At 71.3% G+C, this 54,895-nt stretch carries 56 protein-coding genes, 4 tRNA genes and 1 riboswitch (2 of these 61 cut by a window edge); of the genes, 37 read left to right on the forward strand and 23 right to left on the reverse strand.

The window, feature by feature from the left end; translation table 11 throughout:
- Window positions 1-527: the 5' portion of a PTS transporter subunit EIIC gene (locus ACH427_RS06825; protein ID WP_398868350.1), read on the reverse strand. It extends 787 nt beyond the left edge of the window; the window shows 527 of its 1,314 coding nt (coding positions 1-527); its start codon is at window positions 525-527; the stop codon falls past the left edge of the window.
- Between the two features lie 225 nt (window positions 528-752).
- Between ACH427_RS06825 and ACH427_RS06830 the strand changes: the two genes are divergently transcribed.
- The 3 genes from ACH427_RS06830 (at window position 753) to rdgB (ending at window position 2,429) form a co-directional block, all read left to right on the forward strand.
- Window positions 753-986: a glucose PTS transporter subunit EIIB gene (locus ACH427_RS06830; protein WP_087927953.1), complete on the forward strand. Its 234-nt coding sequence runs from the start codon at window positions 753-755 to the stop codon at window positions 984-986.
- Window positions 987-1,095: 109 nt separating this feature from the next.
- The gene (rph, locus tag ACH427_RS06835; RefSeq protein ID WP_398868351.1) at window positions 1,096-1,830 is read left to right on the forward strand and encodes a ribonuclease PH; all 735 of its coding nucleotides are present in this window, start codon (window positions 1,096-1,098) and stop codon (window positions 1,828-1,830) included.
- On the forward strand, window positions 1,827-2,429 hold the full coding sequence (gene rdgB, locus ACH427_RS06840; protein WP_398868352.1) for an RdgB/HAM1 family non-canonical purine NTP pyrophosphatase: 603 nt from the start codon (window positions 1,827-1,829) through the stop codon (window positions 2,427-2,429). The genes rph and rdgB overlap by 4 nt, the downstream gene beginning before the upstream one ends.
- A gap of 53 nt (window positions 2,430-2,482) precedes the next feature.
- On the opposite strand, the gene ACH427_RS06845 is transcribed toward rdgB, so the two are convergent.
- Together ACH427_RS06845 and ACH427_RS06850 are read right to left on the reverse strand one after the other, a co-directional pair.
- Window positions 2,483-2,566 (reverse strand) — tRNA-Leu (locus tag ACH427_RS06845).
- Window positions 2,567-2,681: 115 nt separating this feature from the next.
- Window positions 2,682-4,184, reverse strand: a complete 1,503-nt coding sequence (locus tag ACH427_RS06850) for an MFS transporter (RefSeq protein WP_398868353.1) — start codon at window positions 4,182-4,184, stop codon at window positions 2,682-2,684.
- 274 nt (window positions 4,185-4,458) lie between these two features.
- Between ACH427_RS06850 and ACH427_RS06855 the strand changes: the two genes are divergently transcribed.
- The gene (locus ACH427_RS06855; protein ID WP_398868354.1) at window positions 4,459-4,992 is read left to right on the forward strand and encodes a hypothetical protein; all 534 of its coding nucleotides are present in this window, start codon (window positions 4,459-4,461) and stop codon (window positions 4,990-4,992) included.
- On the forward strand, window positions 4,992-6,233 hold the full coding sequence (locus tag ACH427_RS06860; RefSeq protein WP_398868581.1) for a sensor histidine kinase: 1,242 nt from the start codon (window positions 4,992-4,994) through the stop codon (window positions 6,231-6,233). The genes ACH427_RS06855 and ACH427_RS06860 overlap by 1 nt, the downstream gene beginning before the upstream one ends.
- 36 nt (window positions 6,234-6,269) lie before the next feature.
- Here the strand turns inward: ACH427_RS06860 and bcp are convergent, their stop codons facing one another.
- On the reverse strand, window positions 6,270-6,737 hold the full coding sequence (gene bcp, locus ACH427_RS06865) for a thioredoxin-dependent thiol peroxidase (RefSeq protein WP_398868355.1): 468 nt from the start codon (window positions 6,735-6,737) through the stop codon (window positions 6,270-6,272).
- Between the two features lie 166 nt (window positions 6,738-6,903).
- Between bcp and ACH427_RS06870 the strand changes: the two genes are divergently transcribed.
- The 3 genes from ACH427_RS06870 to ACH427_RS06880 all read left to right on the forward strand — a co-directional run bounded on the left by ACH427_RS06870 (window position 6,904) and on the right by ACH427_RS06880 (window position 8,067).
- Window positions 6,904-7,224, forward strand: a complete 321-nt coding sequence (locus ACH427_RS06870) for a DUF3618 domain-containing protein (RefSeq protein ID WP_398868356.1) — start codon at window positions 6,904-6,906, stop codon at window positions 7,222-7,224.
- A gap of 24 nt (window positions 7,225-7,248) precedes the next feature.
- Entirely contained in the window at window positions 7,249-7,629 is a 381-nt protein-coding gene (locus ACH427_RS06875) for a GroES family chaperonin (protein ID WP_398868357.1), read from the forward strand.
- Window positions 7,630-7,645: 16 nt separating this feature from the next.
- A riboswitch (guanidine-III (ykkC-III) riboswitch) is annotated at window positions 7,646-7,716 on the forward strand.
- Window positions 7,717-7,746: 30 nt separating this feature from the next.
- Complete coding sequence (locus ACH427_RS06880) at window positions 7,747-8,067, forward strand: DMT family transporter (protein WP_398868358.1); 321 nt, start codon at window positions 7,747-7,749, stop codon at window positions 8,065-8,067.
- A gap of 34 nt (window positions 8,068-8,101) precedes the next feature.
- Here ACH427_RS06880 and ACH427_RS06885 read toward each other — a convergent pair whose 3' ends face one another.
- Window positions 8,102-10,402 (reverse strand): transglycosylase domain-containing protein, encoded by a 2,301-nt coding sequence (locus ACH427_RS06885; RefSeq protein ID WP_398868360.1) that lies wholly within the window; start codon window positions 10,400-10,402, stop codon window positions 8,102-8,104.
- 285 nt (window positions 10,403-10,687) lie between these two features.
- Here ACH427_RS06885 and ACH427_RS06890 point away from each other — a divergent pair, with 285 nt between their 5' ends.
- Genes ACH427_RS06890 through ACH427_RS06900 form a run of 3 tightly spaced genes read left to right on the forward strand, consistent with a single transcriptional unit; the run spans window position 10,688 to window position 13,275 of the window.
- Window positions 10,688-11,488, forward strand: a complete 801-nt coding sequence (locus ACH427_RS06890; RefSeq protein ID WP_398868361.1) for an ABC transporter permease — start codon at window positions 10,688-10,690, stop codon at window positions 11,486-11,488.
- Between the two features lie 49 nt (window positions 11,489-11,537).
- Complete coding sequence (locus tag ACH427_RS06895) at window positions 11,538-12,302, forward strand: ABC transporter permease (protein ID WP_398868582.1); 765 nt, start codon at window positions 11,538-11,540, stop codon at window positions 12,300-12,302.
- A gap of 10 nt (window positions 12,303-12,312) precedes the next feature.
- A complete protein-coding gene (locus ACH427_RS06900) occupies window positions 12,313-13,275 on the forward strand; it encodes an ATP-binding cassette domain-containing protein (RefSeq protein ID WP_398868363.1) in 963 nt (320 codons plus the stop codon).
- Window positions 13,276-13,583: 308 nt separating this feature from the next.
- Here ACH427_RS06900 and ACH427_RS06905 read toward each other — a convergent pair whose 3' ends face one another.
- Window positions 13,584-14,909, reverse strand: a complete 1,326-nt coding sequence (locus ACH427_RS06905; RefSeq protein ID WP_398868365.1) for an SGNH/GDSL hydrolase family protein — start codon at window positions 14,907-14,909, stop codon at window positions 13,584-13,586.
- 306 nt (window positions 14,910-15,215) lie between these two features.
- Here ACH427_RS06905 and ACH427_RS06910 point away from each other — a divergent pair, with 306 nt between their 5' ends.
- From ACH427_RS06910 to ACH427_RS06935, 6 genes are all read left to right on the forward strand, one after another.
- Window positions 15,216-16,496: a DUF445 domain-containing protein gene (locus tag ACH427_RS06910; protein ID WP_398868583.1), complete on the forward strand. Its 1,281-nt coding sequence runs from the start codon at window positions 15,216-15,218 to the stop codon at window positions 16,494-16,496.
- Between the two features lie 54 nt (window positions 16,497-16,550).
- A complete protein-coding gene (locus ACH427_RS06915; protein WP_398868367.1) occupies window positions 16,551-16,748 on the forward strand; it encodes a DUF3311 domain-containing protein in 198 nt (65 codons plus the stop codon).
- Entirely contained in the window at window positions 16,745-18,262 is a 1,518-nt protein-coding gene (locus ACH427_RS06920) for a sodium:solute symporter (protein WP_398868368.1), read from the forward strand. The genes ACH427_RS06915 and ACH427_RS06920 overlap by 4 nt, the downstream gene beginning before the upstream one ends.
- 93 nt (window positions 18,263-18,355) lie before the next feature.
- Window positions 18,356-18,658 carry a DUF6412 domain-containing protein gene (locus ACH427_RS06925; RefSeq protein ID WP_366004188.1) on the forward strand — a complete coding sequence of 101 codons (303 nt, stop codon included), beginning with the start codon at window positions 18,356-18,358 and terminating at the stop codon, window positions 18,656-18,658.
- A 92-nt stretch (window positions 18,659-18,750) separates the two neighbouring features.
- Window positions 18,751-19,437, forward strand: coding sequence for a YidC/Oxa1 family membrane protein insertase (locus tag ACH427_RS06930; RefSeq protein WP_398868369.1), 687 nt, complete (start codon window positions 18,751-18,753; stop codon window positions 19,435-19,437).
- A gap of 165 nt (window positions 19,438-19,602) precedes the next feature.
- Entirely contained in the window at window positions 19,603-20,460 is an 858-nt protein-coding gene (locus tag ACH427_RS06935) for a fumarylacetoacetate hydrolase family protein (protein WP_398868370.1), read from the forward strand.
- 83 nt (window positions 20,461-20,543) lie between these two features.
- Here the strand turns inward: ACH427_RS06935 and ACH427_RS06940 are convergent, their stop codons facing one another.
- Window positions 20,544-21,563, reverse strand: a complete 1,020-nt coding sequence (locus tag ACH427_RS06940) for a tectonin domain-containing protein (protein WP_398868371.1) — start codon at window positions 21,561-21,563, stop codon at window positions 20,544-20,546.
- 339 nt (window positions 21,564-21,902) lie between these two features.
- Here ACH427_RS06940 and ACH427_RS06945 point away from each other — a divergent pair, with 339 nt between their 5' ends.
- Complete coding sequence (locus ACH427_RS06945; RefSeq protein ID WP_398868372.1) at window positions 21,903-22,091, forward strand: hypothetical protein; 189 nt, start codon at window positions 21,903-21,905, stop codon at window positions 22,089-22,091.
- A gap of 135 nt (window positions 22,092-22,226) precedes the next feature.
- Here ACH427_RS06945 and ACH427_RS06950 read toward each other — a convergent pair whose 3' ends face one another.
- Window positions 22,227-22,439, reverse strand: coding sequence for a DUF397 domain-containing protein (locus tag ACH427_RS06950; RefSeq protein WP_398868373.1), 213 nt, complete (start codon window positions 22,437-22,439; stop codon window positions 22,227-22,229).
- A 10-nt stretch (window positions 22,440-22,449) separates the two neighbouring features.
- Window positions 22,450-23,313: a helix-turn-helix domain-containing protein gene (locus ACH427_RS06955; protein ID WP_398868374.1), complete on the reverse strand. Its 864-nt coding sequence runs from the start codon at window positions 23,311-23,313 to the stop codon at window positions 22,450-22,452.
- Window positions 23,314-23,505: 192 nt separating this feature from the next.
- On the opposite strand from ACH427_RS06955, the gene ACH427_RS06960 reads away from it, so the two are divergent.
- Both ACH427_RS06960 and ACH427_RS06965 read left to right on the forward strand, forming a co-directional pair.
- The gene (locus ACH427_RS06960; RefSeq protein WP_398868375.1) at window positions 23,506-23,835 is read left to right on the forward strand and encodes a hypothetical protein; all 330 of its coding nucleotides are present in this window, start codon (window positions 23,506-23,508) and stop codon (window positions 23,833-23,835) included.
- Window positions 23,836-23,846: 11 nt separating this feature from the next.
- Window positions 23,847-24,278 carry a DUF6255 family natural product biosynthesis protein gene (locus tag ACH427_RS06965; protein ID WP_398868584.1) on the forward strand — a complete coding sequence of 144 codons (432 nt, stop codon included), beginning with the start codon at window positions 23,847-23,849 and terminating at the stop codon, window positions 24,276-24,278.
- Between the two features lie 495 nt (window positions 24,279-24,773).
- On the opposite strand, the gene ACH427_RS06970 is transcribed toward ACH427_RS06965, so the two are convergent.
- Together ACH427_RS06970 and ACH427_RS06975 are read right to left on the reverse strand one after the other, a co-directional pair.
- Window positions 24,774-25,241: a heme-degrading domain-containing protein gene (locus ACH427_RS06970; RefSeq protein ID WP_398868585.1), complete on the reverse strand. Its 468-nt coding sequence runs from the start codon at window positions 25,239-25,241 to the stop codon at window positions 24,774-24,776.
- A gap of 121 nt (window positions 25,242-25,362) precedes the next feature.
- On the reverse strand, window positions 25,363-26,469 hold the full coding sequence (locus ACH427_RS06975; RefSeq protein WP_398868376.1) for a Gfo/Idh/MocA family oxidoreductase: 1,107 nt from the start codon (window positions 26,467-26,469) through the stop codon (window positions 25,363-25,365).
- Window positions 26,470-26,789: 320 nt separating this feature from the next.
- Here ACH427_RS06975 and ACH427_RS06980 point away from each other — a divergent pair, with 320 nt between their 5' ends.
- The 13 genes from ACH427_RS06980 (at window position 26,790) to ACH427_RS07040 (ending at window position 39,250) form a co-directional block, all read left to right on the forward strand.
- Entirely contained in the window at window positions 26,790-27,800 is a 1,011-nt protein-coding gene (locus ACH427_RS06980; RefSeq protein WP_398868586.1) for an ROK family protein, read from the forward strand.
- A 206-nt stretch (window positions 27,801-28,006) separates the two neighbouring features.
- Window positions 28,007-28,789 carry a hypothetical protein gene (locus ACH427_RS06985; protein ID WP_398868377.1) on the forward strand — a complete coding sequence of 261 codons (783 nt, stop codon included), beginning with the start codon at window positions 28,007-28,009 and terminating at the stop codon, window positions 28,787-28,789.
- A 26-nt stretch (window positions 28,790-28,815) separates the two neighbouring features.
- Entirely contained in the window at window positions 28,816-29,601 is a 786-nt protein-coding gene (locus ACH427_RS06990) for a GntR family transcriptional regulator (RefSeq protein WP_398868587.1), read from the forward strand.
- A 132-nt stretch (window positions 29,602-29,733) separates the two neighbouring features.
- On the forward strand, window positions 29,734-30,855 hold the full coding sequence (locus ACH427_RS06995) for a TIGR03364 family FAD-dependent oxidoreductase (protein ID WP_398868378.1): 1,122 nt from the start codon (window positions 29,734-29,736) through the stop codon (window positions 30,853-30,855).
- A 5-nt stretch (window positions 30,856-30,860) separates the two neighbouring features.
- Window positions 30,861-31,571, forward strand: a complete 711-nt coding sequence (locus ACH427_RS07000; RefSeq protein WP_398868379.1) for a phosphonatase-like hydrolase — start codon at window positions 30,861-30,863, stop codon at window positions 31,569-31,571.
- Complete coding sequence (locus ACH427_RS07005; protein ID WP_398868380.1) at window positions 31,568-32,635, forward strand: ABC transporter ATP-binding protein; 1,068 nt, start codon at window positions 31,568-31,570, stop codon at window positions 32,633-32,635. Before ACH427_RS07000 ends, ACH427_RS07005 begins: the two co-directional genes overlap by 4 nt.
- 406 nt (window positions 32,636-33,041) lie before the next feature.
- Entirely contained in the window at window positions 33,042-33,920 is an 879-nt protein-coding gene (locus tag ACH427_RS07010) for a 2-aminoethylphosphonate ABC transporter permease subunit (RefSeq protein WP_398868381.1), read from the forward strand.
- Window positions 33,907-34,704: an ABC transporter permease gene (locus tag ACH427_RS07015; RefSeq protein ID WP_398868382.1), complete on the forward strand. Its 798-nt coding sequence runs from the start codon at window positions 33,907-33,909 to the stop codon at window positions 34,702-34,704. Before ACH427_RS07010 ends, ACH427_RS07015 begins: the two co-directional genes overlap by 14 nt.
- Window positions 34,705-34,750: 46 nt before the next feature.
- Complete coding sequence (locus ACH427_RS07020; RefSeq protein WP_398868383.1) at window positions 34,751-35,806, forward strand: 2-aminoethylphosphonate ABC transporter substrate-binding protein; 1,056 nt, start codon at window positions 34,751-34,753, stop codon at window positions 35,804-35,806.
- 91 nt (window positions 35,807-35,897) lie between these two features.
- Window positions 35,898-36,677 carry an HAD-IIA family hydrolase gene (locus ACH427_RS07025; protein ID WP_366004169.1) on the forward strand — a complete coding sequence of 260 codons (780 nt, stop codon included), beginning with the start codon at window positions 35,898-35,900 and terminating at the stop codon, window positions 36,675-36,677.
- A gap of 114 nt (window positions 36,678-36,791) precedes the next feature.
- Window positions 36,792-37,352 (forward strand): hypothetical protein, encoded by a 561-nt coding sequence (locus tag ACH427_RS07030; protein WP_398868384.1) that lies wholly within the window; start codon window positions 36,792-36,794, stop codon window positions 37,350-37,352.
- A 19-nt stretch (window positions 37,353-37,371) separates the two neighbouring features.
- The gene (locus tag ACH427_RS07035; RefSeq protein WP_398868385.1) at window positions 37,372-38,034 is read left to right on the forward strand and encodes a class F sortase; all 663 of its coding nucleotides are present in this window, start codon (window positions 37,372-37,374) and stop codon (window positions 38,032-38,034) included.
- Between the two features lie 163 nt (window positions 38,035-38,197).
- Window positions 38,198-39,250, forward strand: coding sequence for a glycoside hydrolase family 6 protein (locus tag ACH427_RS07040; RefSeq protein ID WP_398868386.1), 1,053 nt, complete (start codon window positions 38,198-38,200; stop codon window positions 39,248-39,250).
- 264 nt (window positions 39,251-39,514) lie between these two features.
- Here ACH427_RS07040 and ACH427_RS07045 read toward each other — a convergent pair whose 3' ends face one another.
- The 3 genes from ACH427_RS07045 to ACH427_RS07055 all read right to left on the reverse strand — a co-directional run bounded on the left by ACH427_RS07045 (window position 39,515) and on the right by ACH427_RS07055 (window position 43,744).
- On the reverse strand, window positions 39,515-41,470 hold the full coding sequence (locus tag ACH427_RS07045) for a galactose oxidase-like domain-containing protein (protein WP_398868387.1): 1,956 nt from the start codon (window positions 41,468-41,470) through the stop codon (window positions 39,515-39,517).
- Window positions 41,467-43,341, reverse strand: coding sequence for a glycosyltransferase family 2 protein (locus ACH427_RS07050; protein ID WP_398868388.1), 1,875 nt, complete (start codon window positions 43,339-43,341; stop codon window positions 41,467-41,469). Before ACH427_RS07050 ends, ACH427_RS07045 begins: the two co-directional genes overlap by 4 nt.
- 329 nt (window positions 43,342-43,670) lie before the next feature.
- A tRNA-Lys gene (locus ACH427_RS07055) sits at window positions 43,671-43,744 on the reverse strand.
- Window positions 43,745-43,957: 213 nt separating this feature from the next.
- Between ACH427_RS07055 and ACH427_RS07060 the strand changes: the two genes are divergently transcribed.
- Together ACH427_RS07060 and ACH427_RS07065 are read left to right on the forward strand one after the other, a co-directional pair.
- A complete protein-coding gene (locus ACH427_RS07060) occupies window positions 43,958-44,878 on the forward strand; it encodes a C40 family peptidase (RefSeq protein WP_398868389.1) in 921 nt (306 codons plus the stop codon).
- Between the two features lie 312 nt (window positions 44,879-45,190).
- Entirely contained in the window at window positions 45,191-45,781 is a 591-nt protein-coding gene (locus ACH427_RS07065) for a lytic polysaccharide monooxygenase (protein WP_398868390.1), read from the forward strand.
- A gap of 62 nt (window positions 45,782-45,843) precedes the next feature.
- Here the strand turns inward: ACH427_RS07065 and ACH427_RS07070 are convergent, their stop codons facing one another.
- The 6 genes from ACH427_RS07070 to ACH427_RS07095 form a co-directional block, all read right to left on the reverse strand.
- On the reverse strand, window positions 45,844-46,683 hold the full coding sequence (locus ACH427_RS07070; protein WP_398868391.1) for a cytochrome c biogenesis CcdA family protein: 840 nt from the start codon (window positions 46,681-46,683) through the stop codon (window positions 45,844-45,846).
- On the reverse strand, window positions 46,680-47,426 hold the full coding sequence (locus ACH427_RS07075; protein ID WP_398868392.1) for a DsbA family protein: 747 nt from the start codon (window positions 47,424-47,426) through the stop codon (window positions 46,680-46,682). The genes ACH427_RS07070 and ACH427_RS07075 overlap by 4 nt, the downstream gene beginning before the upstream one ends.
- 78 nt (window positions 47,427-47,504) lie before the next feature.
- Window positions 47,505-47,915 carry a hypothetical protein gene (locus ACH427_RS07080; RefSeq protein ID WP_398868393.1) on the reverse strand — a complete coding sequence of 137 codons (411 nt, stop codon included), beginning with the start codon at window positions 47,913-47,915 and terminating at the stop codon, window positions 47,505-47,507.
- A 93-nt stretch (window positions 47,916-48,008) separates the two neighbouring features.
- Complete coding sequence (locus ACH427_RS07085) at window positions 48,009-48,491, reverse strand: hypothetical protein (protein ID WP_398868394.1); 483 nt, start codon at window positions 48,489-48,491, stop codon at window positions 48,009-48,011.
- Between the two features lie 191 nt (window positions 48,492-48,682).
- A tRNA-Lys gene (locus ACH427_RS07090) sits at window positions 48,683-48,756 on the reverse strand.
- 78 nt (window positions 48,757-48,834) lie between these two features.
- Window positions 48,835-49,593, reverse strand: coding sequence for an IclR family transcriptional regulator (locus ACH427_RS07095; protein ID WP_398868395.1), 759 nt, complete (start codon window positions 49,591-49,593; stop codon window positions 48,835-48,837).
- A gap of 291 nt (window positions 49,594-49,884) precedes the next feature.
- Between ACH427_RS07095 and ACH427_RS07100 the strand changes: the two genes are divergently transcribed.
- A complete protein-coding gene (locus ACH427_RS07100; RefSeq protein ID WP_398868396.1) occupies window positions 49,885-50,997 on the forward strand; it encodes an LLM class flavin-dependent oxidoreductase in 1,113 nt (370 codons plus the stop codon).
- Window positions 50,998-51,042: 45 nt separating this feature from the next.
- Here ACH427_RS07100 and ACH427_RS07105 read toward each other — a convergent pair whose 3' ends face one another.
- Window positions 51,043-52,821, reverse strand: coding sequence for a putative bifunctional diguanylate cyclase/phosphodiesterase (locus tag ACH427_RS07105; protein WP_398868397.1), 1,779 nt, complete (start codon window positions 52,819-52,821; stop codon window positions 51,043-51,045).
- 393 nt (window positions 52,822-53,214) lie between these two features.
- Between ACH427_RS07105 and ACH427_RS07110 the strand changes: the two genes are divergently transcribed.
- Window positions 53,215-54,438, forward strand: a complete 1,224-nt coding sequence (locus tag ACH427_RS07110) for a M6 family metalloprotease domain-containing protein (RefSeq protein ID WP_398868588.1) — start codon at window positions 53,215-53,217, stop codon at window positions 54,436-54,438.
- A 58-nt stretch (window positions 54,439-54,496) separates the two neighbouring features.
- Here ACH427_RS07110 and ACH427_RS07115 read toward each other — a convergent pair.
- A tRNA-Lys gene (locus tag ACH427_RS07115) sits at window positions 54,497-54,570 on the reverse strand.
- Window positions 54,571-54,626: 56 nt separating this feature from the next.
- Window positions 54,627-54,895, reverse strand: the 3' end of a protein-coding gene (locus ACH427_RS07120) for a bifunctional DNA primase/polymerase (RefSeq protein WP_398868399.1). Its footprint extends 406 nt past the window's final position; 269 of the gene's 675 nt are visible here — the last part of the coding sequence; its start codon lies beyond the right edge, outside the window; it ends in the stop codon at window positions 54,627-54,629.

The following is a 54,895-nucleotide window of genomic DNA, read 5'->3' on the forward strand; positions in this document are numbered from 1 at the left end:
AGCCGCACCTTGTGGAAGCGCATCCAGAACCAGGCGCTCAGCAGCCCGATGACGATGCCGCCGAACACCCCGGGATTCTGGAACGTCGCCGGGCTCGCCGCGCCCGCGCCCGTCACACAGACCCCGCTCCACAGCCCCGCCCCGCCGAACTTCGTCTCGTGCGGACAGTCCTCGGGGAACTGGTGCAGCACCGAGAAATAGACGAGGAACGCCACCACCGCGGCCAGCGCCGTCGAGCCGTCCGCCTTCTTGGCCATGCCGATGGCCACGCCCACGCAGAACAGCAGCGGCAGCCCGAGACCCGAGTCCAGCAGCGCGCCGCCCGCGCCCGCGAAGACCTTGGCGACGTCCGTCCAGCCCAGCCCGTCCTTGCCGAAGACATCCGGCTGCCCCAGCCGGTTGAGGATGCCCGCCGCGGGCAGCACCGCGATCGGCAGCTGGAGGCTGCGGCCCATCTTCTGGAGGTTCTGGAAAAGGCCCTGCGTCCAGGTCTTCCGCCGGGGGGCGGCCGCAGCACTCGAACTCATCCCGTTTCCTCCGCCTGCCGCCCCGGCGGCAGTCCACTCGGTGCTTTGCCGCATACTGGTGTAGACCACTTGCGGTGCCTGTCGGGCCTCCCGGAGCGCAGCGCCGGTTGGTCGTCATCTTTCGCCAGATGGCGGACGAATGCCCACGTAACTGGTCTGAACGTGGGTACCGTGGGAAAGCCGGTCGGCGAGACCGCCGAAGGGCCGAGACAACCAGGAGTGCACATGGCCACCAAGGCTGAGAAGATCGTCGCCGGGCTCGGCGGGATCGACAACATCGAAGAGGTCGAGGGCTGCATCACCCGCCTCCGCACCGAGGTCGCCGACCCCGAGCTGGTCGACGAGGCCGCGCTCAAGGCCGCCGGCGCCCACGGTGTCGTCAAGATGGGCACCGCCATCCAGGTCGTCATCGGCACCGACGCCGACCCGATCGCCGGCGAGATCGAAGACATGATGTGAGCCTCTGAGCTCCCGCCGAGGGCCCCGCTCCCTGTTTCCGCGTCGAACCGTTTCCCGGTTCGACGCGGCCCGGAACGGGGCCCTTCGCGTTGCCTATAGGCTCACCACCATGTCTCGCATCGACGGCCGCACCCCCGATCAGCTCCGCCCCGTGACCATCCAGCGCGGGTGGAGCAAGCACGCCGAAGGCTCCGTCCTCATCTCCTTCGGAGACACCAAGGTCTTCTGCACCGCCAGCGTCACCGAGGGCGTGCCCCGCTGGCGCAAGGGCACCGGCGAGGGCTGGGTCACCGCCGAATACTCGATGCTGCCCCGCTCCACCAACACCCGCGGCGACCGCGAGTCCGTGCGCGGCAAGATCGGCGGCCGCACCCACGAGATCTCCCGCCTCATCGGCCGCTCCCTGCGCGCCGTGATCGACTTCAAGGCGCTCGGCGAGAACACGATCGTCCTCGACTGCGACGTCCTCCAGGCCGACGGCGGCACCCGCACCGCGGCCATCACCGGCGCGTACGTCGCGCTCGCCGACGCGATCACCTGGGCCCAGGGCAAGAAGCTGATCAAGCACGGCCGCCAGCCGCTCACCGGCACGGTCTCCGCCGTCAGCGTCGGCATCGTCGGCGGCGTCCCCCTCCTCGACCTCTGCTACGAGGAGGACGTCCGCGCCGAGACCGACATGAACGTCGTCTGCACCGGCGACGGCCGCTTCGTCGAGGTCCAGGGCACCGCCGAGGCCGAGCCCTTCGCCCGCGCCGAGCTCAACGCCCTCCTCGACCTCGCCGTCGGCGGCTGCGCCACGCTCGACACGGCCCAGCGCGAGGCACTCGCCGGGACGCTCGCATGAAGCGCCTGATCCTCGCCACCCGCAACGCGGGCAAGATCACCGAACTCCGCGCCATCCTCGAGGAGGCCGGTCTCGACGTCGAACTCGTCGGCGCCGACGCCTATCCCGAGATCCCGGACGTCAAGGAGACCGGCGTCACCTTCGCCGAGAACGCCCTCCTCAAGGCCCACGCCCTGGCCACCGCCACCGGCGTCCCGGCCGTCGCCGACGACTCGGGCCTGTGCGTGGACGTCCTGAACGGCGCCCCCGGCATCTTCTCCGCCCGCTGGTCCGGCACCCACGGCGACGACAAGGCCAACCTGGACCTCCTCCTCGCCCAGCTCGGCGACATCGCCGACGAGCACCGCGGCGCCCACTTCGCGTGCGCGGCGGCCCTGGCCCTGCCCGACGGCACGGAACGCGTCGTCGAGGGCCGCCTGGAGGGCACGCTGCGCCAGACCCCGGCGGGCACGGGCGGCTTCGGCTACGACCCGATCCTCCAGCCCCTGGGCGAGACCCGTACCTGCGCGGAGATGACGCCGGAGGAGAAGAACGCGATCAGCCACCGCGGCAAGGCGTTCCGGGGGCTGGCACCGGTGGTGCGGGAGCTTTTGGGGTGAGCGCACGCGAAGGGCCGGTCAGCTGTCCCGGCTGACCGGCCCTTCGTCATGTGTGCGGCCGGAGGGACTCGAACCCTCACGGGTGTTAACCCACTGGGACCTAAACCCAGCGTGACTGCCAATTCCACCACGGCCGCCCGGCACGGCCATCGTACTGGCCCTCCCGTCCCCGCGCGGCGGCGGAGTACGGATCGGCACCCGCCCGTACTCCGCCCGGCAGTTGGACCCCGCGCCCCGCCCCGCCGGTCACCGTCAGAACTTCGGATCAGGCGTCTGCGACGCCGCGAGTTCCGCCGCTTCCTCCTTCGTCGAGACCGACGGCGGGGAGCCCTCCAAAGGCTGGCGGGCCGTTTCCTTCATGCAGGCGACGGCGACCATGCCGACGACGGCCGCGCCCGTCGTGTAGAAGGCGGGGGCCATGTCGCTGCCCGTGGCGCGGATGAGGCCGGTGACCACCAGGGGGGTGGTGCCGCCGAAGAGGGACATGGAGAGGTTGTACCCGATGGACAGGGAGCCGTAGCGGACCGAGGTGGGGAAGAGCGCGGGGAGCGCCGCCGACATGGTGCCGAGCAGGCAGACCAGCGGCAGGCCGAGCATCAGCATGCCGCCGGAGACGGCGACGACGCTGCCCTGTTTGAGCAGCAGGAAGGCGGGCGCCGACAGCAGCGCGAAGCCTCCCATGCCCGCCATCAGCAGCGGCTTGCGGCCGACGCGGTCGCTGAGCCGGCCGACGAAGGTGATCACCACCATCAGCAGGGCCATCGTGGCGATGAGGATGACCAGGCCGTGGACGTCGTCGTAGTCGAGCTGGTCGGTCAGATACGTCGGCATGTAGGAGAGCAGCATGTAGTCGGTGATGCCGTACGCCCCGGCGAGGACGACGCACAGCAGCAGCCGCTGCCAGTGGGCGGTGAAGATCTGCTTGAGCTCGGTGTCCTCGCCGTCGGGGTGTTCCCCCTCCGGGCCGGCCGCCGCGTTCTCCTCCTCCAGCTTCCGGAAGGCGGGGGTGTCCTCCAGCCGCAGCCGCAGATAGAGGCCCACGAGGCCGAGCGGTCCGGCGACGAGGAAGGGCAGGCGCCATCCCCAGTCCTCCATCGCGGCGCTGCTGAGCGCCGAGTTCATCACGGTCACCAGCCCGGCGGCGCCGATGTAGCCCGCGAGGGTGCCGAATTCGAGGAAGCTGCCGAAGAAGCCGCGGCGCTTGTCGGGCGCGTACTCGGCGATGAAGGTGGCCGCGCCGCCGTATTCGCCGCCGGTGGAGAAGCCCTGGAGCATCCGGAAGCAGATCAGCAGGACGGGTGACCAGAAGCCGATGGCCGCGTAGGAGGGGATGAGGCCGATCGCGAAGGTGCCGACCGCCATGAGGACCATGGTCAGGGCGAGGACGCGCTTGCGGCCGACGCGATCGCCGAGCGGCCCGAAGAAGAGGCCGCCCAGGGGCCGTACGAGGAAGGCGACGGCGAAGGTCGCGAGCGAGGACAGCAGCCGGACGGTGTCGTTGCCGGAGGGGAAGAAGACATCGCCGATGGTGACCGCGAGATAGCTGTAGATCCCGAAGTCGAACCACTCCATGGCGTTGCCGAGCGCCGCCGCCTTGACCGCGCGTCTGACGGTCCGCTCTTCGGTGACGGTGATGTCCGTACGGCGCAGCCGCGGGTTCCGGCGCCGGATGACGGCGCGGAAGAGGGCGGGGTGCCGTTTGACGGCCTCCGGGTCGCGGTCGGGTGAGGTGTCGGTACTGCTGCCGGTGGGCACGGCTCGTCTTCCTTCTCTGCTCGGCCGCGCTGAGGGGCGGCAGTGCTGGTACGGGCGCGTCGTGCGTCTGCGCGCTGTGCGGCGGCTCAAACCGGTCGGGGGCGGGTTCAGGAGATTGATCACGTCCGCGCCGCGCGGAGGAGCGCGGTCCGCGGTTCACCCGGGGGGAACCTGATATAGGCATGAAGGGAACGCGCCGCCCGATTTCCCCGTCACTCAGAGCGGGGCCCCCACGACCGCCCCGCCCGCGTTCCCCACCGAGGAAGAGAGGCCGATGGCCGACCGTGCCGAGCCCCGCCGGGCCAGCATGCGCACTGTCCTGGCGATCTTCGCGGCGGTGACCGTCCTGGCGCTCGGCGGTGTGTGGTTCAGCCAGGCGCAGGACCGGGCGAGCGCGGTCTCCGACGCCCCGAAGACGGCCGCGGCGCAGAAGTCGCCGCAGCCGGTGCGCGAGGTGCCGCAGGACACGGTGGAGGCGGCGGGCCCCGAGGGGCTGCCGGGTGTGCGGGAGTGCGGGCTGGGCTCGGCGACCGTGGAGCCCGAGATCATCACGCTGAACTGCTCGAACACCGGCATGGTGGCGAGCGGCATCAAGTGGGCGCACTACGGGGCGGACGGCGCGGACGGCCGGGGTGTGGTGCAGGTCTCGGGCGCCGCCAACGGCGCGGCCGCGGCCACCTATCCGGCCCGCTTCCGGCTGTACGGCGCGCAGAACGTCGACGGCGTGCTGGCCTTCACGGGGATCGACGTCGACTACACCGGGGCCACGCCCATGGGGGAGTCGAAGGAAACGTACTCGATCACGTGATGGGCATCCGTGGCCGGATCGCTCTGGCGATCTCCTTCGTGACCGCGCTCGCGGTGGTGGTGCTCGGTATCGCCGTGCACCACATCTCGGCGGTGGAGCGCGCGCGGCAGGCGCAGTCGTACCAGGACGACCTGCTGAGTTCGGCGCTCCAGGTGTATCAGCGGGACGGTCTGCTCGCGCTCGGGGCGCAGCTGGACGACTCGACGCTGCCGGCTCCGCTGGTGAAGCGGGTGGCCAAGGGCAAGCCCGGTACGTATGTGAGCGACGGTGCCGATCCGCGGGTGTGGGCGGCGACGTCGGTGGGGGACGGCAAGGTGCTGTCGGTGTCGGCGCCCTATCCGGACCGTGACCCCTTGCAGAAGGCGCTGGACAAGGCGTTGCTGGTGGCGGGTGCGGCGACGGTGGCGCTGATGGCGGTGGTGGCGTGGTTCGTGGCGCAGAGCCTGTCGCGGCGGCTGCGGCGCAGTGCGGCCGCGGCGCGCCGGATCGCGGCGGGTGGTGAGCCGGACGCGGAGGCGCTGCTGGCGGGCGGCCGGGACGAGGTCGCGGAGCTGGGCCGGTCGGTGCATCACATGGCGGCGTCGCTGGCGGCGCGGGTGGAGGCGGAGCGGGAGTTCACGGCGGACGTGGCGCACGAGCTGCGGACGCCGGTGGCGGGTCTGGTGGCGTCGGCGGAGCTGTTGCCGCATCCACGTGCGGTGGAGATGGTGCGGGAGCGGGCGCAGACGATGCGGTCGCTGGTGGAGGATCTGCTGGAGGTCTCCCGGCTGGACTCCGGTGTGGAGCGGGCGCAGTTGGATCCGGTGGAGCTGCCTTCGCTGGTGCGGGGGATCGTGAAGCGGGCGCGGGGGCAGCGCGGGGTCGACGATGTGTCGGTCGAGGTGATCGGCGAGGGCCGGATCGTGGCGACGGACGCGCGCCGGGTCGAGCGGATCCTGGTGAATCTGCTGGGGAACGCGGCCAAGCACGGGAAGCCGCCGATCGAGGTGCGGGTGGAGGGCACGCGGATCGTGGTGCGCGATCACGGTGGCGGCTATCCGCCGGAGCTGGTGGACCAGGGGCCGCGGCGGTTCCGTACGGCGGCGCCGGAGCGTGGCACCGGGCATGGCCTGGGGCTGACGATCGCGGTGGGGCAGGCGGTGGTGCTGGGCGCGAGCCTGGAGTTCGGTACGGCGGAGGGCGGCGGCGCGCAGGCGGTGCTCGATCTTCCGGAGGCGGATCCTCCGGCGGAGGAGGTCTGACGGGCCCGGCCCCGGCCGGGACCGGACCCGCACGGGCTACAGCCCCAGGTCCTTGATGATCTTCGCGACGTGGCCGGTGGCCTTGACGTTGTAGAGGGCGCGCTCGACCTTGCCCTCCTCGTCCACGATGATCGTGGAGCGGATGACGCCGGTCACGGTCTTGCCGTACAGCTTCTTCTCGCCGAAGGCGCCGTACGCCTCCAGCACCTTCTTCTCGGGGTCGCCGACCAGGGTGACCTTGAGCTCCTCCTTCTCGCGGAACTTCGCGAGCTTCTCGGGCTTGTCGGGGGAGACGCCGATGACGTCGTAGCCGTGCCCGGCGAGGAAGTCGAGGTTGTCGGTGAAGTCGCACGCCTGCTTGGTGCAGCCGGGGGTGAGGGCGGCGGGGTAGAAGTAGACGATGACCTTGCGTCCCTTGTGGTCGGCGAGGGAGACCTGCTTGCCGTCCGCGTCGGGCAGGGAGAAGGCGGGGGCGGTGTCGCCGGGCTGAAGTCGCTCGCTCATGAGGTCTCCTCGTCGGGGTTCGCGCGGGGTGCCCCGCGTGGGCTGTCCGGTCCCCGAGGGTAGTCAGCTCCTCGATCGGGGGTGCCGTGGGGCACGGGGTCCGGTGAGCTGACAGACTGTCGTCATCACTCATCATCACTCTTTTCGAGACGACGGAGGCAGCGCGGTGTCGGATGCCAGGACCCCTGCGCAGATCGAGGCGGACATCGCCCGCAGGCGGAACGAGCTCGCCGTGACGCTCGACGAGATCGGTGTGCGCATGCACCCGAGGACGATCGTGGGCGATGCGAAGGCCAAGGTCGCCTCGAAGGTGGACCAGACCGCGGGCCGCGCCTATGTGGCCGCGAACCAGCTGGTCTCGGAGGTGCGGTCCCGCTTCGTCGCCGAGGACGGCACGCCGCGGCTGGACCGGATCGTGCCGGTGGCGATGGTCGCGGTCGGTGTGGTCGGGCTGCTGACCCTCTCCGCGCGCCGCCGCCGGGCGTAGGTCACACCGGCGGATCCGCGGCCCATGGCCTCGGGGCGGCGCCCGGGCAGGTACGGTCATGGCGTGAGTACGCACACCACCCACGACAAGCTGCCCATCCGGATGCTCCACGACCGGGTGCTGGTCCGGACCGACATTCCGGAGGGCGAGCGCCGGTCCAGCGGCGGCATCGTCATCCCGGCGACGGCGGCGGTGGGCCGTCGGCTGGCCTGGGCGGAGGTCGTGGCGGTCGGGCAGAGCGTGCGCACGGTGGAGCCGGGCGACCGGGTGCTCTACGACCCGGAGGACCGCGCCGAGGTGGAGGTCCGCGGTGTGGCGTACGTCCTGATGCGCGAGCGCGACCTGCACGCGGTGGCGGCGGAGCGGCTGGAGGGCTCCGAGGACTCCACGGGGCTCTACCTCTGAGGCGCGGGAGCTCGCTCCGCTCTTTTTGATACCGTCGGAAGAGCCCGACGAGACGCGCCGTACCGGGTCAGGACAAGACGACGCACCCCTGTAGGAACTTTCCACGGAGGTGCCGTCATGGCATGGATCCTGCTCGCGATCGCGGGTCTGCTCGAGGTCGCCTGGTCGATCGGTATGAAGTACACCGAAGGGTTCACCAGGCTCTGGCCGAGCGTGTTCACCGTGGCGGGTATCGCCGCGAGCATGCTGTTGCTGTCGCAGGCCGCGCGCACGCTGCCGATCGGTACGGCCTACGGCGTGTGGGTCGGCATCGGGGCGGCCGGCGCGGCGGTGTTCGGCATGGCGGTGCTGGGCGAGCCGGCGACCGCCGCGCGGATCTTCTTCGTCGTGCTGCTGCTGGTGGCCGTGGTGGGCCTCAAGGCGACCTCGGGCCACTGACGGCCGCCGGCCCTTGCGGCGCCCCGCCCGCGGATCAGTAGTCGCCCAGGAGCGAGTCCCGGTCGCCGCCGTGCCGCCCGGCGTCCTTCGGCTCGTTCGGGAAGAGTGTGAAGGGCGGCAGGGTGGGGAGCCCGGTCGGCGGGCCCGGCAGGGTCGGCGGCCCGGTCGGCCGGCGCGGCGGGGTGGGCGGCTGCGGCGGCAAGTTGCTGGGCGGCGCGGACGGCGAGGGCGGGGCACTGGTCTCCGGCGGCGCCGACGTCGTCGGCGGCTCCAGGGTCGGCGCGGGTTCGCCGCCGGAGGTCTGGAGGTCGAAGTCCTTGACGGCCGTGCCCTCCAGCGCGACCTCGGTGTAGGCGGCCCAGATGTCCGCGGGCGCGCCGCCGCCGTTGATGCGGGGCAGCCCGGTCGCGCCGTACAGCGACTTCTGCGTGCCGGTGTCGGAGTCCTGGCCCATGACCGCGACGACCGTGGCCAGGTCGGGGGTGTAGCCGGCGAACCAGGCGGCCTTGTCCTCCTCCGCGGTGCCCGTCTTGCCGGCGGCGGGCCGCCCGGCGGCCTGCGCGGTGGAGCCGGTGCCGTTGTCGACGACGCTCTTGAGCACGGCGGTGGTGGTGTCGGCGGCGTCGCGGGTGACGGCGCGCTTGGGCTCCTTGCCGGGCAGCTCGACGTTCTCGCCGCCCTTGGTCACCTTGTCGACCAGGGTGTACGGGCCGTGCCGGCCGTGGTTGGCGAGCGTCGCGTACGCCTGGGTCATGTCCAGGACGCTGGCGGTGGCGACGCCCAGCGCGATGGAGGGGTAGCCGGTGAGGTCGGGGGTCTTGGCGGGGATGCCGAGGGCGACCGCGGTGTCCTTGACCTTGCCCGGGCCGACGTCCTGCGCCATCTGGGCGTAGACGGCGTTGACGGAGAGGTCGGTGGCCTTGGTGACGGTGATCTGTCCGTAGGACTTGTCGTCCTCGTTGGCGGGCGCGTAGCCGACGGGGCCGTTCCGCCCTTGCACGGGGCGCTTGTTGGTGCCGTCGTAGACGGTGTTCGGGGTGATCGGGCGGCCGTCCTGCGTGGTGGAGTCGTTCGCGACGGCCGAGGTGAGGACGAAGGGCTTGAAGGTGGAGCCCACCTGGTAGTCACGGCGGGTCGCGTTGTTGACGTACTGCTTGGTGTAGTCGATGCCGCCGTAGAGGGCGACGACGCGGCCGGTCGAGGGGTCGATGGAGGCGCCGCCCGCGCGGACGTAGCGGTCGACCTGGCGGTCCTCGCTGAGGTCGTCCATCAGCTGCTTCTGCACGGCGTTGACGAAGGCGTCCTGCTTCTTCCTGTCGATCGTCGTGGTGATGCGATAACCGCCGCGGGCCAGCGTCTGCTCGTCGACGATCTTGTTGTCGGTGGTGAGGTAGTCCTTGACGGCCTCCACGAGATAGCCCCGCTGCCCGGACATGCCCAGCCGTGGCCGGGACTTGCCGGGGGAGGGGAACGTCATGGCGGCGCGCTCGGTCCCGTCGAGCCACTTCTTCTTGACCATGCCGTCGAGGACGTAGTTCCAGCGGGCCATGGCCCGGGGCTTGTTCTCGGGGTGCGCGCCGACGTCGTAGGCGCTGGGCGCGTTGAGGAGCGTCGCGAGATAGGCGCCCTCGGCGGCGTTCAGCTTGTCGGAGTCCTTGTTGTAGTACGCCTGGGAGGCGGCCTGGATGCCGTAGGCATTGCGCCCGAAGTAGCTGGTGTTCAAATAGCCTTCGAGAATCTCGTCCTTGCTCTCCTCGCGGTCGAGCTTGATCGCGATGAAGAACTCCTTCACCTTGCGGCTGACGGTCTGCTCCTGGCCCAGGTAGTAGTTCTTGACGTACTGCTGGGTGATCGTGGAGCCGGACTGCTTGCCCTTGCCGGTGACGGTGTTCCACGCGGCGCGGAGCATGGCCTCGGGGTTGACGGCGGACTCGGAGTAGAAGTCGCGGTCCTCGGCGGCGAGCACGGCGTGCTGGACGACCTTGGGGACCCGGCTCAGCGACACGCTCTCGCGGTTGACCTCGCCGTCGCGCGCCAACTGGGTGCCGTCGGCGTAGAGATACACATTGCTCTCGGCGGTGGCCGCGCTGTTGGCCGGCGGGATGTTCACCAGCATGTAGCCGGCGACGAGACCGCCCGCGATGAGCAGGACGATCAGCAGGAAGCCGCCCAGGACCATGCGCCAGGTCGGCAGGAGCCTGCGCCAGCCGGTGCGCTTGGGGCGGCGGGGTCTGGCGGAACCGCCGGGGGCGGTGGCGCCGTTCGGGGGCCGGCCCGCCCGGCGGGAGCGCTCATCACCGCCGTCCGGCTGCTGCTGTGACTGCTCGTCGCTCATGTCTTTAGGGACTCCTCGGCCGCTCCCGGGGTTGTTCGGCCACGGTGAGCGGTGTTGTGTCGGGCGCTTCGCTGTGCGTCGTACGCCCCGTCCGACACTTTGGCATCATGCCTTCCGAGTCGGAGGGATGTAGCGCACCTGTGACGGCACTGAAGAGCCGAACGGGCCAGGCCGACCACTCCCAGGAGTGAAAAATTACGTGGTCGGCGGCCGGTCCGTGCGGATAGGCTCCAGCGCTTTGAGGTCAGCGGACTATCGAGGTTCAACGACGAGAGGTGTCCTGGGATGCGGCTGTATGCCGCTGTCGCGATGAGTGGATTCCGCCGGTATGCCACGTATCGCATCGCCACCGCCGCCGGTGTCTTCACCAACACCGTCTTCGGTTTCGTCATCGCCTGTACGTTCATCGCCCTGTGGGACGAACGGCCGCACCTCGGCGGCTACGGCCAGGCGCAGGCCCTGACCTTCGTCTGGGTCAGCCAGGCACTGCTCGCGGCCATGGCGCTGCTCGGCGGCGGCTTCCAGGAGGAGCTCCAGGAGCGCATCCGCTCCGGCGACATCGCCGTGGACCTCTACCGCCCCGCCGACCTCCAGCTGTGGTGGTTCGCCGCCGACCTCGGCCGGGCGGCCTTCCAGCTGCTCGGCCGCGGGGTCGCGCCCCTGGCCGTCGGCGCGCTCGTCTTCCAACTGGCCCTGCCCGCCGACCCGCTGGTCTGGCTCGCCTTCCTGCTCTCCTGTCTCCTCGGCTTCGGCGTGGGCTTCGGGCTGCGCTATCTGATCGGCCTGTGCGCCTTCTGGCTGCTCGACGGCAACGGGCTCAACATGGTGAGCACGCTGATGAGCGTCTTCTTCTCCGGGATGCTGCTGCCGCTGACGGTCTTCCCCGGAGCGTTCGGCGAGACCGTACGGCTGCTGCCGTGGGCGGCGATGCTCCAGGTGCCGGCCGACGTCCTGCTCGGCCTGCACACGGGCGCCGGACTGGCCCGGGCGCTCGCCTTCCAGGCGGCCTGGGCGGTGCTCCTGCTGGCGGCGGGGCGCGCCCTCCAGTCGCTCGCGACGGCGAAGGTGGTGGTCCAGGGTGGCTGACCGGTCCGCCGTGACGACGGGGCTGCGGGCGTACGGGATCGTCGTCGCGATGTGGGTGCGCTCCACGATGGCCTACCGCGCGTCCTTCGTGATGACGACCATCGGCAACTTCGTGGCCGGCGGCCTCGACTTCGTCGCCATCATGCTGATGTTCTCCCACATCGACGCCCTCGGCGGCTTCTCCCTGCCGGAGATCGCGCTGCTCTACGGATCGAGCAGCTGCTCCCTCGGCCTCGCCGACCTGGTGCTCGGCAGCATGGACCGGATCGGGCAGCGGGTGCGGGACGGCACGTTCGACACGCTGCTGGTGCGCCCGGCGCCCGTACTGGCGCAGGTCGCCGCCGACCGCTTCGCGCTGCGCAGGCTCGGCCGCGTCAGCCAGGGCGCCCTGGTGCTGGGCTGGGGGCTGGCCCATGTCGACATCGCGTGGACGCTGCCCAAGGCGCTGTTCACCGCGGTGATGGTGCTCAGCGGGGCGGCCCTCTTCGGCTCCCTCTTCATTGTCGGCGCGGCGTTCCAGTTCTGGGCGACGGAGGCCGCGGAGGTGCAGAACTCCTTCACCTACGGCGGCGCCACCATGCTCCAGTACCCGCCCACGGTCTTCGCGACGGAGCTGGTCCGCGGGGTGACCTTCGTCGTCCCCCTGGCCTTCGTCAACTGGCTGCCCGCGCTGCGCCTCCTGGGCCGCGACAACCCGTTGGGCCTGCCCGGCTGGGTCGACTTCTGCGGGCCCCCGGTCGCCCTCCTCATGCTCACGGGCGCGGGGCTGGTGTGGCGGGCAGGGCTGCGGAGCTATCGGAGTACGGGGAGCTGAGAGGCGGACAATGGACGGTTTCATCGAACTCGACGGTGTGGAGAAGGTGTTCGACGTACGCCGGAAGGCCGGTCTCCTGCGCCGCGAGCGGCACCGGGTGCGGGCCGTGGACGGCATCAGCTTCCGGGTGCCGCGCGGTGAGATGGTCGGCTACATCGGCCCCAACGGAGCCGGGAAGTCCACCACCATCAAGATGCTCACGGGCATCCTGACGCCCAGCGGCGGCCGGCTGCGCGTCGCGGGGATCGACCCCTCCCGCGAGCGGACGAAGCTGGCGCACCGCATCGGCGTCGTCTTCGGGCAGCGCACCACCCTGTGGTGGGACCTGCCGCTGCGGGACTCGTACGGACTGGTGCGCCGCATGTACCGCATCTCTGACGCCCGTTACAGAACCAACCTGGACCGCTGCGTAGAGCTCCTCGATCTCGGCGAGCTCCTCGACGTGCCCGTCCGCCAGCTCTCCCTCGGGCAGCGGATGCGCGGTGACATCGCGGCGGCGCTGCTGCACGACCCCGAGGTGCTCTATCTCGACGAACCGACGATCGGCCTGGACGTCATCAGCAAGGCGAAGGTCCGGCAGTTCCTCCGCGAGGTCAACGCCGAACGCGGCACGACGGTCCTGCTCACCACGCACGACCTCACCGACATCGAGCAGTTGTGCAAGCGGGTCATGGTCATCGACCACGGGCGCCTCGTCCACGACGGCGGGCTGAGCACGCTCCACGCGGTGGGCGGCAGCGAACGCACCCTCGTGGTCGACCTGGAACACGAACTCCCGCCCATCGAGGGCGTCCCCGGCGCCCGCACGGTCAAGGTCGAGGGCCCCCGCCAGTGGCTGGCCTTCCCGGCGGACCGGAGCGCGGCCCCGATCGTGGCGGCGGTGGCGGAGCGGTATCCGCTGGTCGACCTGTCCGTCAAGGAACCGGACATCGAGGACGTGATCGCGAGGATGTACGCGGAGCGGGAGGTGTGACGGCCTCAGCCCAGGGTTTTCCGCCCGGCCTTCTCGGACGACGGCCAGAGCGAGGGCGGGTGCGGGGTGTTCTGCGCCTGCGGCGGGAGCGGCCGCGTCCTCAATCGCCGGACGGGCGGATGGTGTCGGCTATGGTCCGCACATCCAGCCCGTCCGGCGTTTGAGGGCAACGCGGCGAAAGCCGTGTTCCTGGGGGTCTGGGGGCTTGCCCCCCACGCGGCGGAGCCGCACATCAGACGCAGCCGGGAAGAGGCGGGGCCGGGGAAAGCCCGCCGCAGGCGACTCCGCACCGTACCCCCGGCCACCCCTCAGAGCGCCGTAACCGCCTCACCCTTCAAGACCTCGACATCGATCGAGTCGGCCATCGCCTGATACCCCGCGTCATTCGGATGCAGATGATCCCCGGAGTCGTACGCGGGAAGCAGAGACTCCGGAGACACCGGATCCCGCAGCACCCGGTCGAAGTCCACCACCGCATCGAACACCTGACCGGACCGGATCACCTCGTTGACCCGCTGCCGGGTGACCTCCTGAAGGTCCACGGCCCCCTTGTGCCCGCCGAACGGCGTGATCGTCGCGCCGACGACCCGCAGCCCCCGCGCGTGCGCCCGCTCGACCAGCTGGCGCAGGCCGGCCACGATCCGTGCCGGATCCCGCTGCTGCGGCGTACGCAGGATGTCGTTGACGCCGAGCGCCATGATCACGACACGTGCGCCCGTCCGGCCGAGGACGTCGCGGTCGAAGCGCTCCAGACCGCTGGCGTTGTTCGCGGGCGGCGGCCCGGCGTTGCTGAGCAGGATGCGGTTGCCGCTGATGCCCTCGTTGAGGACGCTGTAGCGGGGTGCGCCCGGCTCGGTGCGCAGCCGGGTGGCGAGGAGGTCCGGCCACCGGTGATTGGTGCCGGGGGTGGAGTTGTAGCCGGCGGTGATCGAGTCGCCGAAGGCGACGACCGCGCCGCGGGTCTCCTGGGACCAGACGTCGACGCCGGTCAGATAGCGCCAGGACTGGACCTTGGTGGTGTAGCCGGCGCCCTGTGTGTCCTCGGCCCGGTCGCCGCGGGCGAGGTAGGACGTCTGGCGGGACTGGTTCTGATAGGTCGCGGGGCCCGAGGGGGCCGGGGAGAAGGTGGTGACCAGCAGATCGGCTCCGGCGGTCACGGCCAGTTGCACGGGGTCGCTCAGCAGCGACCGCCCGGCCGGGATCGTGGCCGTGGGCTGCCCGCCGAAGCTCAGCCTGCGCATGCTGCCGGGGACGGCGGCGGGGGAGCCGTGCGCGGCGGCCAGGGCCAGGGAGGCGTGGGCGACGGGCAGCGGCTGCGCGCCGTAGAGGTTGGAGAGCTGGATCCGGGCGGCCGTGCCGGTGACGCCGTTGTGCACGACGTTGCGGATGGACATCCCGGGGAAGCCCCGGAGGGTGTTCGGCTCGGCGCCCGACGGCGCGGTGGACCAGGCGCCCACCCATTCGCCGGAGGCGGCCGGAGCGGCCGTGCCATGCGCCTCGTGCGGCTCCGCCGCGGGTGTGCGGCCGCGACCGCCGACGCCGACGAATATCGCGGTCGAGACGAGAATCACCACGGCTGCCAGTGCGGCGAGCACGGCGTAGGCCGTACTTCGGGGCAGAGGTGGCCTGTTCATGGCGAGCTTCTCCTGGGAGTGGCGGAGCGAGACGCTCCGGTGCGGAACCGGGGGACGAGACAGCGACTGATCAGCAACAACGCCCTCGTGGTCCGATCGCCGTTCCATGATCCCACGGGGGCCGGGGGGTGCGCCTGTCGGCCGGTGGGGTCACGCAACGTGTCACATGCGACTTGTCAGACGCGGGGAACTCGCGGTCCGTTCCCGGAGTACCCCGGGTAGGGACAATGCACGTGATGACGGCTGGAACGGGTGATGCGGATGGAACACTCCCCTGACGACGCTTCGGGAGCCGCCGAGGGAGTCATGCCCCCGGGGGCGGGAGGTCTCACCTATAGCGCCGCGGATGAGGAGAAACGCCGCGGCGTGCGCCGCATGAAGGCGCTCGCGACCGGGCTGCTGCTCCTCGTCGCGCTCGTGTACGCCCTGGCGAAGTGGGGACAGTCCGCGGGCGCGGGAGCCTGGGCGGGCTATGTCGCGGCCGCCGCGGAGGCGGGCATGGTCGGCGCGCTGGCCGACTGGTTCGCCGTCACCGCGCTCTTCCGCCGCCCGATGGGCCTGCCGATCCCGCACACCGCGATCATCCCCACCAAGAAGGACCAGCTGGGTCGGAGCCTCGGTGAGTTCGTCGGCGAGAACTTCCTCTCCGGCGATGTCGTACGCGTAAGGCTGCGCACCGTCGGCATCGCCTCCCGGCTGGGCGGCTGGCTCGCCGACCCCGAGCACGCCGACCGGGTGACGGCCGAACTGGCCACGGCGCTGCGCGGCGCCCTGACCGTCCTGCGCGACTCCGATGTGCAGGCCGTCGTCGGCGAGGCCATCACCCGCAGGGCCGACGCCCAGGAGATCGCACCGGGCCTCGGCAACATGCTGGAGAAGATCGTCGCCGACGGCGGCCACCACAGGGTCGTCGACCTGGTGTGCGTACGGGCCCACGACTGGCTGGTCACCCACGGTGACTCGGTGATGCAGGCGGTCACCGGCGGCGCGCCCGGCTGGACGCCCCGCTTCGTGGACCGCAAGGTCGGCGAGCGGGTCTACAAGGAGCTGCTGCGTTTCGTCACGGAGATGCGCGACATGCCCGACCACCCGGCACGCGGCGCCGTCGACCGCTTCCTGGGCGACTTCGCGCGCGACCTGCGCTCCGACACGGACACCCGGGCCCGTGTCGAGCGGCTGAAGTCCGAGGTGCTCGGGCGCGGCGAGGTGCAGGACCTGATCGCCTCCACGTGGAGCTCCGTACGCGCCATGGTCGTCGCCGCCGCCGAGGACGAGCGCAGCGAACTGCGCCTCCGCGTGCGCGCCGGACTGCTCTCCCTGGGCGCCCGTATGGCCGGCGACGACCGCCTCCGCGCGAAGGTCGACGGCTGGCTGGAGGACGCGGCGGTCTATGTCGTGACCACCTACCGCCACGAGATCACCGCCCTCATCACGGACACCATCGCGAGCTGGGACGCCGAGCACACCACCCGCAAGATCGAGGCGCACATCGGGCGGGACCTCCAGTTCATCAGGATCAACGGCACGGTGGTGGGCGCGCTGGCGGGCCTGTGCATCTATTCGGCGTCGCGGCTGGTGGGGGCGTAACGCGAGCCCCGGGTACGACGGACCGTCAGCAACGGGCAACGCTAGGGTCGGCCCGTGCTGAAACGTCCCACCTTGCTGTGGTTGCTGATCCCGTACGTCCTGTTCCTGGGGACCCTGCCCCTCGTGGACCGGATCCGTCCGACCGTCCTCGGTCTGCCCTTCCTCTTCGCCTGGCTCCTCCTCGCCACGCTCCTCACCCCCGCCGCCGTCTTCCTCGCCTGGCGCGGTGACCGCAAGCGAGGCCGCGTATGAACGCCACCGTCGCCACCTCCGTCTTCGCCGTCTTCATGGTGCTCACCGTCGCCCTCGGCCTGCTGGCCGTGCGCGGCAGGGGAGCGGGCGGCGGGCTCGCCGAGTGGTCGGTGGGCGGCCGCAGCCTCGGCACGGTCTTCATCTGGGTGCTGATGGCCGGTGAGGGCTATACGAGCTTCAGCTATCTGGGCGCGGCGGGCTGGGGCTACAACTACGGCGCCCCGGTGCTCTACGTCATCGCGTACATGTCGTGCGGGTACGCCATCGGCTACGTCGTCGGCCCGACCCTCTGGTCGTACGCCCGCAGGCACGGTCTCGTGACCATCACCGACATGGTCGCCCACCGCTACAACAGGCCCTGGCTCGGCACGCTGGTGGCGATCCTGGCGACGGTCTGCCTGCTGCCGTACATCCAGCTGCAGATCACCGGCATGGGCGTGGTCGTCTCGACGATCTCCTACGGCGCGATCAGCCTGAACTGGGCGTACTTCATCGCCTTCGCCGTCACGACCGGCTTCGTCGTGGTGAGCGGGCTGCGCGGCAGCGCCTGGGTCTCGGTCCTGAAGGACGTGCTGGTCATCGGCACGCTGGGCTTCCTCGCGTGCTACGTACCGCTGCACTACTTCGACGGCTACGGGCCGTTCCTCGACCGGATCGTGGCGGAGAAGCCGGACTGGCTGACGTTCACGGGGCACGGCGGCAGCGGGCTCGGCGGCGGCTGGTTCGTGACGACGAGCTTCCTCAACTCCCTGACGGTCGTCATCTTCCCGACGACCGTGGCCGGCTACCTCGGCGCGCGGAACGCCGACGCCCTGCGCCGCAACGCGATGCTGCTGCCGTTCTACAACGTCCTGCTGTTCGTGCCGATGCTCCTCGGCATGGCGGCGCTCTTCGTCGTGCCCGGCCTCACCGGGGCGGGCTCCAACCTCGCGCTCTTCAAGCTGGTCGTGGACTCGCTGCCCGCCTGGGCGGTCGGCCTGATCGGGGTGGCGGCGGCGCTGTCGTCGATCGTGCCGATGGCGGTGTTCATGCTGGTCATCGGCACGATGTGGGGCAAGAGCGTGCTCGGCGTCATGCCCCGGCTGGCCGGTCGCCCCGACCGGCAGAAGACGGGCGCGCAGGTGGTCGTCGTGGCCGCGGGCGCGCTGGCCCTGCTGATGACCTACACGGCGCCGAACACGCTGGTGCGGCTGTCGCTCATCTCGTACGAGGGCATGGCCCAGCTCGTCCCCATGATTCTGCTGGGGCTGGTGTGGCGGAAGCTGACGCTGTGGGGAGCGATGAGCGGCCTCGTGGCGGGCGGAACGCTGGTCTGCGCCCTGGTCTTCACCGACCACGACCCCGTGTGGGGCGTGAACGCGGGAGCGCTCGCCCTGGGCGTGAACGTGCTGGTCGCGCTGGCCGTCTCCTGGTGGGGACCCCGGCCGCGCCCCGCGGACGCCGCGCGGCCGGACGACGAGGTGCTGGCGCGTGATCCTGGCCCGGGTGAGGCCGTTGTCAGTGGCACCGTCTAGCATCGGAACGAGCGAATGGACGAGCGAATGACTGAACGCCCGTCACGCTGAGATTCGACAGAGAAGCTTTCGACGGGGAAGGGGGCCGCGCTGATGAACGCCGTATTCCGTACGCACGTGAGCGTGCTCCTGTTCCTGCTGTCCGAACTGCTGCTCGCGCAGAGCGGCCTGCTCGGCGTGGTCGCGCTCGCCGCGACCACGGCCGTCGCGGCCGCCCTGCTGCTGTCCGCCGTGGCCGCCACGGCCGGCACCGGCGGCCCCCTCACCCCCACGCGAATACGCACCGCGATCCGCGACCGGGAACTGCGTACGGCGTTCCTCGCCCAGCGCGATCCCGACGGACGGGGCCGGCGACGGCCTCGCGCGCCCGGCCGTGCCCTCCCGACGGCCGCGTAGGCGCTCACCGCTTCTCTCCCGCTGAGCCCGCGCGGCTCGTCACGCCCGAATGCCTCTGATTCCGGCACGACGAGACCCGTGGAGGGCTCACCATGTCCGCTTTCGTCTCCCCTCTCCTTTCCTGCCTCACCTCCCTGGCCGGGGCGATCGACCCGCTGTTCGGCGCCTCGGCGACGGCCGTCGCGATCATCCTGTTCACGCTGTGCGTGCGGCTCGCGCTGCACCCGCTGGCCCGCTCGGCGGCGCGCGGTCAGCGGGCCAAGGCCGAACTCGCCCCGCGCATGGCCGAGCTGCGGCGCAAGCACAAGAACGACCCCGAGCGGCTGATGCGGGCGATGCGCGAGGCACACACGAAGGCAGGAGTGTCGCCGATGGCCGGCGCCCTGCCCTCGCTGGCACAGCTGCCGGTCCTCTTCGTGATGTACCACCTCTTCAGCAGCGGCGCGCCCGGCCTGCTGGACCACACGCTGCTGGGCGCGAGGCTGGGCGGCCACTGGGCGGACGCCCCGTTCGGCGCGCAGGGACCGGTGTACGCGGCCCTGTTCGTCGTGGTCGCCGCGGTCGCCACCTGGACGTACGTCCGCGCGCGCCGCACGCCGGCCCCGGCCGGGGCCCCGGGCCTGATGAAGTTCCTGCCGCTGCTCTCCTTCGGGACGCTGATCACGGTGGCCGTGGTCCCGCTGGCGGCCGGGCTCTATCTCGTGACGAGCAGCGCGTGGACGGCGGTGGAGCGGGCGTATCTGACCCGAGGGCTGCCCGCGGCCCCGTCCGGCGCCTGAGGGATCCGTTCCGCTTGCGGAGGAGAAAGACATCGGCCGCCGACAGGCCGAAACCTCCCTTGCGGAGCCCCCCTCCGTTCGCACACGATCAAACCGATCCCTCGATGGCCGTCCCCATCGGCCGACCCGGACGGGCAACCGCCGACCACGACCTCGGGAGACCGGATGAAGCTGCTGCGCACAGGCCCGCCAGGGGCGGAACGCCCCACCCTGCTGGACGACGAGGGCACGCTCCGCGACCTCACCACCGTCGTGGACGACATCGACGGAAGGCTGCTGGGCGACCGCTCCGCGCTGGAGCGCGTACGGGCCGCGGTGGGCGCCCGGATCCTCCCGGCCCTCGACCCGGAGGGCCTGCGGACCGGCCCGCCGGTCGCCCGTATCGGCAAGATCGTGTGCGTGGGGCTCAACTACCACGGCCATGCCGCCGAGCTCGGCGTACCGGCCCCCGACGAGCCGGTCCTCTTCCTCAAGGCACCGGACACGGTCGTCGGACCGGACGACGCGGTGCTGGTGCCGCGCGGCAGCGAGCGGACCGACTGGGAGATCGAGCTGGCCGTCGTCATCGGCCGCACGGCCCGCCACCTGGAGACGGACGCGGAGGCGCTGGCCGCGATAGCCGGCTATGCGGTGGCCAACGACGTGTCGGAGCGGGAGTTCCAGCTCGACCGCGGCGGCCAGTGGGACAAGGGCAAGAACTGCGAGACCTTCAATCCGCTGGGCCCCTGGCTGGTCACGGCCGACGAGGTCCCCGACCCACAGGCCCTGCGCCTGCGCCTGTGGGTCAACGGCGAGCTGAAGCAGGACGGCACGACGGCCGACCAGATCTTCCCGGTCGCCGAGGTCGTCCGCTACGTCAGCCGCTTCATGACGCTCTACCCCGGCGACATCATCAACACCGGCACCCCCGCGGGAGTGGCGGACGGCCACCCCGGCCCCAAGCCGTACCTCCGGGCGGGCGATGTGATGGAACTGGAGATCGAGGGCCTCGGCCGCCAGCGGCAGCAACTGAAGGACGCGTAGGGGCGCCGGACGAGCCGGAAGCGGACGAGCCCGGCCGGAGCCCGGCTCGTCCGGTGGGACCGGGGCGTGGCCCCGGTGCCACGTCAGGGTCGCAGAATGCCGTCGAAGCCCGCCCAGTCCGACCAGGGGCCGTTCACGGACGTCTGCCAGCGGTGGTAGATGTTCCCCGCGCTGTTGACCCCGAACAGCTCGATCCGGCCGTCCGCGTTGGTCTCGGCGGCCACCTGGCTCAGCGCGCCGTCGAATTGCGCCCAGCCCGACCAGGGGGTCCCACTGAAGTTCTGCGAGCGGTGGAAGACGGCGTCACCGCTGTTGGTCCCGAAGATCTCCAGCCGCCCGTCCGCGTTGCGCGCCGCCGCGATCGTCGTGAGCGCTCCGTCGAACTGCACCCATCCGGTCCACGATCCGCCGGGGGTGGTCTGATAGCGGTGGAAGATGTTCCCGGCGCTGTTCACGCCGAAGAGTTCGAGCCGCCCGTCCGCGTTGGCCTCCGCGGCCACCTGCGTCAGCGCGCCGTCGATCTGGTCCCAGCCCGACCACGGTCCACCGATGGAGATCTGCGAGCGGTGGAAGATGCCGCCTGTGCTGTTGGTGCCGAAGAGCTCCAGTCGCCCGTAGACGTCGCGCGCCACGGCGACCGAGGTCAGCAGTCCGTCGAGCTGTTCCCAGCCCGACCAGGCGCCCGCCGGTGAGGTCTGCCAGCGGTGGTAGATGTTCCCGGCGCCATTGACGCCGAAGAATTCCATCCGGCCGTCGGCGTTCGTCTCGGCGGCGACGGCACGCAGCGCGCCGTCGAACTGGACCCAGTTCGACCAGGAACCGCCGATGGTGTTCTGCGACCGGTGGAAGATCGCGTCACCGCTGTTGACGCCGAACAGCTCCAGCCGTCCGTCCGCGTTCCTGGCCGCGGCTATGGAGGAACCGAAGGGGGAGGTCGTTCTGACGCTGTGGGACGAGGGCGTCGCGGCCGAGGCCGTTTCCGAGGGGCCGACGCCTGGCGCGGCGGCCAGCACCGTCACGACCGCCGCGGCCGCGACACCTGCTCTGAAGGAACGGAACAGCTGCCCGATCCGTCTGTGTCTCTTACCTGATCTCTTACCCATGCGCTTGCCCTTTCCTGTGCAGAAACGAAAACCCACGGGGCCGGGGCGCTGGATCCAACGCCCGGTTTCTGTACGTCGATCGGCACGCATCGAGCTCAAGCGCCCGAACCCTACAACGGCGGCCCGGCCCCGGCACAGAGCGGACGGCGGGCTGGCGCAAACCGTGCAGACGCACGGTGACCGGGTGGAGCGGGTGCGGCGATTCGGGGGAACGGGGGCGTGTGCTGCCCCTTCCGCGCTCCCCGAGTGTGCATATTTTCGGACATGCGCAAGGTATTGGGCGGAACAGGCAGGCACCGGCGTCCGAGACGGTGGCGCGGCCGGCGACCGCTGGTCGCCATGACGGTGGTGTCAGGTGCGCTGCTGGTGTGCGCGTTCACGGGCCTGGACCGCCCGCCCGCGCGCTACATGCCGGCGCGCCACCACAGCGCTCCTCCCCTGGGAGACATGATGGTGCTGGGCGGCGGCCTGGTGCTCGCCGGCTCGGGACTGGGCCTGATGGTCCTCGTACGGTCCCGCCGGATGTAACCAACCGCCGCCCGGGCAGGTCAGCGATGGCGCGGCGCCGAGGTCAGGGCGCTCTTCTCGCCGGGCGCGACCGACAGGCCGTTCTCGCGTCTGGCGACGTCCCAGGTGCCGGCACCTGAATTCGGAGGGGCTCCATCAGGTGGGCTTGATCAGATCGTGCTCTATGGCGCGGACGAAAGCCGCCCAGGTCCGGGGCGGGACGGCGAGCGTTCCGCTATGGCGGACCCTGCTGTCCCGTATGGCTATGCGGTCGTCGCCTGCGAGCCGTATTTCGACACAGTCGGCACTTTCGTCAGGACTGTAAGAGGACTTGCGCCATCTGTAGGGGGAGAAGTCGTGGTGTATCACGGGATGTACCTCACTCGCGTTCAAGTTCTTGCGCGATGGATGAGATCAGCTCGGCTGACTCCTGGACCGACAGTGCTGAAGCTTGCAGCTCTTCGAATGCCTTGCGGTACTTCGCTACCGCCTCGTCCTCGTCCAGATACAGATCCCCGCCGAGGTACGACACCTGGACGACATCGAACTCCAGAGGCTCAGGGTAGGAGTACAGGATGAAGGATCCGCTGGTGTTTGTGAACCTGCTCTGTGAGTAGGGGATGATCTGGATCGCCAACTCGGGACTCTGACTCAGGGAAGCCAGATGTCGTAGCTGGTCCGCCATGACCTGTGGCCCGCCGATCTGTTGGCGGACCACGCCCTCCGTCAGAACGCTCGCATACTTCGGCGGATTTCCTCGGAGGAAGATGCTCTGGCGGCTCATGCGAATGTCAACGGACAGCCTGAGTTGTTCCTCGGACAGCGGCTGCGATTGGCCTTCGAGAACAGCGGTCGCGTATGCCTGGGTCTGCAACAGCCCAGGAATTACCCGACATTGGAACGCCGCGATGCTTGCGGCGTCCGATTCCAATGTCAGTGTCTCTTTGAAGTGGTTCGCGAGTGCCTCGCTGTACCGGTGCCACCAACTGCGTTTGTTTCCTTCGGCCGCGAGAGCGATGAGCCACCTCCGCAGCTTCTCGTCCTCAGCTCTGTAGAGGTTGAGCAAGACCTCAAGCTCAAGCCGGGTGGTGCGGAACAACCCCGTTTCCTGTCGGCTGACCTTCGTCTTGTCGCCGTGGATCGCCCTCGCGGCTTCTTCGGTCGAGATATTGGCCGCTTCTCGAAGCGCTCTCAACTCGGCGCCCAGTCTGCGGCGACGAGCGGTCCGGCGGGCGTTCCCCATGGCTTCCTCCCCTGCTGGCAGTGCGTGCTCAGTGTGGTCCAGAACCCACGCCGCAGGCGTGCGATCACCCACAAGGATGAAGCTGGCCCACTATGGGCCCAACTTGGTTGCGCTAGCCCAAATGGCGGTCCATCGTGGACGCATGGCTACGGTGCGTAGCCGCACATCGACACTGGGGGAAGGCGCGGAGCGATGACGTATCGGAACGGCGCATTCGTGGTGGACACCCGCGAGGAGCGGATCGGGCAGGTGATCGACAGCGTGGGGAGGCGCGTGCACCTACGCGAACCAGGGGGCGGGCGCGAGTGGGAAGTGCCCTTCTCCGCGCTGCGGTTGGCCACGCGGGACGAGCGGGAAGCGACCGGGCTCCGGCCCCAGACGATCAAACCGTTCCGAGGCTGCGTGGAGTGCCCGGAGCTGGCAACCGCACTGCGCGACGCCCAAGTCGGCGGCGACAGACTCAAAGCCGGAAAAGCGGTCCTCGCCCAGCGAGCGCACTGGCGTCTGGACCACGGACTGTGACCGCCACCGGGATGCTCGCATGCACCCACCGCGGCGGCTGGACGCACACCGGAGGCGAATCGCGCTGCGAAAGCTGCGGCGTAAGGCGGTTCACGGAATACCGCGCGCTACGACCACCGGGAATAGCGCAAGCGCTGACCCCACCTCGCGACACCGCCACAACGGCGGACCGCGCGGCCGCCGAGTGGCTGATGCTCCGAACCCGCCGCGACAGGAAGACGCCGCAGTGGGGCGACCCCGGCACGGGACACCCCGCCACCTCGAACTCTGGTTCCCGAACCTCCCTCGCACGGCAAAAAGCTCCGGATGGGTGCTGGACACCCTGGGATACCAGCAGTCCTCGGCACTCACCCAGACCCCCGACCGCCACCCTTACGCGGGAGGGGAATCGCACTATGCGGCGTTCCTGGAGAACGAAGACGGCTCCGAGGTCGAACGAGTAGCTCCGAAAGAGCGAGTTGGAGAGGAGGACGTCCGAGGCCGCAAGAGGCGGCACCGCCAGGCAACCCCAAACAGCGCCGCACTTGCTCTCCGGTGGGAGGGGGTGGGGCTGGAGGGTGGGGTTCTGGAACGCGGTGCGAATTCGGGGCACTCAATACGCGAAACGGCACCCGCACCGCGTTCCAGGTCCCCAGCCCGGAAGACCCACCCCCGGCACCCACCACAAACCAGCCCGGCCGGCGCTTGAGGCCACCCGCCGCAGGCGCAGACAACCCGCACCCGACAGACGGCACCCCCCAGGCTCGCCGCAGGCGCAACGGCCCGCTCCCGACAGACGGCGCGCTACCTACAGCCGCCCGCCGCAGGCGCAGACAACCCGCACCCGACAGACGGCACCCCCCAGGCACCCCCAGGGCGCCCGCCGCAGGCGCAACGCCCCCGCAGAATCACCCGCACCCAGCGGAGAACGCCCCGACACCCTCAGCCCACCGACACCCTCAGCCCCCCGCCGCCCCCAAATACCGCTCCAACCCCGCAACAACCAACGCATGATCCTCCCCCTGAGTCAGACCAGAGACAGCAACCACGCCCACAACCCCCGTACCACGCAACCGAATCGGAAACGCCCCGCCATGCGCCGCATAGCGATCAGGATCAAGACGGGAGTGAGACTCGAAAGTACGTCCCTTGGCCCGGAACCGCGCCCCGACCAAGAAGGAGGACTCCGCATACCGCTCAACCACCCGGCACTTGCGGTCGACCCACGCGTCATTGTCGGCGGACGTCCCCGGCAACGCGCAGTGGAAGAGCCGCTGCGAACCGCGCCGGATGGAGACGGTCACCGCCGCACCACGCTCGCGGGCGAGAGAAACGAGCAGTGACCCAAGCTCCCAGGCGTCATCGTTCCCGAACCGCTCAAGAACGAGCCGCCGTTCATCGTCCTCCAGGCGGGCAACCTCCTCCATCACGCCTCAGCCCCCTGAACCCGCACGGTGCGCCGCTCGACGCCGGCGACCTGATCAGCCCGCACGGCGCACCGCTCGATTCCGACCACCTGAACCGCCTCCGGACAAGCGACACCAGCCATCACGCCGAAGCCTCGATCCGCACGACACGCCCCTCATCCGCGGAGACCCGAGCCGCTTCCAGCACCCGCAGAGCCGCCGCGGCCTCCCGAGCCGAAACCGGCGGCCGACCACCCGAGAGGAGGGCCTCCACCACGGCCGAGTAATAGGCGGGGTAGTCACCAGGCAGAGTGCGGACGGGTTCGCCGCCACCCGTACGGGGAGACTCGCCGGCGCCGATCCGCCCCCAGGCGGACTCGGGTTCGACGCCCCAGGCAGTACGGTCGTCCGACGGGCGGAGCCCCTCGCGCAGGGCTGCTTCCTGGGGGTCGAGACCGTACTTCACATAGCCGGCGGCGGTGCCGAGCACCCGGAAGCGCGGCCCGAGTTGGGCGGTGACGGCACTCACCCACAGATGGGAGCGGACACCATTGGTGTGGGTGATGGCGATGAACGTGTCGTCGTCGGCCTCGGCGCCGGGCCGGCGGATGTCGGCCTCGGCGTACACGGTGGCGGCGGGACCGAAGAGGGCGAGGGCCTGGTCCACGACGTGGCTGCCCAGGTCGTAGAGGAGCCCGCCGATCTCGGCCGGGTCGCCGGACTCCCGCCAGCCACCCTTGGGCCGGGGCCGCCACCGCTCGAAGCGGGATTCGAAGCGGAGTACGTCGCCGAGCGCGCCGTCGCGGACGAGCTGCTGGACGGTGCGGAAGTCGTTGTCCCAGCGGCGGTTCTGGAAGGCGCTGAGCAGCAGGCCGCGTTCGTCGGCGAGGCCGGCCAGGGCCTCGGCCTCGGCGGCGGTCGCGGCGAGGGGCTTGTCCACGACGACGGGCAGCCCCGCTTCGAGGGCGGTGCGGGCGAGCGCGACATGCGTGCGATTGGGGGAGGCGATGACGATGAGATCGAGCTCGTCGGCGTGGGCGAAGAGGGCGTCCGTGTCGGCGACGGTACGGACGCCGGGATGCTCGGTGACGGCCTGGCGCTGCCGCTCGGGGTTGGCGGTCACGACGGTGTCGAGGACGAGACCGTCGGTCGCGGCGATCAGCGGGGCGTGGAAGACGGAGCCCGCGAGGCCGTAACCGATGAGCCCGACGCGGTAGGGGGTGCGGGGGGTGTCAGGGGTGCCATCCATGCCCTCCACTTTGGCAACGCTGTTGCGAAAGTGCAAGCGGTGACGACAATGGTGAGGTGAGCAGCACGAACAACCCCGACTCGGACGCATCCCCGGACGCCCGCCCGGCCACGGGCCCAGGTGCGCGCCCAGCCACGGACCTAGGGGCCCGCCCGGCCGTGCGCCCAGGCGCCCTCCCGGCCACCCGCCACGACGTCGGCCCAGGCGTCCGCCCCGCCACCCGCGGAGACCTCGGCCCGGGCGGGGGCCCGGGAGCCCGCCCGGACACCCGTCCCGTCGGCCCCACGCCACTCGGCCCCGCCGGGGCGAACCTCGCCGCGCTGCGGGATCACAACACCGCCGTGGTCCTCGGCCTGCTGCGTGACGCGGGGCCGGAGGGTGCCAGCAGGGCCGAGCTGGCGGCGGGCGCCGGCCTGACCCCGCAGGCCGTCAGCAAGATCGGCGCGCGGCTGCGGGCGGCCGGGCTGGCCACCGATGGCGGACGCCGGGCCTCGACGGGCGGCAAGCCGCCGATGCTGCTCCGCCTGGTGCCGGAGGCGGGCCACGCCGTCGGCCTGCACCTGGACCGGGACGCGATGACGGCGACCCTGGTCGACCTGTCGGGCGCCGAGGTGGAGACGCGTACGGCTCCGCTGGCCTTCGGGTCGGGGGCGGAGGCGGTGCTGGCCGAGATCGGGGCGCTGCTGGACGGCATGCTTCCGGCCACCGTCCTGGGCGTCGGGGTCGCCGTGCCGGGCCCGCTCGATCACCGTGGCGGCGTGCTGGGGAAGGTGACGGGGTTCCCGAGGTGGGACGGATACCCGCTGCGGGACGCGCTCGCCGGACGGCTCGGCGTGCCGGTGGTGATCGACAAGGACACGAACGCGGCGGCGCTGGGGCTGCTGCCGCGCGGTGGGGTGTCGTCCTTCGCCTATCTCCACCTGGGTACGGGGCTCGGCGCGGGGCTGGTGCTGGGCGGTGCCGTGCACCGGGGGGAGCGGACGGGGGCGGGGGAGTTCGGCCACCAGGTGCTCCAGCTCGACGGTCCGCTCTGCGCGTGCGGCAGCCGTGGCTGCGTCGAGGCGCTCTGCCTGGAGGCGGTGGCGTCGCGGGATGTGGGGCGCGCGGCCTGGCTGTTGGGGGTGGCGGCGAGGAATCTGGTGCGGCTGCTGGACATCGACCTGGTGCTGCTCGGAGGGCGGACGGTGCTGGCGGATGCCGCCCGGTTCGAGGAGGGGGTGCGGGCGGTCGTCGGCGAGGTGACCCGGGTGGAGGTGGCGGAGGCGAGCGCGGTGGTGGCGGGCGCGGCCGAACTCGCGCTGGCACCGCTGTTCGGCGGAGCGGCTGGTTAGCGAGGGGCCTCGTCCCGATCCCCACGGGGCTCCGCCCGGCCCCGTGCCCGGCCGTAGGCGCCCCGCCCGTACGGATCAAAAGAAAATACGCACATCGAGCGGAATCGCACCCCCACTCAGCCCACCCGAGCCGTGCCGGGCCTTCGGCCTCGGGCCCGCGCTGCCAGCGTGACTCGCGTTCCCGGACCCTCCGGAAAGGTTTCGCGATGTACCTGCCCCGTGCGCTCGTCGTCGGCGCCGTCGCGCTCGCGATCGTTTCGTCGGCGGCACCCACCTATCCCCGGCCGCCCCTCGACCGGGCGCCCGTCCAATCGCGCTGTGGCCGTCCGGGGAACGCCACCTTCCCGATCGCCGCGCGGCTGAAGGGCGGGCCGGTGACATACGAGCGCGGCGGTGACCAGCAGGTCTGGGAGCTGGAGCTGCGCAACGGCACGGCGGTCGACTGCCGGGACGTGCACCCGGTGGCGGTGTTCGCGGACCGGGCGCGCGCGCTGCGGCCGGGCGACATCCGGTTCGACTTCTACGACACGGCCGCCTCCCGCTGGCGGCCGGTGCGCTTCGAGCGGACCGACGAGGCCGAGAACGTCGGGGTTTTCGAGGGCACTTCGCCGGACTTCCCCGGCTTCGCGGTGCCCGCGCACGCTTCCGTGCCCGTACGCGTGCGTCTCGGCTTCACCGGCGGCGCGCCCGAGGGCCCGGTCACGTTCAATGTGACCGCCGTGCAGCGGCGCGGTGGGGACGGGGACTGGGTGGGGGAGTCCGACAACTACACCTTCGGCGTCTCGGGCACCGCCGTGAGCGCGGCCCCGGGCGCGGGTCGCGCCGATGACGAGGCGCCCGGCGAAGGGGAGGCCGCAGAGACAGGGCGCCGCTCCCTGCTCGCCGACACCGGCTCCCAGCGGCCGCTCTTCGCGATCGGCGCGGCCGCCTTCGCGCTGCTCCTCGCCGGCGGTTCCATGATCTTCGGGGCGCGGCGCGCACGGCGCTGAGGTGCGAGGATCGCGCCGTGGACTTCATGGACTACCCCGGCGGCACGGGGGAGCAGACACCCGGCGCCGCACCCGGCGCCCCCATCCGCGCGGGCATCCCCGAGCACGGCCGCATCCCGAAGTACTACGCGGTCAAGACCCGAGTGGCCGCCCTGCTCGACGAGTTGGGCGAGGGTGAGCCGCTGCCGACCGAGCGCGACCTCGCGGTGCGTTTCGAGGTGTCACGCGAGACCGTTCGCCAGGCCCTGCGTGAACTGCTGCTGGAGGGGCGGCTGCGACGCGCGGGGCGTGGCACGGTCGTCGCGGGCCCCAAGCTGGAACAGCCCCTCGCCCTCGCCAGCTACACCGAGGGCGTCCGCAGGCAGGGCCGCCGGCCCGGCCGCTCCCTCATCGGGCTCGACCGCTTCCCCTGCCCGCCCGCGCTCGCGCCCGATCTCGGCGTCCAACAGGGCGCCCCCGTCTGGCACATGGAGCGCGTACTGCTCGCCGACGACGAGCGGGTCGGCCTGGAGAGCACCTATGTGGCGGTCGAGCGCGTGCCGCGCCTGGACGCCGACTTCGAACCGGACTCCTCCTTCTACGGCTATCTCCACGATCACCTCGGCATCTCCTTCGGGGACGCGGACGAGCGGCTGGAGACCGTACTGGCCACACCGCGCGAGGCCCTCCTCATCGGCACCCCGCCCGCGCTGCCGATGCTGCTGATCCACCGGCTGTCCCGGGACACCGAGGGCCGCCCGCTGGAGCGGGTGCGGTCGCTCTACCGGGGCGACCGCTTCTCCTTCACCACACATCTGGGAACGAAACGGTAGAAGCCGGCCACCCGGCACTCCATTCGTATGTAACGTAATGGTAACGGGTCTAGGCCAAGTTTGACAGCCCGTTCACCGTCCCGTAGCTGTGCGGACCGCTTCGGGTCACCCGCCCCGAGGAGCGTTCCCGGCATGCGAGTCATAGTCGTCGGAGCCGGCGTGCTGGGAACCCTGCACGCCTGGCACGCAGTCCAACGCGGCCACGAGGTCGTCCATATCGAGCGCGAGGCCGAGGCCCGGGGCGCCTCCGTCCGCAACTTCGGCCTGGTCTGGGTCAGCGGCCGGGCCGGTGGTGAGGAACTGGACACCGCGCTGCGCGCACGGGAGCTCTGGGCGGAGATCGCCGACGGCGTCCCCGGCCTCGGCTTCCGGGCCAACGGTTCGCTGACGGTCGTCACCAACGAGGCGGAGCTGGCCGTCGCCCGCGCCGCCCTCGCCCGCCCCGACGCCGCCGCCCGCGGCTTCGCCCTCCTCGGCCCCGAGGAGACCCGCGAGCTCAACCCCGCCCTGCGCGGCGACTTCCGCGGCGCCCTGTGGTGCCCGCGCGACGCCGCCGTCGAACCACGCACCGCCCAGCGCGCCCTCAAGGACGCGCTCCTCGCCTCCGGCCGCTACACCTTCCTCGGCGGCCGCGAGGTCCGCGAGACCATCGGTGAGCACGCCGTCCGCGACGACCACGGAGTCACCCACACCGGCGACGCCGTCGTCCTCTGCACCGGCGCCTGGCTGGGCGGTCTGGTCCGCGAGCTCGCACCCGACCTGCCCGTACGCCGCGTACGCCTCCAGATGATGCAGACCGCGCCGCTCGGCGAGCCGCTCACCACCTCCGTCGCCGACGCCGACAGCTTCCGCTACTACCCGGCCTACGGCGGCCCCGCCCTGGACGCGCTCGCCGCCGCGCAGCACCAGCCGCCCGTCGCCGCCGAGCACCGGATGCAACTGCTCATGGTCCAGCGGGCGGACGGCGGGCTGACGATCGGCGACACCCACGCATACGAGGCGCCGTTCGCCTTCGACGTCGACGAGGACCCGTACGAACACCTGACGGCCGTCACCGAAACGCTCCTCGGCCGGCCCCTGCCGAAGATCCGGCGCCGCTGGGCCGGGGTGTACGCGCAGTGTGTCGACACCACGCGCGTCGTGCACCGGCAGCAGGTGCGGAGAGGCATCTGGCTGGTGACCGGGCCCGGCGGCCGCGGCATGACCTGCGCGCCCGCCATCGCCGAGACCACCGCGAACGCACTGGGCTGGTGAAGGAGATGACCCCCGTGACCGACGGGAAGAACGCGCCGATCGGGCTCGTCGTCCTGGACATGGCCGGCACGACCGTCGCCGACGAAGGACTCGTCGAGCGGGCCTTCGAGAGCGCCGCGGCCGAGCTCGGCGTACGGCCCGGCTCGGCGGAGCACGCCGCCCACCTCGCCCATGTCCGCGCCACCATGGGCGAGTCGAAGATCTCCGTCTTCCGGCACCTCTTCGGCGACGAGGAGCGGGCGCGGCGGGCCAACGCCGCCTTCGAGGCGGCCTACGGGCGGCTGGTCGGTGAGGGGCACTGCGCTCCCGTGCCCGGCGCCCGCGCCGCCATCGAACGCCTGCGGGCCGAGGGCCGGACCGTCGTCCTCACCACGGGCTTCGCCCGCGTCACCCAGGATGCGATCCTCACCGCCCTCGGCTGGACCGGCCTCGCCGACCTCACCCTCTGCCCCGCCGACGCGGGCCGCGGCCGCCCCTTCCCCGACATGGTCCTCACCGCGCTGCTGCGCACCGCGGCCGTCGACGCCGTCCAGCGGATCGCGGTCGCGGGCGACACCTCCTACGACATGCTCTCCGGACGGCGGGCCGGTGCGTCGCTCGTGGCGGGAGTGCTCACCGGGGCGCACGACGAGACGGCGCTACGGGCCGCCGGCGCCACGGCCGTCCTGCCGTCGGTGGCCGAACTGCCCGGCCTGATAGCGGAGTACGAGTCGTGAAGACCACCACCACGGGCGGTGGCATCCGCTTCGACGAGGTGTCCGTCGCCTACGGCGACACCGTCGTGCTCGACGCGCTCGACCTCACCGTCGAACCCGGCGAGGTCATGGCACTCCTCGGCCCCTCCGGCTCCGGCAAGACCACCGCGCTGCGCGCCGTCGCCGGGTTCGTCCGGCCGGCCTCCGGGCGGGTGCTGATCGGTGGCCAGGACGTGACGGAACTGCCGCCGCACCGGCGCGGCATCGGCATGGTCGTCCAGCAGTACGCGCTCTTCCCGCATCTGCGCGTCGACGCCAACGTCGCCTTCGGCCTCAAGGCCCGAAAGGCGCCCCGCGACCAGATCGCCGGGCGGGTCGCCGACGCGCTGGAGATGACCGGCATGAGCGCGTACGCCAAGCGCTACCCACGCGAACTCTCCGGCGGTCAGCAGCAGCGCGTCGCCATCGCGCGGGCACTCGCCGTCCGGCCGGGAGTCCTGCTCCTCGACGAACCCCTCTCCGCGCTCGACGCGCAATTGCGCGGTGACATGCTCGCCGAGCTGGCCCGCTTGCACCGGGACCTGCCGGACGTCTCCATGCTCTACGTCACCCACGACCAGTCCGAGGCCCTCACCCTCGCCGACCGCGTCGCGGTGATGGACCGCGCCCGCCTCCAGGACTGCGGCACGCCAAGGGAGTTGTACCGGAATCCGGGCAGTGCGTTCACCGCGTCGTTCGTCGGCAGTGCGAACGTGCTGCGGGGCGTGTGGTCGGGCGCGAGTGAGGTCGAGGTGGGCGGTGTGCGGCTTCGCGTCCGCGAGGGTGCGGGCGCGGGGGACGTGACGGTGTGCGTCCGGCCGCATCTGATCGGGCTGGGGGAGTCCGATGATCCGTCGGTGAACGTGGTGCGGGGGGTGGTGACGGGGCTTCAGTGGCGTGGAGCGTCGCATCGGGTCACCGTGACTGTGGCTGAAGGTTTCGAAGTGACGGCTGAGGTGCCGGAGCTACGCGTGGTGCCGGTGTTGGGGGAGCGGGTGGCTGTGCGGTTCGCTTCTGAGGACGTCGTGGTGGTGGCCGATGCGTAGGGTTCGGACGGGTGGTTTTTCCCCAGCCCCGCCCCTTCCCGAACCGGGGCGCGGGCCGTCTTTGCCGCCCGCGGCGGTGAACGCCCTGCGGGCGTGTCCTCAGGCTCCCCCCGCTACCGCTGGGAGGTGCCCGCACGGGCTGAATGGCTGCCCGGACGATGCGCAGTTGCCGGAGCACCCCGGCGGCCCGCGGTTCTCGGACCACGGTCCGCCCGGTCAGGCCCGTCCGGCGTTCGAGGACACCGCGCGAAGCGCGGTCAGGGGGTCCGGGGCCTCCCCGGTTCCGGGAAGGGGCGGGGTGGGGGAAAAGGCGCCGCGGGCGGCAACGGAGGGACAGCCGGGGGCCCGGGGCACGCGCCCCCCACGCGGTGGAGCCGCACCTCGGATACAGCCGGGAAGGGGCGGGGTGGGGAAAAGGCCCGCCGCAGGCGGCGCACCGGCCCGCGGCCGGCGCACCGCTCGCGCCCTATGGGTCCTGCCCCCGCTCAGCGCCCTGGCGATCTTCTTCCTCTACCCCCTCGCCCTCGTCATCCGCCAATCCGACGGCTACGGCGAGACCTTCCGGCAGACCGCCTTCCGGGAAGCCCTCCGGAACACGGTCACCATCGCCGCCGGCGCCACCGCGGGCACCCTCGTCCTGGGGTTCACCCTCGCCCTGGTCATCGCCTTCGTGCCGTTTCCCGGCGCCAGAGCGCTGAGCCGGTTCATCGACATCTTCCTCGCGTTCCCCTCCTTCCTGATCACGCTCGCCCTGCTCTTCGTCTACGGCTCCCGGGGCATGGCCAACGGACTGTGGACGGATGTCACGGGGGCCACCGACGGACCGTTCGACTTCCTGCACACGCCCTGGGGCGTGCTGCTCGCGGAGATCACCTACTTCACGCCGCTCGTCATGCGGCCCCTGCTCGCCGCCTTCTCGCAGGTGGAGACCGCGCAGCTGGAGGCCGCGGCCTCGCTGGGCGCGCGGGCGCCGCGGATCGTGCGGCAGGTGATCCTGCCCGAGGCGCTCCCGGCGCTCGCCGCGGGCGGCAGCCTCGTACTCGTCATGTGCCTCAACGAGTTCGGGATCGTGCTGTTCACGGGGGCGAAGGGCGTCACGACCCTGCCGATGCTGGTCTACAGCAAGGCGATCCTGGACGGCGACTACACCGGCGCGTGCGTCGTGGCCGTGGTCAACGTCGCCCTGTCCGTCGCGCTGTACGGCCTCTACCGCCTGCTCCTCGCCGGTAAGCCCGGGAAATCCCGCACCTCCGGAAAGGGGGACACCCGCCGTGCTCGTGCATAGCCGCCGCGCCCGCTGGGCCGCGTGGACCGTCTTCTTCGCGCTCTTCCTGCCCGTCTTCGCGCTGCCGTTCCTGGTGGTCCTCGGCGCGTCCTTCGCCACCAACTGGAGCGGTGCGCTCCCCTCCGGCGCCACACTGACGCACTATCAGGACATCGCGCGAGGCGACTCGCTGAGCGCGCTGACCACCAGCCTGCTGACCGCCGTCGCGGCGAGTGCCCTCGCCCTCGTCACCGGCACCTGGGCCGCCCTCGCGGCGGAGCGCCTGGGGCGCCGCGTACGCCGTGTCGTCGACGCGCTGTTCATGCTGCCGGTCGCCGTGCCGTCCGTCGTGGTCGGGCTGTCGCTGCTGGTCGCGTTCTCGGAGCCGCCGCTGCTGCTCAACGGCACCCGCGAGATCGTCGTCATCGCGCACACCGTGCTGGTCACGGCCTTCGCCCACCAGTCCGTGACCGCCGCCCTCGCCCGTCTCGACCCGGCGTACGAACAGAGCGCCGCGAGCCTCGGCGCCCGCCCCTCCGCCGTCCTGTGGCGCGTGAAACTGCCCCTGCTCCTGCCGTCCCTGACCGCGGCCGCGGGGCTCTGCTTCGCCCTGTCCATGGGGGAGCTGAGCGCCACGATGATGCTCTACCCGCCGGACTGGCTGCCGCTGCCCGTCAAGATCTTCGGCACCACGGACCGCGGCGCCCTCTTCGCCGGAGCCGCGCTCGCCGTCGTCCTGATGGTGACGACGCTCGCCGTCCTGCTCGGCGTCTCCCGGATCCGCACCAGGGCGTCCTACCGCTGAGCGCACCACCCTCCCCGCCATTCCCACGCAAGGAGTCCGACACGTCATGCCCCGCTTTCACCGGCCGCTCACCGCCCCCGCACTCGGCGCGGTGGTCCTCGCCGCCACCCTGACCGGCTGCGGCGGCACCTCCGCCGACGCCGATGAGATCACCGTCTACAGCGCGGACGGACTCAAGGCCGAGGACGGCTCGGGCTTCTACGACACGGTCTTCAAGGAATTCCGGGAGAAGACCGGCATCAAGGTGAAATACGTCGAGGGCGGCTCCGGTGAAATGGTGCAGCGCCTGGCCCGGGAGAAGTCCCGTACGAAGGCCGACGTGATCGTCACCCTGCCGCCGTTCATCCAGCAGGCCGACGGCAAGGGTCTGCTCGCCGCCTACCGCCCCGCGGGCTCGGACCAGGTTCCCGCGGGCGACCGCTCCGCCACCGGCACCTGGACCCCCGTCGTCGGCAACTACCTGTGCTTCATCCACAACACCCGGGAACTGAAGGACCCGCCGAAGACCTGGGACGACCTCCTGGACGGCCGGTTCAAGGGCAAGGTGCAGTATTCGACGCCCGGTGTCGCCGGTGACGGCACGGCGGTGCTCGTGAAGGCCGTCCACGACTTCGGCGGCAAGGACGCCGCCATGGCCTATCTGAAAAAGCTCCAGAAGAACAACGTCGGCCCGTCCTCCTCCACCGGACAACTCGCCCCCAAGACGGACAAGGGCGAACTCCTCGTCGCCAACGGCGATGTCCAGATGAACTACGCGAACATGAAGTCCATGCCTCACCAGGGCATCTTCTTCCCCGCCGGCAGCAGCGGAAAGCGCACCACACTCGCCCTTCCGTATGCCGCCGGGCTGGTGAAGAACGCCCCGCACGCCGACCGGGCGAAGAAGTTCCTGGATTTCCTGCTCTCCGAAGAGGTGCAGCGGCAGGCGTCCTCCGTCGCCGGCGGATTCCCGGTCCGTACGGACGTCAAGGCCACCGACAAGAACGCCATCGCCCTCGCGGAGATCATGCAGGGCGTCGAGATATTCCGCCCGGACTGGGCCGAAATAGACAAGAACCTCGCCTCTTACGTCGACGCGTGGAAGTCGGCCACCGGAAGCTGATTAGGCTGGAGGTGTCGGGGCGGCGCACGAGTGGCGCTGTCCCGGCGTTCCCCCGCCCCGGCACGGGGCAAAAGACCGCAGGAGTCCCACCGTGGCAGAGCGCAAGCCGATCGAATCCTGGCTCACCGACATGGACGGTGTGCTGATGCACGAGGGCATTCCGGTGCCCGGGGCCGACGCCTTCATCAAGCGGCTCCGCGAATCCGGCAAGCCCTTCCTCGTCCTGACCAACAACTCCATCTACACCCCCCGCGACCTGCACGCCCGCCTGGAGCGGATCGGGCTGGACGTGCCGGTGCAGAACATCTGGACCTCCGCGCTGGCCACCGCCAAATTCCTGGACGACCAGCGGCCCGGCGGCACCGCCTATGTCATCGGCGAGGCCGGGCTCACCACCGCGCTGCACGACATCGGCTACGTCCTCACCGACGCGGAGCCGGACTACGTGGTGCTCGGCGAGACCCGCACCTACAGCTTCGAGGCGCTCACCAAGGCGATCCGGCTGATCAACGGCGGCGCCCGCTTCATCGCCACCAACCCCGACGAGACCGGCCCCTCCGCCGAGGGCGCGCTCCCGGCGACCGGTTCCGTGGCCGCGCTGATCACCAAGGCGACCGGCCGGGAACCGTACTTCGTCGGCAAGCCGAACCCCCTGATGATGCGGGCCGGGCTGAACGCGATCGGCGCCCACTCCGAGACGAGCGCGATGATCGGCGACCGGATGGACACGGACGTCCTGGCCGGCCTGGAGGCGGGCATGGAAACGTTCCTGGTCCTGACCGGACTGACGCGCCCGGAGGACGTCGACCACCACCCCTTCCGCCCCTCCCGTGTCGTCGACTCCATCGCGGACCTCGTCGACCTGGTCTGAGCGCCGCGGTCCGGCATTGGGCTGGTTCCGCGACCGTACGGAGCAATGGCGCCACGCAGCGGATGCGGCGCCCCGCGAAGGCGAGCGAGTCTCTGGGATACCAGGAGGTTTCCCATGGACCCAGCCCGATCCGCTCTGTGCGGCGCCCTGGCGGCGGTCGCCGTGTGCGCGGCGCCCGCGTGCGCCCAGGACGCCCCCGTGACCAGGCCCGGCGCGGTCTCCCTCGCGCCCGTCACCGGCACCCCCGGCTCGCGCGTCCAGCTGCGGGTCGCGGGGTGCGCCACCGACAAGGCGACCGCGACCTCCCCGGCGTTCGTCACCGACGCGCGGCTCGCCAAGGACGCGACGGGAATGCTCGCGGAGACCACCCTCCGCTCGACCGCGGCGCCCGGCACCTACGCGGTCAAGGTCCGCTGCGACGGCCGTGACGGCACGGCCGAGGGCCGGCTGACGGTCGTCGCCCCTCAGGGCGCCCGCTCCCCCGAGCACACCGGCCGCGCCGCGCACCGCCCCCCGGCGGCCTCGCCCGTGGCGCCCGTACCGGCCGGTGGCGGCGGCACCGCGGCGGCCGCCGATCCCCCCGGCGCCCCCGGGCTCGTCCTCGCGGGCGGCACCGCGCTGGCCGCCGCGGGGGTCACCTGGTACCGCCGCCGGACCGACACCGGCCGACGGTGACGGAAGGGCGGCCGCCGAGATGTCCGAAGAGCGCAGCAGCGGCCACGGCCGCCTCCTGACCGGAGTGGCCTGGGCCGCGCTGCTGGTGGCCCTGTGGCTCTGGGGCCGTGAGATCACCGACGGGACCGTGGCCGCCACCCCCACGGCCGGCGACGTCGCCGCCGCGGGCCGCCCGAGCGCCCACCCGCTGCCCCCGGCCCACGCCCCGCTCCCGGCGGCCCGCCCCCACGGCCTGGTCATCAGGTCCGTCGGGGTCAGGGCACCCATCGAGGACCGCGGCCTCGACCCGTCGGGCGCGGTCGACCCGCCCCCGTACCAGCGGGCGGGCGCCGTCGGGTGGTACCGCGGCGGACCCGGGCCCGGCTCGCCCGGCGCGGCCGTCCTCGTCGGCCACGTCGACACCGACCACGCGCCCGCCGTCTTCTACGACCTCGCCGGCCTCAAACGCGGCGCCACCGTCACCGTCGACCGCGCGGACGGCTCCACCGCCGAGTTCACGGTCGAGGACGTCTCCGTCTTCACCAAGGAACACTTCGACGCCCACCGCGTCTACGGCCCGCGCCGGGCCGACCGCGCCGAGCTGCGCCTGATCACCTGCGGCGGCACCTACGACCGCGTCCGCCGCTCCTACAGCGCCAACGTCGTCGTCTCCGCCTACCTCACCGGCGCCGGACATGTCTGACCCCGCCACACGCCCCTCCCCTGCTCCAACAGGGCGACTTGACAGCGGGTCATCGCCCGACCACCCACAGACGCGGCGATTTCTGTGCAAGCATGGAAAAGCCCGGTCATGTCCCGTGGGGCCGGGGGGACACCCCACAGGAAGTACACCCAAGGGGGAATGGATGTACGGCAGCTACACCGGCCGCACATGTCGTGCCCGTACGGCCCGTAGAGGAACCGGTGCCGCGGTGGCGGCCCTGCTGCTGCTCGCCGGATGCTCATCCGATTCCTCCTCCGCGGAGCCGCCGAAGGCCGCCGACGCGCCGCCCCGGCAGCCCGCCCAACTGCCCAAGTCCCGGGTTCCCTTCTGGGTGAACCCCGAGTCCACCGCCTCCAAGCGGTCGGCCGAGCTCCGCAAGGACGGCAGCACCGGCAAGGCCGACCTCCTGTCGAAGATCGCGGCCCAGCCCGTCGCGGAGTGGATCGGGGTGGACGACCCCGAGGGCCAGACCCGCGGCTATACGGAGGCCGCGGCCGCGGTCGACCGGGTCGCGCTGCTCGTGCTCTACAACATCCCGCACCGCGACTGCGGTCAGTACAGCCAGGGCGGTGCCTCCGACGGCAACACCTACCGCGACTGGCTCGACAAGGCGGCCAAGGGCATCGGCGACCGCGCCGCGACCGTGATCCTGGAGCCGGACGCCCTTCCGCACATGGAGGACGGCTGCACGCCCCAGCAGTTCCACGAGGAGCGGTACGCCCTGCTCAAGGAGGCCGTGGGCAAGCTCAAGGCACTGCCTCGCACCAAGGTCTATCTGGACGCCGGCAATTCCAGCTGGGTCACGCCCGCCGACCGGATGGCGGATCCGCTGAAGCGGGCCGGCATCGACCAGGCCGACGGATTCGCCCTCAATGTCTCCAACTTCCAGACCACGCAGGACAACAAGGAATACGGGCACACCCTCTCCGCCCTCCTGGGCGGCAAGCACTTCGTGATCGACACCAGCCGCAACGGCAACGGCCCGCTGTCCGGCGCGGACCACGAGAAGTCCTGGTGCAACCCCTCGGGCCGAGCGCTGGGCGAGCCGCCGACGACGCGCACGGGTGACGCGCTCGTCGACGCGTATCTGTGGGTCAAGCGGCCGGGGGAGTCGGACGGCACGTGCAAGGGGGGACCGGAGGCGGGGCAGTGGTGGGAGCGGTACGCGTTGGAGCTGGCGCGCAACGCGAAGTGACGGGCGGGGCGGTTGCGCCTGCGACGGGAGCGGCCTGCGGCCGCGTCCTCAAACGCCGGACGGGCTGGAATTGCGGACCGTATCCAGAACATTGAGCCCGTTGGGGGCACCTCCCAGCGGTAGCTGGGGGAGTTTGAGGACAACGCGCGAAGCGTGTTGCGGGGTCTGGGGGCTTGCCCCACACGCGGCGGAGCCGCACAACAGATGCAGCCGGGAAGGAGCGGGGCTGGGGAAAAAGCCCGCCGCAGGCGCAACCGCCGCCCCCTACGCCCCCTTGACCTTCAGCCACACCGCAGGCGACGGCACACCCCGGTCGTCCACGGCATTGAGCATGTACCAACCAGGCGGCACCAGCGACGGATCCTTGGGGAGGGTCACAGTGATACCGTCCCGCTCCTTCGTGAAGTCGAGCGCGATCGACCGCTGTTCCACATTCGTGACGTGAGTGAAGGACCCGGGCCGGATCAACCGCACCTTCGCGATCGGCCGCGGGCCACCCGCCCCATACGTCACCTTGTCGCCCAGCGACAGCGTCTTCGGCCCGCCGCTGTCCTTGAGTTCGGGCCGGGCGCCGTTCTTGAAGAGATACGGCGGGGTGTAGAGGTCGATCTCCTGCTGGAAGGTCGCGGGCCTGCTGTTGGCCTTGTCGCCGAAGAGGGAGTCGGAACCGAAGGTCATCACCCGGCCGTCGGGCAGCAGCAGGGCGCCCGAGTGGTAGTTGCGGCCCACCAGCGGATCGGCGGCCGGGCGCCGGGAGTTGTCCTTCGGGTCGTAGATCTCCGCCTTGAGGATGTTGGAGTCGCTGCGTCCACGGTAGTCGCCCGAGCCGTTGGTGGTCAGGACCGTGTCGTCGGGCAGGATGACGCTGCTGGGATAGCGGGCCTTGGCGTAGAGATCGGGCCCGTCCTTGAAGCGCGGCCGCGGTGCGTGCAGGTCGACGATCCGGGTACGGGCGGTCGCCTTCTTGTCCTCGCCGACCCCGCCACCGCCGAGGACCATATAGCGCTGGTCCTGGGCGGGCGGCAGCAGCACGGACATCGAGGTCTCCAGGGTGTCCGGGTCGCTCATCCCCGGCACCTCGGTGAAGTCGTTGCTCCCCAGGTCCCACACGCCGGGGACACGGCCCTTGTCGGCCGGACCGTAACCCGCGTTGGAACCCGTGTAGAAGATCCGCCCCTTGTCCGTGAGGAAGAGCGCGGGATAGGTCGGGAAGAAGCGCTCCTTGGGCAGATAGGTCCACTTCTTGGTCTTCGGGTCGTAGATCTCGTTCTTCCCCGGCACGACCTGGCCGATCTCGTCGAGACCGGAGACGGAGAGGACCTTGCCGTCCTGGAGGGTGGTGAGGGTGGGATACCAGCGGGCCTCGTTCATGGGGTCGACCGTGACATAGCGCTCGGCGACCGGGTCGAACTCATAGGCGTCCTTGATGCCCTGGAAGTCCTTCTTGTCGAACGAGAGCTTGTTGGCGATTCCGTAGACGTTGCGGGTATCGGTGCCTTTCAGGCCCTGGATGCTGTAGTTGTCGGTGAGCCCGGTCTCGTACTGATGGCCCTTTTGCAGAGCCTCCACATAGACGCGCGCGGTGCTGACCGTGACGGTGACCTTGTGACTCTCGTCGTCCTGCACCTTCTTGGCCCGGGGGACGAGCACGGCGTCCTTCGACTCGAAGGTCTTCCCGTTGTTCTTGCCGGTGAATCTGGTGCCCACGGGCAGCGTGATCGGCTTGTCCGGGTCCTCGTTGTGGACGACCATCAGCCCGCCGGCCTTGGTGACGTCGCCGCCCAGCTTTTCGTAGCGCTGAGTGCCGCCCGCCACCAGGAGATTCCCGTCGGGCAACTGGGTGTGCCCGGCGCAGAAGAGGTCCTTCGGGGTCGGGATGTTCTTGAAGGTGTTCTTCTCGGGGTCCCACAGGACCGAACGGAACGACTTCGCCTTGAAATTGGCGGCGTTGTTGCCCGACCCGGCGACCAGCAGCACCTTGCCGGTGTGCAGCAGGGCCGCGTGAATGGTGTTGATGCGGTATTCGTCGGGGACGTCGACCATGTCCCAGTGGCCGTTCTTGGCCTTGTACTCCGGCTGGTTGATCTTGTAGTCGTGGTACTGGTCGGAGGCGTAGCCCCACAGCGCCGGTCCGTTCATCCCCGCCAGGGCGAGCACCACCGCCGAGCCGACGGCCATGCGGCGGGTGCGGCGGCTGACACGGAAACGGGGCTGGTTCATCGGCTGGCCTCCACGGCTTGCTTGGCGTTGCGTACGGTCCACCACCATGCGAGGACCGGCGCGACGGTGATGGCGAGGGCCAGGGCCGCCCACGTCCGCATCGCCACGTGCGTGTGGCCGAGCCAGAACGAGGCCAGCAGCGAGCCGCCGAACACCGCCAGGAAGAACAGGTGGACGCGGAAGGTGCCGAAGAGGGTGTCCGGGCTCGCCGAGTCGCCCTTGGGGGTCACCACGAAGGTGCTCCTGCGGCGCAGCACCGCGTCCATCAGCGAACGGGCGTAGATCGGCGCCGACAGCGCGGACATCACCATGCCCGCGAGCCCGCCGGAGCCCTCGGGCTCGTGCGGGGAGACGTTGTGCCGGCGATTCCAGATGTAGAGCCCGATCTGGAGGGCCGCGGCGTCGCTGTAGAGCATCATCCAGACCTCGGAGTCGATCTGGATCCCCGAGGCGCCTAGCCCCAGGAAGAGCGCACAGCTCAAGGCGCCCAGCAGCCAGTTGAGCGCGGTCATCGGATAATAGATGACCATCAGCGTGTAGTTGACGAGTGTGCCCGGCGACAGGGTGAACGGCCCTTTCCAGAACTGCTTGATGATGGTCTCGTACGTGCCCCGCGACCAACGCAGTTGCTGGGTGAAGAAGTCCGTCCAGGAATTCGGCCCCTCGCCGACCGCGAGGACGTCCGGGGTGTACACGGAGCGCCATTTGCGACCGGTCGCGGGATTGCGGTGCCGGTGCAGTTCGAAGCCGGTGGCCATGTCCTCGGTGATCGAGTCGTAGAGCCCGCCGATGCCCTTGAGCGCGCTGATCCGGACGGCATTGTTGGTGCCGACGAACATGGGCGCGCCATAACGGTTTCCGGCGCGTTGGATCAGGGCGTGGAACAGGAACTGCTGGCTCTCGGCGGCCTTGGTCACGGCCGCATCGTAGTTCCCGTACACCTGTGGTCCAACGACAAACGCGATATCCGGGTCACGGAAGTAGCCGAGCATGCGCTCGAGGAAGTTGGGCAGTGGCACGTGGTCGGTGTCGACGGAGGCGAAGAAGTCGTAGTCGTCGCCGTGGGCTTGCAGCCAGGCGTTGTAGTTCCCGTGTTTCGTTCTCGCGCGGTGCGGGCCCTTCGGCTGATTCCACTTCTCGACGCCCTTGCGGGAGAAGTGATGGACGCCGAGCCGTCTGCACACCTCTCTGACCCCGGGGTCGTCGCCCTCGTCCAGCAGCCATACGTGCAGTGGTCCGCGGTGCCGCAGTCTGGTGGCCGCCTGGAGGGTCCGGGTGACCATCTCGAGGGGCTCCTTGCCGGGCACGAACGAGGTGAGGAAGGCGACCTTGGTGCCGCTCTCGGGCACCACCGGCACGGGGTCGCGCGCGACGAGCGTGGCGTGGGCGTTGGACACCACGTTCAGGGTGCGGAAGAGCTCGATCAGCCCGATCGACACCAGCATCACGGTGTCCAGGGACCGCATCAGAGGAGTGGAGTGGTCGCGGTGCGTCCAGTGGGCGGGCTGCATCAGCCACAGCAGCAGGCCCAGGGAGACCACGGGCGCGGCCCCGAGCAGGAGGGCGCCGAGGACGCGGTGCGTCTCGTCCGCGAGCAGGCTGCGGTAGCGGACGCGGTACGGCCGGCCCGGCTCGGGCTCGGTGAGCGGGCCGGCCAGCCTGCTGTAGTGCTCGTAGTCGAAGCGCGGGCGCGCTCCGGTTGGACGGACGGGCGACCGGACCGTGGTCCGGTCGCCCCTCGTATCGCCGGGTGGTGTCGTCCTGGGCCCGGCGGGCTGCTGTGGCACGCCGGGTGCCCGTGGCGGGCCGCCGGCGGCCGCCGGGGCGTGGGTCTGCTGCCGGGCATCGGCAGGCGTGGTCGTCATGGTCATTCCCCCCGCACGCATGCTGATCGCGTGTGTCCGTCGTGAGTCCGTCGGCCCCCCACAGCCGCATGGACCCTGTGCGCACCGGCTCCCCGACAGCACGCGTGACTCATTGGTCACTTATTGACGTTGAGTCATTGCTCTCCGCTCAGGATCTCGGACGGCGCGTCATGATCACAAGGGCGAAACGAGGTGTTTACCGGGCAAAGTGGTGTGTGATGCGAAGATGCGTACGAATGGGGGTGAAGTATTCGGAAGCGGGGCCCGGCCCTCCGGGGATCTTCCGGGCGCACGAAGAAGGCCCCCCACCGAGGTGAGGGGCCTTCTTCTGTCTGTGCGCCGCCAGGGACTCGAACCCCGGACCCGCTGATTAAGAGTCAGCTGCTCTAACCAACTGAGCTAGCGGCGCCTGCTGACAGAGAAAACTCTACCTGATCCTGGAGGGTGCTCCTGACCACCTCCCGGGCCGGCGGGAAGGGGAAGCGCCTGCGTGCGGCGCTGTGCCGGCGGTGCGGGCGGGGTGAAGGGTCTCCGCCACCGAGGGAACCGTCCGTATTTCCGGCATGCGGTTTTCTGTGGCCCTTGAGAAGCTGTGCCGAGTACGACGGAAGGCAGCGGTGCCGTGCGAATACCGGCTTTCACCGAGGCGATACCCGGCGACTGCGCGTGTGCGCTCTGCGTCGACGGGGCCGCCGCGGTGGTCGTGGGCAAGCGCCGGACGGCCGCCGGGCCCGTACGCCACCGGTGCGCTCTCCGCGGTGCGGTCGCGGTGGCGGTGGGGGCGGTGGTGCTGGCGGGGCCCGGGGTGGGCGCGGCGGTGGCGTCCCCGCAGCCGGGTCCGGGGCAGACGGAGAGCGCGATCGCCCCACAGGGGCCGCCGCGCCCGCACCCGGGCGCCGTTTCCGCGGGTGGGGATGCGGAGGAGGAGCAGGGCGCGGTCGAGGCCGTGCCGGAGTCGGAGGCGGATCCGGACGCCGTCGACGCCGAGGCGGCCCCCGACGGCGAGGCCGAGGAGGGCGACACCGAGGAAGAGGGCGCCGAGGAGGGGGACGACGAGGGGGCCGCCCAGGAGGAGACGGAGGCGCCCGCCGAGGAGTCCGGCCGGGAGGAGACGCAGGAGCCCCCGGCGCCCCCCGAGCCGGCCCGGCCCCAGCATCCCCAGCGGCCGGCCGCCGGGCGGCGGGATCTCGAACCCGCGATCGCCTTCGCGATGGCCCACATCGGGGATCCGTACGTCCTGGGCGGCAACGGCCCGCACCGCTGGGACTGCTCCGGGCTCATCCAGAAGGCGTACCGCGAGGCGGGAGCCAGGCTGCCGCGGATCGCGGCCGACCAGTACCGCGCCACGACCCGCATCCCGCGGTCGGCCCTGCGCCGCGGCGACATCGTCTTCTGGTCGACCAACGGCAAGGCGTCCGGGGTGCACCACGCCGCGATCTATCTGGGCGGCAAGCGGTACATCGAGGCGCCGAGGCCCGGCAAGAAGGTCCGGGTCTCCACGTTCGCGCACTACGACCCGAACCTGTACGGCCGGGTGCGCTGACCCCGGCCCGTCACCCGTACGCCGGTGGTGCGGCCTGCCCGCCCGGTGGTCCGCGTCAAGGGCGCGTCCTTGAATCACGAAGTGCCGCGAGGCCGGCGCGTGCCCGGGCGCAGGACAACCGCCCCTTGACGGCGAACCGGTGACGCTCTCGCGGGTGAACTTCGGCCGGATGACTTCGTCCGTTGGCCTGGACATGACTAAAGGCTGGTACTAGCCTCCGCCTTGGTCTAGACCGCAGTTTTTGTCTGGTCACAGCACTCGGCCCACAGCACTCGGCTCACAGAACCCCCCACGTTCTTCGAGGAGCGAAGCATGCGCAAAAAGATCAGTGCGGCGATCATCGGCCTCGGCATCGCCGCCGTCTCCCTGCTCGGCACGGGCAGCGCCGGCAGTCACGGCTACACCGACTCCCCCACCAGTCGCCAGGAGTTCTGCGCGAACGGCACCGTGCAGGACTGCGGTGACATCCAGTGGGAACCCCAGAGTGTCGAGGGCCCCAAGGGGTTCCCCTCGCACGGGCCGTCCGACGGGACGATATGCGCGGGCGGCAACAGCCGCTTCGCGCAGCTCGACGACCCCCGGGGCGGGCAGTGGCCCGCGACCCCGGTCACGGCCGGGCAGGACTACACCTTCCGCTGGCGGCTCACGGCCCGGCACGCCACGACGGACTTCCGCTACTACCTCACGAAGCCCGGCTACGACCCCACCCGGCCGCTCACCCGGTCGGACCTGGAGGACGAGCCGTTCCTGACCGTCCCGTACGGCGGCCGGATCCCTGACGCGACCGTCACCCACCAGGGGACGATCCCGGCCGGGCGGACGGGCAAGCAGCTGATCCTGGCGGTCTGGACGATCGCGGACACGGGCAACGCCTTCTACGCGTGTTCCGACGTGCAGTTCTGACCGGCCCCGGTGCGCCGGCCGGGCTCGATCCGGATGGGCCGGGCCCGGTCGGCGGCCGGTCGTCAGTCCTGTCCCGGCTCCGGCCGCTTCTCCGGGCGCAGGGCGATCCGGGCCAGTACGCCGGCCACCACCAGCGCGACCACCGCGAGCAGCGCGTAGTCGGGCACCGCGTTGCCCACCCGGGACGCGAGCTCCTCCAGGCGGAACTCCTGGTCGGCGTCCAGGATGCCGGGCAGGCCGGTCGTCCCGTCGTAGGCGAGGAAGAGCACGCCGATGCCGATGAAGAAGAGGCCGGACACCAGCGAGGTGGTGTGCAGCCGCAGCCGGCCCGCCCGGAGCTCGCGGCCGCGCAGCCAGCGGCGGCGGCCGAGCTGGAAGCGGTCCCAGAACAGGGCCAGCACGAACAGCGGCAGGGCCATGCCCAGGGCGTAGACGGCGAGCATCGACGCGCCGAGCGCCGGGTTGCCGGTCGCGGCGGTCAGGGTCAGCACCGCGCCGAGGATCGGCCCGGCGCAGAACCCGGCCAGTCCGTACACACAGCCCAGCAGGAACGTCGACGCCGCGGACCGCGGAGTGATCCGCCCGGCCGCGGCCTGGGCCCGCTTCGACGCGAAGCCCAGGCCGAGGATCTGCGCGACGCCCATCGCGATCACCAGCCAGCCGCCGACGGTGATCAGTATGTCGCGGTGGCCGTTGAAGAGGCGGCTGGCGGCGGTGGACGCGGCGCCCAGAGGGACGAGCGTGGTCGCGAGCCCGAGGTAGAAGACGCCGGTGCGGGCGAGGAGGCGGCCGGGGCTCGCGAGGGAGTACGCGAAGAACGCCGGCAGCAGCAGCGCGCTGCACGGGCTGACCAGGGCGAGGGTGCCGCCGAGGAAGGCGGCGAGGTAGCCGATGTCGGTCACTTGTCGCTCTTCTTCGCCGCCTCGGCCCGCGCGATGGCCTCGTCGAAGGCGCTCATGGGCTGGGCGCCCGCGATCGGCCGCCCGTTCACGAGGAAGGTCGGGGTGGACTGCACGCCGATGGAGTACCCCTCCTCCTGGTCCTTCTTGACCGCGGCGGCGGAAGCGGAGCCGTTCAGATCGGCGCGGAACTTGTCGAGGTCCTCGACGCCACCGGCGCGCGCCATGTCGACGAGCTTGTCCTCGGCGAGCGCGTCGCCCTTGCGGGTCTTGGCGTAGACCTCGTCGTGGAACTGCCAGAACCGGCCCTGCTGCCCGGCGGCCCAGGACGCGCGGGCGGCCCGCTCGGAGTCCTTGCCGAAGATCGGGAAGTTGCGGAACTCGATGCGCAGCGTGCCCTCGTCCACGTACTTCTTGATCAGCTCGGGCTGGCTGTCGCGGGTGAACTTGCCGCAGTACGAGCACTGGTAGTCGGCGTACTCCACGAGCACCACGGGCGCGTCGGCCTTGCCGACGGCCAGCGGGTCGTCGCCGCCGCGGCGGACGCTGGCCTTCTCCAGCTGCGCGTAGACCTTCTGCCGCTCGTCGGCGGAGGGGGCCGCGTCAGCGGCGGCGGGCTCGCGCTTGCCGGAGCCGCCGGTGTTCTTGCCGATCGCGATGCCTGTGGCGACGAGCGCGACCACGAGGGCGACCACCGCGCCGATCGCGGCGATGCGGCGGGAGGGTGAGGAGAGACGTGCGGACATGGGGGAGTGCTCCCTGGGGCGTACGGAAATCTGGACATGCCGGGGCACGGCCCGGTGCGCGGGCCGTGGGCGGGCGGTCTAGATCCGCAGGACGGGGAGGAGCTCGGCGCAGCCGCCGACCGGGACGGGGGGCGCGCGGGGGGCGCCCGGCCGGGGCGCGTGGCCCTCGGGCAGGGCGGTGCGGCCGGTGCCCGGGCCGGTCAGCGGGTCGGTGTGAGCGTGGGGGACGACTGCCTGGGTGCCGCTGAGGGGCGCGTCCTGCTGCTTGCAGGTGCCGCCCGAGCCGAAGGTGTCCGCGGCGTGCGGCCGGGCCGCGGGCCCGGGCACGGAAACAGGGGTCTGCCGGGCGGCCTCCGCCACCTTCGAGACCGCGGCCCCCTTCCCGGACGCGGACGCGAAGGGGCCCGTCCCGGCGAGGGACGGGCCGAAGACGACCGCGAGGAGGAGCAGGAGCACGGCGGCGGCCGGTGGACGGCGGTGCTGCGGCACGTACTGCTCCTTCCTGTCGCTCTGCTCGCACGGGCTCCGTGACGCGAGCTTCTCGTGCGAGCGGGTGGGCCCTCCATGCTACGGGCCCGCCCCTCATGCCTCCCGGGCGGCGAGCTCCGCCGTGCGGGCGTCCTCGGCGGCGAGCGCCCGCAGCGCGGTGCGCTGGGCGAACCAGAGCAGCGGGCCGGATATCGCGGCCATCACGGCGGCGAAGGCGAGGTGGCCCGCGGTGGAGACCACCGACATGCCCAGCAGGGCCAGCACGAAGTGGCTGCCGAGCCGGAGGGCGAGCAGCCCGATGGCTATCTTGCGGGTGCTCTTGCCGCGCCACAGCCGCTTGGCCAGCTGGAGCCGGGAGCGCAGGACGGTCAGCGAGACGACGAGGTTGACCACGGCGAGCGCGCCCAGCACCCAGAGGATCTGCGGGAACGCCTTGTACAGGTCGTACGCGCCGGAGGCCACGGCCTCGAAGCCGAAGTACCACAGGGGCAGCGGCTTGATGCCGGCCGGCTGCGCGGGGGCGGTGGCAGCGGCGGTGCCGGTGGCGGGGGCGGGTGCGATCGTCGCGTTGTCCATGGGAAAAATTCTGTCGGCGGGGGCGGCCCGGCGGCAGGCCCGGACATCATGGGTCCGCGATGACTTTTGTCATGACCTCGGTCGCGTACCGGATTCCGTACCGGATTTTGTACGCGGACTCCGTACCCCGTGTCCCTGACTCCGCGCACGAAGAAGGCCCCTCACCGAGGTGAGGGGCCTTCTTCTGTCTGTGCGCCGCCAGGGACTCGAACCCCGGACCCGCTGATTAAGAGTCAGCTGCTCTAACCAACTGAGCTAGCGGCGCCTGCTGACAGAGATAAATATACCTGGTCCGAACGGGTGCTCCCGACCACCCGCCGGCCCGGGGTCCGGACCGGCGGGATCAGAGGGCCATCGACAGCAGTACGGGCGTCGCCCGCCGGTTCAGGGTGTCGGCCGCCTGCCGCAGCCGGTGGGCATGGGACAGCGGGAGCGAGAGCGCCAGGCAGCCGACCGAGCGCCCCGCGGTGATCGGCACGGCCGCGCACACCGTGCCCACCGCGTACTCCTGGAGATCGAGGACGGGCACGGTCGCGGGCTGGGCGTCGAGCCTGCGGAAGAGGGCCTTCTCGCTGGTGATCGTCCGGGAGGTGAGCCGGGCCGTCTTGTGGCGCGAGAGATGATCGCGGCGGTCGTCGTGGTCGAGCTGGGTGAGCAGGCACTTGCCGATGGCGCTGGCGTGGGCGGCGGAGCGGAAGTCGACCCACTCGTGGACCTTGGGGGTCTGCGGACTGTCCGCGAAGTCCGTGATCCTGATCTCGCCGTCGACGTAGCGGCTCAGATAGACGGCGGCACCGACCGAGTCGCGCAGCTCCGACAGCGACCGCCGCAGCTTGAGCCGCAGGGCTCGGGCGCGGTCGTCGGCGGAGCCCAGCAGGGCCAGGGTGTCGCCGGCGGCATACGCGCCGTCCGCGAGCCGCTCGACGTAGCCCTCGCGGCGGAGCATCAGCAGCAACGGCGCGAGGTGCTCGGTGGACAGGCCGGTCTCGCGAGCGATGAGTGCCTCGGTCACACCGCTGGGGCGATTCGAGACCGAGTCCAGCACCCGGAGGGCGTACTGCACCGAGTGGAACGGCGCGGTCGGCTCGTGTTTGAGCGCCACGGTTTCCCCCCTAGCGGGCTTGCCGTCAAGTTTCCCGCTCTCACGATAACCGCGAAAGGGCTGCGGAGGAGGGGGTGTTGACCAGACCGCGGCCAACTGGCAAGGCGCTGTCCTGGGGCGCGGCACCTTGGCATATGCGGTGGTCATGTGGATACGGCGAGGCCGGGGGAAGATCGGGAAAGCGGCCTGCCGCGGGAATAAGCGGAGAGCCTCTCCGGTTGCTCCCGGCGAAAGCGAGACGACCGGAGCGCGGCACGGGAGTGCCGCGGGCGATCAGGAAGGCGGACCACCGTGGCCGACGTACAGGACGGTGCCCCCACGAGTGACGGTATCCGGGGCACGGCAGAGGGCAGCGCGCCCGTCCCTCTGTCCGTACTGGACCTGGCGACCGTCGGCAGCGGCCGGACCGCCGCGCAGGCGCTCCGCACCACCGTCGAGCTGGCGCGGCTGGCCGAGCGGAGGGGCTTCCACCGCTTCTGGGTCGCCGAGCACCACTCGATGCCCGGCATCGCCAGCTCCTCCCCGGCCGTCGTCCTCGCCCACATCGCGGCCCACACCGACCGCATCCGCCTCGGCTCGGGCGGCGTGATGCTGCCCAACCACGCGCCGCTCGTCATAGCCGAGCAGTTCGGCACCCTGGAGGCGTTCGCCCCGGGGCGCATCGACCTCGGCCTGGGGCGCGCGCCCGGCACGGACGGCGCGACCGCCGCCGCGCTGCGCCGCGCGGACCGGCTCCGGGAGGACGCGGACGACTTCCCGCAGCAGCTCGCCGAGCTGACCCGCTTCCTGGACGACGACTTCCCCGACGGGCACCCCTACTCCCGCATCCACGCGGTGCCGGGCCCCGTCCAGGGCCGGGTTCCCGGCGGGGTGCAGCGGGCCGACCGCCCCTCCATCTGGCTGCTCGGCTCCTCCGGCTTCAGCGCACGGCTCGCCGGTGTGCTCGGCCTGCCGTTCTCCTTCGCGCACCACTTCTCCTCGGCGAACACGATCCCGGCGCTCGACCTCTACCGCGAGTCCTTCCGGCCGTCCGAGATCCTCGACCGGCCGTACGCCAAGATCGGCGTCCAGGCGTTCGCCGCGCCGGACGCGGCCGAGGCCCTCCGCCAGGTGCGCACCGGAGCGCTCTCGATGCTGCGGCTGCGCACGGGGCGGCCCGGTCTGATCCCGACGCCGGAGGAGACGGAGTCGTACGACTACCGCGCGGGCGAGCGGGAGTTCGTCGACAGCTGGCTGACGAACGTCGTCCACGGCACGCCGGACGAGGTGGCCGAGGGGCTGCGGGGCCTGGTCAAGCGGACGGGCGTGGACGAGCTGATGATCACTTCCAACGCGCACGGCGCGGAGGCGCGGCTGCGCAGCTTCGACCTGATCGCGGACGTGTTCGGGCTGCCGGGGAAGTAGGGCGGCTCGTTCTGCCGGACGGGCACCCCGTCCGGCAGGACGCCCTCAGAACCGCCCCACCCCCACCGTCTCCAGCAGGGCCGAGATCGAGTCCGCCGCGACGGGGCGGGAGTAGAACCAGCCCTGGCCCGTGTCGCAGCCGATCCGGCCCAGCCGTTCCGCCTGCTCCGCGCTCTCCACGCACTCCGCCGTCACCTTGATGCCCAGCCGGTGCGCCAGCTGGACCAGTGCCTCGACGATCGTCTCGTCGGCCGGGTTCGGCGGCTCCTCCGAGCGGAAGCCGTGGACGAAGGAACCGTCGAGCTTGAGCGTGGAGACCGGCAGCCGGCTGAGGTAGGCGAGGTTGGAGTAGCCCGTGCCGAAGTCGTCGATGGCGATGGCCACCCCCATGTCGCTGAGCTGCTGGAGCTGTTGCAGCGGCCGCCCGGCCGAGCCCATCACGGCGGACTCCGTGAGCTCCAGCTGGAGCAGGCGCGGCGGCAGCCCCGTCTCGGCGAGGATCGCCGCCACGTCCGCGACCAGGTCGGAGTCCCAGACCTGCCGCACGGCCACATTGACGCTGACGACGATCGGCGCCCGCGGGTGGTCCAGCTGCCAGCGCCGTGCCTGGCGGCAGGCGGTCGCGAGCACCCAGCGGCCGAGCGGGACGATCGCGCCCGTCTCCTCGGCCAGCCCGATGAACCGATTCGGCGCGAGCATCCCGAACTGCGGATGGCGCCAGCGCACCAGCGCCTCCACGCCGCGCACGACCCCGTCGCCCAGCCCCACCAGCGGCTGGTACTGGAGCACGAACTCGCCCCGCTCGACCGCCGGGCGCAGCGTGCTGGAGAGGGCCTGACGGGTCATCCGGTGGGCGTTGCGCTCGGGGTCGAAGAGGGTCCAGCGGGCCTTGCCGTCGGCCTTGGCCCAGTACAGCGTGGTGTCCGCGGCCTGCATCAGCTCCGTGGCGTGCGTACCGGCGGCCGGCCGCTCGACGACCCCGATGCTCGCCGACACGGACAGCCGCTGGCCCGCCACCTCGAACGGCCGTTGCAGCTTGGTCTGCACGGCCGCGGCGAGGGCGATGAGCTGCTCCGTGCCCGCCGACTCCTCGACCAGCAGGGCGAATTCATCACCCCCGAGCCGGGCCACCAGATGGCCGCCCGGCGCCGCGCACTCCGTCAGCCGCTTCGCCACCGCGCTCAGCAGCCGGTCGCCGGCCCGGTGGCCGAGGGTGTCGTTGATCGCCTTGAAGCCGTCGATGTCGAGATAGCAGAGCCCGATCCGGCCGCGCCCGCCGTGCGCGACCGCTCCCGTGGTGAGCGCCGTCGTCAGCCGCTCGAAGAACAGGCTCCGGTTGGGCAGCCGGGTCACCGGGTCGTGCATTCTCAAGTGCCGCAGCCGGGCGCGCAGATCGCGCCGGTCGCTGATGTCGGCGACCGACAGCAGGGTGTCGCAGCTGTCGGGCAGCGGTGTGACGATCACTTCGGCCCACATCCCCTGCCCGCCCCGCGGCCGCAGCCGTCGGGTGCAGTGCAGCCGCTCGCGGCGGCCGAGCAGCACCTCGCGATAGGCGAGCCAGGTGCGCGAGTCCTCGCGCAGCCCGGTGAGATCGGCGGCCGGCGCGTCGGCGAGCCGGGCCGGGTCGGTGCCCAGCAGCTCGCCGAGCGCGTGGTTGGCGGTACGCACCAGCCCGTCGCGGCCCACCACGGCCATGGCGAGCTGCGCGGCGTTGAAGGCGGCGCGAAAATCGCTGGATTCATTACGTTGCGTGACGACTGTAGGCGTTGAACCGGGCGCGCCGCCCTGGCTGTCGAGGGTTCCGCTCACCGCTCGCTCCCGCATGGCATTCGTTCCGCACTGGCTTCGTATGGGTCTCATGGATCTCGTACGTACGTCCGAACACACGGCTGGCGGCCGCCTGTCCGGGGGAATCCGTGCTGGAAATGTGGCGATCATAGAGCGCGCACGTGGCCCGTTCCAGCGGCCCGGCTCTCGGGGCTCCGGGTGCCTTCTCCCCTTTGTCCCTTCCTGATCGACCCTGCGCGCTCCTGGCTGAGCTGATGGCGCCACGCCGTCTCGATTGACCGTCAGTGACTGAGTGTGATGTACCCAGAAGTCGGCTTAGTCACTCGACCGGGGTAACAGAAACGGGCATATCACCACAAATCCAATGAGGCTGGATGAGGTGTCCCGAATCCGTCCCGGGAGGTCGACGTGGTGCGTCCGCAGACACCCATGGGGGTGGACCGGCCGCGGCCGCGACTGCGCCGCGTCGGAGCCGTCCTCACCGCCCTCTGTGCGATCGCGACCACCGTCGTCGCCGGGCCGGCGCACGCGGTGGGGCCCGGCGGGCCGTGCGCGCTGCCCCGCAGCCAGGCCCACCACTCCGAGGGGCTCGACACCTGGAACCCGGCCTACCCCCGGCCCGTCGGCCGGCTCGACGCCGTGATGATCTTCCTGTCCTTCCCGGACTCCAGGCCCGAGGTCGCCCCGGAGCGGCTCGCGGCCGATCACTTCCCCGCCACCTCCCGCTTCTTCGAGCGGGCCTCCTACGGGCGGTTCTCCCTCGAGGCCCACCCGCTCAAGAAGTGGCTGCGGATGCCCCGGCCCGCCACCTCGTACCACATACAGCGGGACTGGGACGGTGACCAGCGCTCCGAATACCTGCGGGACGCCATCGCCGTGGCCGACGGCGCCGTCGACTTCAGCCGCTACGACCTCGTCTACTTCGTCGCCGACCCCGACGCCCCCGGCGTCGACTCCGACGCGACCAAGGTCGTCAACCTCGACCACCCCGTCCAGGTCGACGGCACCACGCTGCGCCGCGTCGTCACCGTCTTCGAGCACCACCCGCCCGACCGCAACGTCCTGGCCCACGAGACCGGCCACGTCCTGGACCTGCCCGACCTCTACCACCGTCCGCAGGACGGCAAGGGCGACTGGGACACCCACGTCGGCGACTGGGACCTCATGGGCAGCCAGTTCGGGCTGGCCTCGGACCCCTTCGGCTGGCACAAGTGGAAGCTCGGCTGGCTCGGCTCGCGGCAGGTCGCCTGCGTCCGGGGGCGCGGCAGCAGCCTGCACACCCTCCAGCCCCTGGAGGCTCCGATGAAGCCGGGCGGCGACAACCGGACCCGCATGATCGTGGTCCGTACGGGCCCCGAGAGCGCCATCGCCGTCGAGGCCCGCTCCGCGTCCGGCAACGACGCCGCCACCTGCACGGAGGGCGTGCTCGTCTACCGCGTGCAGAGCGACACCGCCTCCGGCAACGGGCCCGTGCAGGTGCTGGACGGCCACCCCGGCCACCAGGCGTGCTGGGGCGAGTCGGTCTACCCCGCGCTCGCCGACGCGCCGCTCGGCGTGGGGGAGTCCCTGCGCTCGGACGCCGACGGGGTGCGGGTGTCCGTACGGGGCCGGACGGCGGGCGGCTCCTGGACGGTCGCGGTGACCCGGGACTGACAGCGATTCCGTGCACGAAGAAGGCCCCCCACCGAGGTGGAGGGCCTTCTTCTGTCTGTGCGCCGCCAGGGACTCGAACCCCGGACCCGCTGATTAAGAGTCAGCTGCTCTAACCAACTGAGCTAGCGGCGCCTGCTGACGTGGAAGACTTTAGCACCCTGATCCGGTGGAACGAAAATCCGCATGTTTCAGCCGGGAGAATGCGCGGGTGTGCTGGTCACACGGGTGGCCGGGGCATCCTCGGGGTACGCGCGGCCGCTCCTGAGGTCCGGGCCGGCGGCCTCCCGGGTGACCCGTACGCACGCCCACAGCAGCACCTCGGCGTCCGGCAGCCAGGGGTGGCGCGCCTCCGGGGCGACCAGCCAGCGTGCGGCCGGGGGCACGGGCTCGTCGTCGGCCGGGGGATAGAGCGGGGGGACCGTCACCGCGTCGCCCGTGCCGTGGCACAGCAGCGGCG

The sequence above is a fragment of the Streptomyces sp. NPDC020379 genome, assembly GCF_044387105.1.
Taxonomy (GTDB): domain Bacteria; phylum Actinomycetota; class Actinomycetes; order Streptomycetales; family Streptomycetaceae; genus Streptomyces.

Coding starts and splice junctions, on each gene's coding strand:
- ACH427_RS06830 (WP_087927953.1), top strand. CDS start 753: ATGGCCACCAAGGCTGAGAAGATCGTCGCCGGGCTCGGCGGGATCGAC.
- rph (WP_398868351.1), top strand. CDS start 1,096: ATGTCTCGCATCGACGGCCGCACCCCCGATCAGCTCCGCCCCGTGACC.
- rdgB (WP_398868352.1), top strand. CDS start 1,827: ATGAAGCGCCTGATCCTCGCCACCCGCAACGCGGGCAAGATCACCGAA.
- ACH427_RS06855 (WP_398868354.1), top strand. CDS start 4,459: ATGGCCGACCGTGCCGAGCCCCGCCGGGCCAGCATGCGCACTGTCCTG.
- ACH427_RS06860 (WP_398868581.1), top strand. CDS start 4,992: ATGGGCATCCGTGGCCGGATCGCTCTGGCGATCTCCTTCGTGACCGCG.
- bcp (WP_398868355.1), bottom strand. CDS start 6,737: ATGAGCGAGCGACTTCAGCCCGGCGACACCGCCCCCGCCTTCTCCCTG.
- ACH427_RS06875 (WP_398868357.1), top strand. CDS start 7,249: ATGGCCTCGGGGCGGCGCCCGGGCAGGTACGGTCATGGCGTGAGTACG.
- ACH427_RS06880 (WP_398868358.1), top strand. CDS start 7,747: ATGGCATGGATCCTGCTCGCGATCGCGGGTCTGCTCGAGGTCGCCTGG.
- ACH427_RS06885 (WP_398868360.1), bottom strand. CDS start 10,402: ATGAGCGACGAGCAGTCACAGCAGCAGCCGGACGGCGGTGATGAGCGC.
- ACH427_RS06890 (WP_398868361.1), top strand. CDS start 10,688: ATGCGGCTGTATGCCGCTGTCGCGATGAGTGGATTCCGCCGGTATGCC.
- ACH427_RS06895 (WP_398868582.1), top strand. CDS start 11,538: ATGTGGGTGCGCTCCACGATGGCCTACCGCGCGTCCTTCGTGATGACG.
- ACH427_RS06900 (WP_398868363.1), top strand. CDS start 12,313: ATGGACGGTTTCATCGAACTCGACGGTGTGGAGAAGGTGTTCGACGTA.
- ACH427_RS06905 (WP_398868365.1), bottom strand. CDS start 14,909: ATGAACAGGCCACCTCTGCCCCGAAGTACGGCCTACGCCGTGCTCGCC.
- ACH427_RS06910 (WP_398868583.1), top strand. CDS start 15,216: ATGCCCCCGGGGGCGGGAGGTCTCACCTATAGCGCCGCGGATGAGGAG.
- ACH427_RS06920 (WP_398868368.1), top strand. CDS start 16,745: ATGAACGCCACCGTCGCCACCTCCGTCTTCGCCGTCTTCATGGTGCTC.
- ACH427_RS06925 (WP_366004188.1), top strand. CDS start 18,356: ATGAACGCCGTATTCCGTACGCACGTGAGCGTGCTCCTGTTCCTGCTG.
- ACH427_RS06930 (WP_398868369.1), top strand. CDS start 18,751: ATGTCCGCTTTCGTCTCCCCTCTCCTTTCCTGCCTCACCTCCCTGGCC.
- ACH427_RS06935 (WP_398868370.1), top strand. CDS start 19,603: ATGAAGCTGCTGCGCACAGGCCCGCCAGGGGCGGAACGCCCCACCCTG.
- ACH427_RS06940 (WP_398868371.1), bottom strand. CDS start 21,563: ATGGGTAAGAGATCAGGTAAGAGACACAGACGGATCGGGCAGCTGTTC.
- ACH427_RS06945 (WP_398868372.1), top strand. CDS start 21,903: ATGACGGTGGTGTCAGGTGCGCTGCTGGTGTGCGCGTTCACGGGCCTG.
- ACH427_RS06955 (WP_398868374.1), bottom strand. CDS start 23,313: ATGGGGAACGCCCGCCGGACCGCTCGTCGCCGCAGACTGGGCGCCGAG.
- ACH427_RS06960 (WP_398868375.1), top strand. CDS start 23,506: ATGACGTATCGGAACGGCGCATTCGTGGTGGACACCCGCGAGGAGCGG.
- ACH427_RS06965 (WP_398868584.1), top strand. CDS start 23,847: ATGCTCGCATGCACCCACCGCGGCGGCTGGACGCACACCGGAGGCGAA.
- ACH427_RS06970 (WP_398868585.1), bottom strand. CDS start 25,241: ATGGAGGAGGTTGCCCGCCTGGAGGACGATGAACGGCGGCTCGTTCTT.
- ACH427_RS06975 (WP_398868376.1), bottom strand. CDS start 26,469: ATGGATGGCACCCCTGACACCCCCCGCACCCCCTACCGCGTCGGGCTC.
- ACH427_RS06985 (WP_398868377.1), top strand. CDS start 28,007: ATGTACCTGCCCCGTGCGCTCGTCGTCGGCGCCGTCGCGCTCGCGATC.
- ACH427_RS06990 (WP_398868587.1), top strand. CDS start 28,816: ATGGACTACCCCGGCGGCACGGGGGAGCAGACACCCGGCGCCGCACCC.
- ACH427_RS06995 (WP_398868378.1), top strand. CDS start 29,734: ATGCGAGTCATAGTCGTCGGAGCCGGCGTGCTGGGAACCCTGCACGCC.
- ACH427_RS07000 (WP_398868379.1), top strand. CDS start 30,861: ATGACCCCCGTGACCGACGGGAAGAACGCGCCGATCGGGCTCGTCGTC.
- ACH427_RS07020 (WP_398868383.1), top strand. CDS start 34,751: ATGCCCCGCTTTCACCGGCCGCTCACCGCCCCCGCACTCGGCGCGGTG.
- ACH427_RS07030 (WP_398868384.1), top strand. CDS start 36,792: ATGGACCCAGCCCGATCCGCTCTGTGCGGCGCCCTGGCGGCGGTCGCC.
- ACH427_RS07035 (WP_398868385.1), top strand. CDS start 37,372: ATGTCCGAAGAGCGCAGCAGCGGCCACGGCCGCCTCCTGACCGGAGTG.
- ACH427_RS07040 (WP_398868386.1), top strand. CDS start 38,198: ATGTACGGCAGCTACACCGGCCGCACATGTCGTGCCCGTACGGCCCGT.
- ACH427_RS07045 (WP_398868387.1), bottom strand. CDS start 41,470: ATGAACCAGCCCCGTTTCCGTGTCAGCCGCCGCACCCGCCGCATGGCC.
- ACH427_RS07050 (WP_398868388.1), bottom strand. CDS start 43,341: ATGACCATGACGACCACGCCTGCCGATGCCCGGCAGCAGACCCACGCC.
- ACH427_RS07065 (WP_398868390.1), top strand. CDS start 45,191: ATGCGCAAAAAGATCAGTGCGGCGATCATCGGCCTCGGCATCGCCGCC.
- ACH427_RS07075 (WP_398868392.1), bottom strand. CDS start 47,426: ATGTCCGCACGTCTCTCCTCACCCTCCCGCCGCATCGCCGCGATCGGC.
- ACH427_RS07085 (WP_398868394.1), bottom strand. CDS start 48,491: ATGGACAACGCGACGATCGCACCCGCCCCCGCCACCGGCACCGCCGCT.
- ACH427_RS07105 (WP_398868397.1), bottom strand. CDS start 52,821: ATGCGGGAGCGAGCGGTGAGCGGAACCCTCGACAGCCAGGGCGGCGCG.
- ACH427_RS07110 (WP_398868588.1), top strand. CDS start 53,215: ATGGGGGTGGACCGGCCGCGGCCGCGACTGCGCCGCGTCGGAGCCGTC.